The following is a 57,671-nucleotide window of genomic DNA, read 5'->3' on the forward strand; positions in this document are numbered from 1 at the left end:
ATATTAAGCTGATTGCTCATTTTGAGATAATCAAAGTCTTTTTGCGAATATCGGGTCAAACGGTTATTATCTTTCAAAAAAACTTGATCCATATTATTTTCTTGAAACATGTCCATTCTCAGGTTAGGGAGCTTAGTTAGGGTTGCAAGGTCCGTATCTTTGCGAAATGATAATTGATTCATATCACTGCCGATAAAATAAATTCGCTGCACCATTTTGGTTGATAAATGAAGATCGTTCAATTTACTTAATAAATCGTTTTTTTGCTGAGTGACCGTTAAAACATCCCGGACATTCATAGAGCTTTTAAAAAAATCACTAAAGTCCGGGGATTGCAGCAGTTGCATCAAATTGCTAAGTTCACCAAGCTGTGTCAATGTATTTTTGTAAAATTGGTTCGATACATTGGTCTCTCTTTTATCCTGAACGGAATGATTTATATTATTCACATAAGACAGCCCAATAGTAAGAAGCACAATTTGCGCCAATACAGTGAGCAATACAGAGACAATAATAATACGTCTGCGTGTGGGACTAAGCTTGTTGAAATACGGGTTTGCCATCCTATCAACAGCCCTTTCTATCCTAATTTGCTGCTTCCCTATATTCCATCGGTGTTTTCCCCGTATGTTTTTTAAATATCTCTGAGAAATAAGCCTGGTCTGAATAACCGACTAACTCAGCAATCTCATATATTTTAAAGCGAACATCCGCTAATAGCTCAATCGCTTTATTCAACCGTTGCGATGTCAGAAATTGCAAATACGATTCCCCGGATTCACGGAAAAGCGCACTCAAATGACCGGGGGTTACATATACTTCATTGGCTACTTGCTTTAAAGTAATACTTTGATGGAAATTTTGCTTCATAAAATGTTTAGCTTGTTGCACGACCACGCTGTCTTTCTTTTTATCTTTGGCATGGCCCACTGAAAGCGATTCTTTAGCAGCAGTATGGTCCAGCTCTTCAGCTTGTGCAGGTTCGCTGTGTTCATGATTGCTGTCTTCTTCAGGTGAGTTTTCCAATAGCTGCTTGGCAGATTGGGCTGAACTCCATATCTCTGTTAGATGCTGTACGGGTTTTCCGATACTTAGCGAGAGAGTTGACTTTAACAAACCCATAAATTTGGATAGCTGCCGCTTGACTTGAATAAAATCGTCTTTAGGCGAAGATTTCGCGGTAAGCAAATAAGATTCTGCATTTTCTTTATTAACAAGATGATAAGCTGATCCTTGCTCATCCCAAATATCACATAAAATATTATCCAAAGAAAACGCTATCAACTTCAGTTCACGATCTGATACCATTTTTGCGTTTAAAGATACTCGGTCAAGCCGAATCAACGCAACTGTATATGCGAGGCCATCGAGTAAAATTTCACTCTCCGAACATCCCAGCTCAATATCATCCCCCGACATCCTGTTCTTGAATAACATGGATAGAAACTCTTCTCGCAAGAGCTTCGACAACAGCATCTCTTTGCGAACAAGAACTGATTTTCTGAGTTCCTCCTGTTTTTCAGCATCCAACTTGCTAACCAATCTCTCAAAAGTTTGAAATAGAATGTCAAATTGAGTAGGTTTCAACAAATAATCAACAGCGCCATTTTTCAATGCTTTTTGAGCATAATCAAAATCGCTGTGGCCTGATAAAATAATGACTCGAATGTACGGTTGTTGCCGCAGCAATACGGTCATCAATTCAATCCCATCCATAAATGGCATTCGAATATCAGTCAATACAATATCTATGGGATGTTCCGAAATAAATTGCAACGCTTCTAGACCATGTTTTGCGCACCCCAATAATTTCACACCCATGGTATGCCATGGGATTGCTGATAAGCCTTCACGAATTTCTATTTCGTCATCGACGATGAGTAAATTATACATGTGATACGTCCCCCTCCTGACACATATGTGCGAAATAACAGGATTGCTGTCTGTACTCTCCGTTTGAAACCGTTTTCATCTTCATTTATCATCCTTTCATTCATTCCATTATGCCAAATCCAATACGGATTGAACAGTATATCAATTATTCCATTTAACTGTTGGAACCAAGCAATATGCTTTTAAAATGACAAAACTTTTATTTTGGCATCCAACAAAAAAAGCCCTCTCGCATTAAACGAAAGAGGGCTTTGATCATTCCGAGTGTGTTTGTTTATATGATACTATTTCAATAAGACTTGGGTTCTAAACAAAATGATTCCTTCTGGTCCAGTCATGTTCTTCTCGTAATTGAAATTATAAGAGCAAAAGTGAACTTATTTTCAGACGCAATTCCCCCCCTAATTCCAATACCTCAGTTTCCAACGTGTTTTGTGGAGACAAGAGTCCCTAGAGACACGGAGAATAACTCTGTTACATTCACATCTATGCCATCTCTTCCGCCCCACGCTCGGCACTTAAGCCATTTTCCTGAACCCATGCCCACATAGCCGCAAAAATAGGCTGCAGATTCCACCCTCGCTCAGTTAGCTCATATTCGACGTGCAGGGGCACACCGGGGTACTGCGTTCGCGTTATAATCCCCTTCTCCTCCAGCACCCGCAGTCGATCCGTTAACGTCTTCGGGCTAATCGGGTATAGCTTTCGCCGCAGCTCTCCAAATCGTTTGGTGCCGACAAACAACTCTAGCAGAAGAGGAAGGGTCCACTTACCATCCAAGATTTCCAGCAAAGGATCAATGGCTTCGATACAAGAGCGATCCAACATTGACGTTTCCTCCATAGTTCATTTTTTGAAACTATTGAACATTATTGTAACTACTTTTCAAATATACCACAGTGTTGTAGTCTTATTAAAGAGCCGAAACACAAAATTCTACTTCATATCGATATCAACCCCTGAGTGGTGCGCGCAACCGTGGCGCTCAATCGATATTAACAGGAGTTTGAATCACATCAGTAATCTGAATATTTAGATAACGGTACATACTCAAGCAGCTGGTAATTTCATTGTCGGAAGACGCACGTTTGAAGCAGGATAAAGGCTATAAAACCGCCCTCATCTCGGGGGGCGCGGACCTTCATAATGCTTTTCTGGGTCAAGAGCTTGTTGACGAGCTTATATTCAATGTCGCGCCGGTACTGGAAGGGAAGGGACTCAATCTATCGAGCCAAACATCTATATCAAAAACATTATTTTGTGATGATGTAATCACACAAACATAAAGGCCCTTATATCCGTTTTCGCTTTTCTTTCGAATGGGAAATTCGATCAAGAAAAAGAAAATGAATTGTAGGGCCTTTTCTATGTGTCTGAAAGGATTTGTTGATGGGCATGTCACAAACTCAGGTGTTTTGTTCAGATGTCCTTGTTATAAGATTTTTGCATAACCTAATGAAGCGATGTCCCCACGTTCCTACCTGATCGGTGAAATTTCACGCATGGAAAATGATCGTTCTTTTCAATTAGACTTGGGGCTGTTCCTCCACCTCGTTTACAGAGGCTTCATCAGTCGTGCCCCTGCCCTCACAAGAATAAATCCATTTCGGCAAGTGCCTTATTGAAACCGTTTCGGGTAACAGCCCTTATTGCAACGTTCCTTGTTTTCCAAGTCCCTTACAACCTAGCTATCTGTTCTGAACTTAGGTGCTTCCTCTAAGCCTGTGAGACCAATGCCGCCATTGTTCGGCATAGCGTATTTCATAGGAAAAATTTTTACTTTACGCCGCTCACTCCATCGTTTGATGGTACATATGTTTCCATATGCTCTAACTTTAGACCTGTACATTCGGAAGTTCGTCAGCTCGCTTCGGTGCGAGCATTTTTTCAATATCCGTTTTTACCCTTCATGTGAGACCGAGTTGCCGCTTGCCAAGATTTACTGCTTCTTCGCTCTCGATGTGCTTTCGAAGCCGATCGACTTGTGCGTGCCGTCGCAGAACGGCTTGTTGCCCGATCCTCCGCACCGGCACAACGAGAACGATTCTTTGTGTTCGAACGGGTTGCCTTCTGCGTCCACCAGCTCGACCGGCCCCGTCACCCGAAGCGATCCGCTGTCGTTCACTTTAATTGTCACTTTGTTTTCGTCTGCCATAAGTTTACCTCCTATGTACGATAGTTAATATACAAGTATATCCAGCGATCACCAGAAAAAGACGAGCAAATCGTTCACTTATGGCAGACTGACACAACAATGCTGCCCGTTTCTTGAATAACGGACTATACTTACACGATACCCCCGTCGGGAATGAGATAATGTTCTTGTCAAAATCGGGAATGGGATAAAGTTCTTGTCAATTGACCGTGACAACAACTTTATCCCATAAATCATAAAAACCGGAATTTACGCAGAATTTAAAATATTCGGTATTAATCCCCAACCATCATGCCAGTTAGCGCGGAAATGTTTCACATTCTCATATAAAGATCGAGCGCTTGCTAAGAGATACTGAGCTCTTTTCTTTCATAAAATTAAAACGTATTATATACATTTTCACATTCTTTCCCGGTCGGCTCATAAAAACAGTGAAGCTTGTATCGTCCTACGTGCGGCTGATTATACCAGGTCGGCGGACATGGCTGGGGAGCTTTGGCCGTTCCCGGTCGAAAATACCAGAGGGCGAATTTGGCCGGCCAATTCCGCTCCCCATTCACAGCCCGTCGCGCCAGACGGCGTTCTTTCTCTCTTGCGCTTTGATAGTACATACCATGAAGCAGCGCTTCGAACGCATGTGGCTGGTTGATCATTTGGGGTATTGTCCGGATTCCTTTAAAATCGGAGCAATTCGCTCTAATTCGGTTAATGCCAACATTTCCAACAAGGAGCATACCCATTTCGCCTTCGCCCACAGCTTCGGCTCTAAGCAACCTTGCCAACATGTCAATATCCCTGTCCCTTGCTTTTACGACTGCCATCGGCTCACCTCTTTAGATTGTTTTCTAGACACATCATATTATAGGTGAAGCGGATGTGTTACTCTGGCATTTTGTTGTGCCTTGTCCGAAGTGATCATTCTCTCGGTAGCGGAAAAAAACACTCTGCTCTCAGCCGTTGGTTTGAAGGTTTGTTAAGCTATTTTTCATAGAGTCACATCATCTAAAAATAGAAATGCTCTATTGATCTATTGTTCTCAGTTAGCTTAACAAGCCTTCTTTTAAATATCTGACTTGACCATTCCGTAAAACACTAAATCTTCGTAGATTCCCCACTTCAATACATGTACAACAGGGTTGACGTTAATCCGATACTCATCAATTAACCCTTTTTGCATGAGGTAGTGGGAAACCCTACCACTACCGATGATAATTATGTCGTTTCCGGGCTGTTGTTTGAGTGTAGAGATATCCTCTGGAATGTTTTCTTTGATCAACCTTGAGTTCTTCCATTCAACCATTTCAAGGCTTTGGGAAAAGACGATTTTCGTAGCTTTCTCCAGCCATCGAGCCTGCTCAACGTGGTACTTCGACTCTAGTAGACTTTCAGGTAGATTTGTCCAAAAGCCTGCCATCATTTGATACGTAACGCGCCCGTATAAAACAGTGTCAACGGTGCCATGTACGTCCGTGGCATAACTCTGCAATGCTTCATCATAAATGATTCAATCCATTTCTCCATTTGGACCGGAAATATAGCCATCAAGTGAAGTATGAATGAATAAAATAACTTTTCTCATTTCGGCCTCCATTTTTAATTCGATTCGTTCCTCAATACCTCCCCGAGAGTGTCGAGCATGGCCTTCGTACCATGTTCACGCTGTTCCGGTGTATCGCGGTCATCGAAATAAGTTCCTTGTTCTGTAAAGATCAACCTCGTGCCTGCATCCGTTGGCTTTAACTCCACTGTCGTCACCGATACCGAAATCCGCGTCTCGCCCATGTCCAAGGTATACGAATAGACGATGCGCTGATTTGGCACGATCTCCTGAAAGCAGGCGTCAAAAGTGTAGATTGGGCCGTCTGGCGGGCCTCCACGACTAAATTCCCGTCCGCCAACCTTGAAGTCGAATTCATCGGCTTTCGAGAACCAACGGGCTTTGGCCTCAGGGTCTGCCCAAGCGGCGAACACTCGCGCGGGTGATGCTTGATAAGTTCGCTCAACGGTAAACGTGGCGTGGTGTACAGATCGTTCGTTCATCATGTGTTCCTCCCTATGTTAAAGTTCGTCAAGATCTTATTCGGCGAGGAAGTCGCCTAGTCGATCGAGACTTTGTTCTACTTTCATCTGTCGCTCAAAGAAATATTTGTCGTGGCTCTTTTTCATCATAACCAGCACTTTTGTGAAATCGTCTACGGTCAACGGTTCCTTCATTTGCATGAGTGTTGACACATGTTCTAACTCTTCAAGAAGCTTCTGCTGAATCTTTATTTTGTCTTTTAGACTGGCGATTTGTATGGATACTATCTCAATTGGACTGCAATGCTCCTGGGCCAGAAGCGACTTGATTTCCTCCAACGCTAAACCCAATTCCTTTAATGAGAGAATTTGGTGCAGTCGCGAAATGTCAGATTCGGTGTACAACCTGTGCCCCGAATCCGTCTGATCGGATGGTGAGAACAAGCCGATTTGATCATAAAATCGTAATGTTCGAATTGTTAACCCTGTCAGTTTGGCAATTTCCCCGACTTTCCAATGTGGCTTCATAATCAACCCCTTCTTCAGCGCCATTCATTTACCTGTAACTAAATGATAAAACATTACGTAACGTAATGTTCAAGACTTTTTTTCTTGGAGGTGTCAGTCCTCCCTCCACCATTCCCCTTCGGGGCAACTTTCCGCAGCCAGAAAGCGGTTAAAACACGTGGTTATCGTCACAGCTACGGTGACGCTCCATTGTTAATTGTTCAGCTACGATGTGTTGGGCTCATATCCTTCAGTTTTAGCGTTTAGGCTTGTAGGCCTGCTCTAACTTCAATGTAACTTCCTCAATCCAACTATTCTCCTCATCTGCAAGGAGAGTTTTCCACCCTAGCTTTTTCGCGGGTTCCAAATTTTTCGCTTGATCGTCTACAAAGAGTATCCATGAACTATTTGCAAAGTTAGATTCCACTGTTTTATAGATTTTTGGATTTGGCTTGCAAAGTCCAACTTCACTTGAGATCGCCACGCTTCTAACAAAAGGATAGATTGGTATTAATAAATCCGATAACCATTCTATTCTATGATTGCTAAGAAGATGGATATCCGCAATTTCACTCCAATACTCAAGGCAGTTAAAAGCAGGCAAATAGGTTAGATCCTCTTTAATTAACTCACGTATTCTTGTCGCATCTACAGATGGATAAGATTTCACAAGCCATAACCAAAATTCATCTTCGGATATTGTTCCAGTCCAAAGAGCTTCGCGTACCTCAATGCTAAATCGAGTTTTAAAAGCCTCGTGTGTGGTCTGAGCGAATTCAGCAAGCTCTCTCCAATAACGAGGAGAGAAGTTTGATATTACTACTCCCGCTAAATCAAGCACCAGCTGAGGTTTGTCCATGGATGAAAACTCCTTATAGGAAAATTTAAGATATTTGTTGATGAAGCCGTGCTCTATATCCTCCTGTAACTAGTTTATCTTAGTCATAGCCTGCCAGCACTTCAGCACCATCTTGCTTCAGTTCTATTTACGTTCATCACATTAAAGCCAAAAGTAAGGATAATTTTTACCGCAGATACTACTTCCCACTCGCTACGCGGCATATCCGCCCACATACCTTTTCTATTAGAATGGCTCCAGCCTTCGTTCTGCCGAATCTACCTGTACTTCACACCACATGACCTGTTAGTCATGACGCGCGCAGGAGTATTGGCGGAATGGTTTCGGGATACATGGTTCCGACATTCCCATCCTCGGTTGTAAAGTTAAGATTACTCATTGTAATCTCCTGCTTTTCACGAAGTTAGTCGCTTATAGCAGAACTTGTCATACTTCTTCGTTAGTTTAATGATTGCTGTCTAAACAGCGGTTTCAGCTTGACTGGTCTTTGTTTTGCTTTTGAGATTAATATTTATTCTAATACTTTTTTAGCTCTAATATTTTCAAATTTCTTTATGAGTTCAGCTACAGGAGTTTTATTTTCTTTCAAATCATTTTCAATTTCAGCAAGATCTATTTTTTTCTGTTCGACAATTTTTATTCCCTTTTTGTACATTTCTCCATGGATGGGATCATCGACTAGTGTCTTGAAATAAGCAGCTTCAGCCAAAACTCCCTTTAAACCTCGAATATTATCCTCTAGCTCTTTTTTGGGATCAGTAGGTGGGGCTAATTCTTCGAAGAGTTTACCGACCTCCAAGCCTATTTCTTTAACCTTAAGACCTTGTTCTACAGTCTTTTCGATTTCTTCTAAAGTCTGATTTGGCATAGATTCCAATTTGGTTTTTTCTTCTTTTTCAGCAACTTGGAGTTGTTTTAGCCTTTCTTCTTTTGGAACAATATCGGCAAAAATATTGTTACCCAATACCCCTCCAATCGTAAAAATTAATACAACGCATACAGAAATAAGAACAAACTTCTTTTTATAATTCACAATCATTTCCTCCCAAGTTGGTTTTATGTGCAAGTTTCTCATCGCAAATATTGACTGACTTAAGCTTATAATCCAAACCTTTTATCGGTCGCTCGACTAGTTCTTCGTACTCTAAGTGACAGGATACAAAATCCCCTGTTTTATACCCCTGTCATGACAGTTCCGCTACTGCACTATTCTGCCCGTCCCTCGGTTTTAAGGGTTTATCTCAGATATACTCACTCATTCGCAGGATTTCATTACCTTGATAATCAGTTTTCTTCAGAAAGTAAGTTCACTTGAACCGGTGTTTTAATTTTTAGGCATGCTATTCTCCCACCAGGAAGTTCAATCCGTCACAGCCCCCTTCTTTTTCTTTCATATTAATTTCTAGATTTCCCCAATAACCCCTCCTTAAAAGCCAATAAATATACTCTCGTTATTACATTAAACTCCCGTTCGTTTAACGTAGTTATCTTCAGAAGAGTTTATTCTTCAATGTTTATGTCGCGGTTATTAAAAAACTGTAAGGGAATTTAATCATTGTTTTAATGTAAACATATTGCTACGGTACAAAGCGTTAATTTCAAATCAAAGAAAAGCCGCCCAACAAAAGGACGACTTTTCATTAATCTTATTGTGTTGACCATAGCTTGATCAATGCATTTGCATCTGCATTCAGAATAGCTTTTACGCTGCTGTCTTCTACATCTTTTCCTAAAGCTGGATTGTTAAGATGTTTCACAAAGTCCTGCATGTGCTTTGCAGCCTGATCTCGTCGGTTTTTATCAAGTTGATGCTGCGCTTGACTGAGGGCATTGCTCAGTTGCGATGTTAATGTGTTGCTAAGCAGTGATTGATAGCGATTAAGCAATGCATTCATAGCATTTATGCTGGTTGTCACATTGAATTGGAAATTCTTTTGAAGCCTATTTCCAGCTATATCCTCAGTGACGATAGCAGCAGAATAACTGCCAACTTTTCCTGTTAAATCTATGACTACGCTTGCTCCCTTTGTCAGATCTACTGCATATACAGCATCACTAACGCTGATCTGTGCAGAAGCTACACCTGACAGATTATCGGATACCTGGAAGGTTAATGAAAGATTGTCATCAAAGGACCCTCCCTCCTTTAACTCATTCCCATTAATCATAAATGTAAAGCTAGGAACTGTCGTGTCGACTTTTACCGTCTGTTGCCTAGCATCTTCAGCATTTCCTGCTCGATCCTCTGAACGATACTGAATGGTAAAGGTTCCGTCTTGTGGCAGTGGAAACGGTCCGGAATAATCCGTCCAATCCCCATTCTCACTTAGTTTGTACTGAGTCTTCTCTACGCCGGACATATCATCCGTTGCATTTAGTGTTACTACATTGCTGGTGTACCAGCCGTTGTTAGTTGTACCTGCCATAACTAGTTCGGTAACCGGCTTCGTTTGATCTAATAATAACGATACGGAATCTGACATTGGTGATTCTACAGTAACGTTTGTATGGCTAACCTTGTAATAATATCTTACAGCAGGATCAATTCCGCTGTCAGTGAAGCTCGTTGTGTTCCCTTGATAAATAGGCGTGTAAGTTCCATCAGCACGATTAGATCTGTATAGCGTATAGGACGTAGCTCCTAAAGCTTTTTGCCAGGAAAGTGCAGCAGAATTTGATGTTGTCGAATCTACCTTAAGCCCCACCAAAGGATTATGAGTCTGCGAATTGTCAACGATCATCATCCAGTTGATCAATGGATCCTGCGACGCAGTATTTCTCACTGTTATCATGATCGTGCCATCCGTTACGTCAACCGTATTGCCATAGACCGTATTGGATATAAAAGTGATGGCATTCTTTTTAACCCCATTAATATACAAGTCTGCTTTTCTGGTGGTATTATTCCAAATATCATTAAAGCCCGTATAAACGGTGTAGGACCCATTTTTTACAGTAAACTTGTAGGTCAGGTCAGTCCCTGCCGGGGAATTACTTACATTTCCACCATTTAGGTATCTGAGTGTTGAAAAAATATCTCCACTGGCTGAACCTGCAGGGTTAGAATTCGTTCCTACATAGCCCCAAGGTACTGTATCAGCTGAATTATACGCCTGTTCAACAACCTCCGTATTAACAAGTGTATCCTGAAGGTATGAGGTCATAAGGCTGTAATCACTCGTCGCATATCCGCCGCTGTTTACGAGATATATGGTCTTATCAGGAACTGCGTAAATTTTAAAGCGTAACGTTTTGTTATTAAACTGCGGAAGTGTGGCCTGTAAAGAATAGACACCCGGAAGTGCAAATGTATTTGCCGTTATTGGCAGAGAATTTACTGACCAAGTCACAGAAGTTGTAGTTGCTGATGCAGCACCACTTGGTATAACTTCTATTTGACTCGGTAATTCCAGTACAGTTCCGGTTGCAACAACCTCGGGTAATTGAATATTTATGTCCATCTTCCCCATACTGTCTAATAAATCTGTGGACCAACTGCTGTACCATCTTATGGATATATCTGTACCTTGCCCAAATTCAATCGGCAGCCAGACATACTTGGCACCGCCATTTGTAGTGAACTGTCCACCATTCCAATCATCCCCCACGTAGATAAATTTTCCTTTCGCCGGGTCAACAGGAATAACAGATGCTGATTGAGATTTAAAAGCTGTCATTGGGTCTGGATCCGATGACGATGTTCGGACAAATGGATTAACCGGAGCTGACCATGGCCCAAACATTTGATCTGCAACGCTGAATTTATTTTCATTCGGAGCCCACCCCGTCGCACCGGAGGTTATTAGATAGTACTTTCCGCTAAATTTAAATACGGCCGGAGCTTCACGCTGTGTGCCTGGGCCAACTCTAACATAATCTATGCCGTGAACTCCCTTATAGCTTGTATCGCGGACAGGATGACCATTTGCATCTACATTGCCGTCCTTATGCCAGCCTGCAACATCTGAATAATCATCCAACAGCTTGGAAATGTAGATGGTCAGGTTTTCTTCACTGGAATAAATGAGATAGGCCGTACCGTCATCATCTTTAAATAGATTCATATCACGTGCCATGCCCGGGTTGCCAGGCTGATAATCGATCTCACCCGGTGGAGCTTGATCCATACGGTAGCTCTTTTGGTAGATGAATGGACCCGTAGGTGAATCACTTAATGCATAACCTGCTTGCGCTTTTCCATAGTTTGCACTGTTATTATAAGGGTCTTTATCTCCGTCAATATGAGCCCACATGACATATTTCTTTGTTTTATCATTATAAATAACTTTTGGTCTTTCAATAATTCTGCCCGCTCTTATATCTGCCCAGACGTTTAACGTATCGGTCCGACCGGCATAAAGTTTTGAAATTAACGGATCGTTAGTAAAATCGTCCATTGATTTCACCATCGTTAATGCCATGCCCTCGTCAGTCCAATTGTAAAGATCCGTGGAAGAGTAAACTCTCACCCCTGCCGCAGGCCACGCACCTGTATGATATTCGCCATACCAGTAGTATTTTTGAGTTTTTTGATCATACATAATACCTGGTCCATGGGCATCAATTGGACTGCCATTGGTACTTGCCCATGTCGTACCAGGCGTAATTGTTGTTCTCACAGTTCCTACACCAAGAGGGTCCGATAAGGACGAGGTGACCCCATCTATCACCGCATTGATTTTATAAAAATATCCTGTACCTTGCGTTAATCCCGTATCTGTAAATTCCAAATCTGTACCGCTGTAAACCTGATTATAGGTTCCGGTAGCGCTCGAGGACCGACTTATCTTATAGGTTGTTGTTGTACCCTGCACTTTGTCCCAAATTAATGTTACGGATGTATCAGAAATTGAAGCTGCTGCAAAGTTTCCTGGAGCATCATATCTAAATGTGGTAGCTTGTACGGAAGCTGAAGTTGATTCTCCGATCGTGTTGTAAGCTCTTATCTGATAACTATATGCTGTGTTTGGTGTTAATCCTGTATCAGAATAGCTTAAGGCGATTCCATCATACACCTTGGTGAACGTATTACCTGCATCAGATGATCTGTATACTCTGTAGCCGGTTGTTTTAGCTGCTGCTGTCCAACTCAAATTGATTTTTGACGAATTTACGGCAATAGCCGTCTGTCCCGTAGGAGCAGGAGGTGGCGCTGGAGTCGTCCGTACACTTAGTTCGGGTGACCACTGAGATTCCGTCAGTCCGCCATATACAAACGCTATTTTATAATAGTATGCTGTGTCAAAGATTAGCCCGGTATCTACAAAACTGTTAGTCGTGCTGTTGGATACAAACGAATATCCTCTGCCAGCTGTCGTTGAACGGTAAATATTGTAACTTGTTGCTCCATCTACCGGAGTCCAATTTAATGAGATAGAGGAATTGCTTTGGGTGTCGGATTGAAGGACTGATGTGTTGACAGCCGGCGTGCCTGTTACCCTAACATCATCGACATAAACGGCCTGCCACTTATTTCGGATTCCTATTTTGCCACTATTGAAGGTAGAGTCAGTTTCATCAAAAACAAGCTTATCGATTCCGTTGTTAACGATGTAGCAGCGAATGGAATTGCCGACCAATACCATTTTTAACGTATACCATGTATTTTTGCTCAATGCATAACTGAGACTTTTTATAACCGTGTCCGTACCGTTGACCCTTTTTGATAGAACCAAAGTACTCGTTGTCTGCATTTGAAAATAATAAAAATTTCTAGAGTCCTGAACACGTGCCAGAATTCCCGGATAAGCCCCGCCTGCTCCTGTGTTGAAACGCATTGTAACGGTTGAATCCGTCCATGTAGAATCTCCTGCGGTTATGATTCCTTCACCTGTGTCCGTCTGATTCAATGCCTTATTACTGGCATCAGTTGGATCAGGATTGACTTTCCATGTTCCGGAGGTCGGTGTCCATATGGGATTAGCCGTATAATCTCCATCCGAAAAATCATCTTGGAAATAAATCGCAGGTGCTGCGGGTGCTGCTGAAACAGATGTGGAATGTCTGAAATTAAGAGATATTACTAATGTCAAGAGCAAAAACCATGCTAATAGTTTGTACTTTGTATTCACCATTTTCCCTCTCCTTTGCTGATTGAGTATTAAGTGTAACAATCCTCCAAGTCATCAAATTTTGTGCAGCGCTTTCATCACAGTTTATATTCTAGAGGCCAAGTGCTCTCAAACATAGTCTACATTCAATAAAATACTGAACATTTCTAACTTCTTAGTGTGAACAAAACATACTTTTATGAACTAATCAAAAAGTAGGTGACTTCTTCCACACTACTGTTCCTGATCATCTTGTTTTACATAATAGTCATGATATGAGAAGAAGAGAAAATTCTTACTTCTCACAAAAATGCGTTGGTACTAAGATTTATCTGACACAGACAAATAGTTTGTCCGCACCCATTTTTCAAAATCAACTGTATTTGGGTTAGTCCATATTCTCACCGTTTCCCCTCCTTTATGACATGTACAATAGAATATGTCCTCTATGATAAGATCATAACAAAGGAGTTGTAACGTTTACTTCCTACTATAATAGCTTTTTCAATCTGAACCCATTGAAGATAACTGCCCTTACTTGAATGAACAAAAATAAGGAGCTGCCGAGAGGCATGCTCCTTCACTATCGTTCTCCGTTAGCGTAGCAGTACATGCAGCAATAATTGCTTATACTCCGTAGAAATCCTTTATATTTAACCAAGTTTCATACCAGAATGTTTTTTGTTTATTTGGTTTCAATATATCGATTTGTTTATCGTTCCTTATTAAAAACACTTTATCATCTATATTTTTTAGGGTATCACCGAACTGAAATACAATATCTAAACAATCCTGTCGATACTGTTTTTCTCTTGTATCTGACCACTCTGCTTTTTCAGTGGAAAAATTTTTTCTAATTTTTTCCTCGTCCCTTCTAAAAAACTTTAAGTTGTTAGACGTTGTCCTAGGCTATCGTATCCGTTAGTTTAATCTCGCAATCATTTAATCCGAAATAAGTTCATTGTTTACAATACGTCCGCCGATAGCGATTTGATAGCCTATAATATCCCGAATTGTAACCTCACTCCGGTGATTAGTGTAATTAGGTCCACTAACGATTTTTCCGGTAGTTGAATAACGATGACGCTCAACAGTTCCGCAATATGAAACAAATATCCTTCCACTACAATCACGCTATTTTATTTCAAACGGTCATCAGACTTGCATATTATTGAAACATTTATACTTTTTTGTAAACAAAAGAGTCCTAAGCAAGCAGATATTTACTATTGTCGGAATATTTCCCATCTATTATGTTAAAAGAGTTACTTCGTGATAATACCATAAACAGGAGGTTCTAAAATTGATACAAAACAAAAGGAAATGGAAGCAAATGATGAAGAAAACTTGTCTATGCCTGTTCGGCTCTCTCCAAGTTGCAGCTTTATGCACTCCTTTGCAAGCGGTTGCAGCCGAATCAGCAGTACCCATGATTGCACACGAGAAGCGCCAGATGGAGTATTTGGATCGGGGACTTGTGGCGGTTAAAGTGGATGGCGGCGTGTTTGTCAGCTGGCGTCTGCTAGGCACCGATCCGTCAGGTGTCTCCTTTTATCTTTACCGTGATGGGAAGAGGGTGAATAATGATCCAATCGTCTCCAGCACGAACTATCTTGATGCCAACGGCACGGCAAACGCCACATACACCGTGCAGGCGGTCGTAAACAACAAAAAGCTTTCTGTGTCCGATAAGGCTAGCGTTTGGGGACAACAATACCTTGATGTTCCCCTGCGCAAGCCGGCAAACGGAGTAAATCCCGACGGTTCTGCCTACACCTACAATGCTAACGATGCTAGCGTCGGTGATGTAGATGGCGACGGACAGTATGAGCTTATTTTGAAGTGGGATCCTTCGAATTCCAAGGACAATTCGCAGAACGGCATTACAGGTGAAGTGTTTGTGGATGCTTACAAGTTGGACGGGACCTTCTTATGGAGAATTTCTTTGGGCCGGAATATTCGCGCTGGGGCTCACTATACACAGATGATGGTCTATGATTTGGATGGCGACGGCAAAGCAGAGGTGGCTTTGAAGACAGCCGACGGCACAGTTGACGGAGCAGGCAAGATGATCGGCGAACCGAATGTCGATTATCGGGATGCCTCCGGACGGGTGCTTTCCGGTCCGGAGTATCTTACCTTGTTTGAAGGCGCTACTGGGAAAGAAATGGTATCGGTGCCTTATGAGCCTGCCCGGGGCAAGGTAACCGATTGGGGTGATGGTTACGGCAACCGTGTCGACCGGTTCCTCGCAACCATCGCCTATCTCGACGGCAAAACACCTAGTCTCGTCATGGCCCGTGGGTACTATGCGAAAACCTCATTAGTGGCATACAACTGGAAAAACGGCCAACTGACCAAGCAGTGGACATTTAACAGCAACGGCAATAAGGCATATGAAGCCCAAGGGAATCATAGTCTGAGTGCGGTCGATGTGGACGGTGATGGAAAAGACGAAATTGTTTACGGGGCGATGACCTTTGACGATAACGGTCAGGTTCTGTACAGCACCGGTTTAGGCCATGGAGATGCGCATCATGTAGGGGATCTGGACCCCGACAGACCGGGGCTGGAAGTTTTTAAAGTCATGGAACATACAGATTCCCCTTACGGCGCAGCGGTTTGGGATGCTGCTACCGGGCAAGTCCTGTGGGGAGTACACACAGGAAAAGATACGGGACGAGGCATGTCAGCCGATATTGACCCCAGATTGAAAGGCGAAGAGCAATGGGCTTCCACCGGAGTGGGTCTATATACCGTCAAAGGTACAAAAATCAGCAGCACAATACCATCGTCCATTAACTTCGGCATTTGGTGGGACGGCGATTTGCTCCGCGAGCTTCTCGATCATAACTACAATTCAGCTATCGGTGCAGGTCCCGGCAAGATCGACAAATGGGATTATATGAACAGCAAAACCGACAATTTACTGACAGCCGAAGGTACATTGTCCGATAACTCGACCAAAGGCAATCCTAGCCTGCAAGCCGATATTTTAGGCGATTGGCGGGAAGAGGCTATCTGGAGAACGGCCGACAGCAGCGCGCTGCGCATATACACAACAACGGCTGTCACCGAACACCGCTTCCCTACTCTCATGCATGATCCGGCTTACCGACTTGGCGTCGCTGCGGAGAACGTGGCTTACAACCAGCCCCCGCATACAAGCTACTATCTAGGCGAAGGGATGGCACAGCCTCCGGCTCCGAACATTTATGTTACATATCCAGCGGAAGTTCGCGTTAATCCGAACTCTTTGAATCTCAAAAGCAATGGTGGAGATCATTCCGTAACAGCAAAAATTGATCTGCCTGAATATGCTGGAGCCACCACTGCCGGAATAACCTCGGTAACCTTGAGTGTATATGGCGGCATAGTGCAGGGGGAAGACGCGAAGGGAGACAGCTCGAATGGATTCACGGTTAAATTTGACCGTCAGCAGCTCATTCAGGTGCTATTGGGGCAAACCGGCGAGGTAGAAGTAAGGATTACCGGACGGCTGGAGGACGGGAGCCAGTTTAGCGGTATTAACCGCATCCGGGTGCAGTAATTTTTAGGGTATCGATAATAAAAGGAACATGGACGGTTATGCCGTCCATGTTCCTTTTTACTTATTAACCTTTGTCATGGACACATTAAGTTCCGTACGCCAGGAGAATTTTATTCATAGATCAGAATCCAACAGCTCGTATTTTTTACCTTCTTTCTTTTCCTCTACAAATCCTCTAAGCCTTGTTTTTTCAAATCCTCAATCACAATTCTGGCAAGCTCTGTAGCTCCTGTACGATTAGGATGCAAAGTATCCCCAGTCATATAAAGCGCGAGTGTAGCTTCCCGCCGATGGATGTAAAGTAGGCCGAACTTATAACATTTAGGTCAATCAATGGAACATTCTCTTCTTGAGCTAAAGCCAGAATAGAATGTCTATACCATCTGTTCATAGAAGAATGTACATTTGCTGAATTAAAGTCCGTTGCTCTGCCTTGTGGAGTTGATAAGACAACTATCGCTCCTTTCGCTTTAACTTATTTAACCATATCACGCATCATTAGGACATTGACTCGTTGAAAATAAATTGCCACATTTGCAAGTAAACTTTTATATAATTCCTACTTTTCTAATCAAGTATTTTTGATATAATGTATTACTTTACAATAATGTCTTAATTTATTTGGACGGAGGCGTAAGCCGGATGCGTGAATGCGGTGTTAACTGATGCCAGTGGCTTCTCCGACCATATTTGTCAAAAGTGTTTAATAACTTTGTTATAATCTTTAAATTAGATTGCTCTTCTTTACCATAGTAAATCCAATTGCAAAATGCACTAGAAATAATGCCGTGTCCACTTTACTCACATAGCCATGCTTTATTGATTGAACTATCGTTCTGCGTTAGTTAATAAGGCAACTGAACACACTTACTGAGCAAAAATAACTACACTGATATATAGAAAAGCTCCAAATAAAACCGAAGTCGCGAATATTAGAACGTCACTTTTATCTTTGTTTAGAATTGCTCGAATTGTAATTAAGAAAAACAACATGAAGAAAAAGGATAATAATAAAGCTAAGGCAATATCCACTTATTTCATCCCTCCGTTCTAAGCAAAGATTCTTAAAAATATCATAGAGTATTCTATTCAAAAAAGCACATGGATATAGAAATAATCTGCCTATTACTTCTACGAAACCAAAAAGGAGCTGCTTCAAAGCAACTCCTGAACTATAGTTCTCCGTTAGCGTGGTTCAAAACATTAAAGCAGCTCTGTCGTATATTTTCGATTCGTTATAGTTGTTTTCAACAAAATCAATTCAATACCAGTGTAGTTGGTATTGTGTAAATCGGTTAAGCAACCGTGTTTTTCTCTTCTAACGAATTGAACCTCTTTGTTGAATAATATTAGCCATTCCTTACTTGTGCGTTTTATAAATCCCTTGCCTAGGTTTGTGAGATCCCTAACATTAAAGTCACTCTCAATTGATAATCCTACCCATTCATTTTCATGATCAAAAAGCAAATAACAGTTCTTATCTGATTCACCACCGTTATTTAATAAAATACAATCTTCACGATCGTAGAAGTACAAATAAACGAATGTATCTTCTTTATTATTCTCTATCGTCATTCTCATTTAATAGCCCCTATCTAAGAGCAATAGTTTTTATATTCAGTGCACATATTCCACCTTCAGAGGTAATCTTCCTCAAATATCTACTACTCATTAATTTCTACAGAATTACCACGTTATCCTGCCCTTTCGGAATGACCCACCGTATATTTATCATGTCAAAAAACGCGTTGTTATCGGGTTTGATACAATGTATCTTCTTTTCCACCGATATTCTTTTTCAATTTTATCCTATGGATCGGAGGTATCTGTTAAGCGAACTTATAAAAACAAAAAACCGCACTTCCCTTTCAGGAAGAACGGTTTATTTTTATTTCTTTATTCCTTCAAGCAAGAGGCCTGTCGCCGATGAGAGTTGTCTAATATCCTCCGCCGTATCCATACCCTGGATAATAAGGATAATATGGGTGGTAGTATGGGTAAGGTCTGAAGAATGGATATATAAAATGAAAAAATGGAAAATGCTGCCGGCGATATCGGCGATATCTCCTTTGACCATATGGTTGTCTGGTTGGATCATTTTCCCTTTCTTCGCCATCAACCTCTTCAGGAACTAACATGGTGACGCCATCATCGTCCATATCATCGATAATTCCCTCAAACTGTGACCCGTCTCTCAGTTGTGCAATAACATGGTACTTCAAATATCTTTGACATAATGTTTTTACATCGCCACCCATAGGGTTAGCTTGAATAGGATTCATTTGATACACGCGCCTATCCCTCCTTTAACTATTGTTAGGATATTCGCCCATTATAAAAAATGTTCACGTATGTATGAAAAAAAACACGGCACTCTACGCCTAAAAATCCCGCTTATCTATTCCTTCCAACAAGCGGCCATACCGATCCAAGCGGGAGCGTTAGGAGTAGGAAAAGACGAAATGAAAAAACGGCCGTTGTTAGCAGCTATTTCGCGATAAGGCCGTCTTTGTTTTTCTCGATATTTTTGTGTTGGATTAAGGAAATTTAAATTACAAAAGCTGATATTATAGAACGATTTTGACAAATTGTAATAGATTCCCCTCCAGGTAACGAAAAATCTGGGTCAGAAAACATCTTCCTTACTAATGGATACAATTCTTTAACAGACAATATTGGCATCTGACTCATTCGTCTCTCTCCCTTTCTGTTACAGCAAATATTTACGAATAAAGTAAGTAGGCGTACAGCTCCATGCATGGCAATAGCTGTTAATCAAATTACTGCCGTAGGGCGATAGCTTTTTATCATTCGGGTTGTAGATTTCCCAGAAACAATCCGCTCCGTCTTTGACCATTTCTCCCCAGTAAGCTCTGATTTGCTCCAAGGCTTTTTCTGGTCTTCCACTTTCAAAAAGCGCCTCAATCAGATGATGATACATATAAGGGGTTGTCATCCCAATTTCCGGAGGGTGCTCGAATAAACGATCCATCAATTTACCATTTCCGGTTGCATTCAGAACGCCAGCCAGGGCCATCCAGACCTGCGATGCCCATGAAATCTGCCTATTCGCACCGCTTACGAAGAAGCTATGTTTCGCATCCCATAAATGAGTGAGTACAGCACTGGTCGCACGATACGTGTGTTCAGAAATGAATGCTGCTTCTTGATCTCTTTCCAGCTCTTCAGCAAGTAGCTGCCCTCTTTTGAGACAATACAACAGGATTGCCTGTGCAGAGGCTGACCGTTAGGACTTGACGCATCCCGAAATAATTTTACTGTAGAAAAAGAATTTTTCGACTCTCCGAGTATATCGTAGCCAAGGAAAACAACTTTCCCTTGATCCTGTAAAGCACTTTGATACCACTCCGATTGCTGAATGAGCTTGGCTTTATCCGGCTTTTCATAGACGCCTGCATCATCGGATCGTCCTGCGCAAAAGGTTTTAAATTCCAAGCTGAATACACAGATAGAGTTTACAAATTTGGTGTCAAATTGATTGTTATTAATCGCCTTTTTCAGCTTATTTGAGGTCCATTCACTGGTCGTGTTGGATTCGCTAATCTGTGGAACGTTGCTGCTGGATAAGACCTCCCGCACCTCGTTGTTCACGACGATGGAGCGGTTCAAATTAATAATGTTTCGAAATAGTAAGTCTGCCACTTCGCTGGACGTTTCCAAATGATTTTCATAAGTTTGCGCATTCGTTTCCATTAATGTGTTCTTGGCAATATTGAAAGAAATAAATCCTAAAATGAAAAGTGGGGGCAAAGATATGACGATCATCGCAACTAGAAACCGACTTCTAAGTCGTTGAAAACGAAAATTGGAAAAGAGAAACCGTATCCGTTTCATCATGTTGTGCCTTCTCCCATCCTTTGCAGTATGCATCATGATACCCTCTTAAGGTTATAAAGGTATTATAGCTAGATTAAGCCCAATTATATAATGTCCTTATTTTTTGGTTGGGTGTCCGTTTTTTTTGGAATGCGAAGGAAATGCCTTGCCCTGCAACTTGTCATGGGGCGGACTTTCTTGTGCCTCGGGCTTCTTGTAGATACGTTGCTATACAGTTCCCTTTCAGAACAGTATGAATATACTGAATGAAGCATCAGCACACTGGAAGGGGAGACAGCATGCAACGAAAATCTTGGCACGTCTTGAAGCCTCGAGTCAATACGCTAATACCCCGTATAATTGCAACTATTCCTGTAAAAAGCCCGGTCTCCAACATCGTCGTTAATCCGGTGACGAACCGCGTATACTTTTTACAAGGCGAAAACGATTTGAGTGTTCTGGATGGGAACACAAACAAAATCATAGCAACATTGAAAACGGAACAATTGCCTTTCCAAATGGCAGTCAATACGAGAACGAACCGTATTTATCTTGTTAACTTCCTTGATGGTACTGTTTCCGTTATTAACGGCCGCACGAACCGGATCATCACAACAGTTAAAGTGGGAGAACGCTGCGATGAAATCGCGCTTAATTCCCGAACGAATCTGATCTATATAGCGACAATATCCTTATCGTCTAACAAGGCCAATGTTGCTGTTCTGAACGGGAGTACCAACAAGATCCAACAAAGAATCCCTTTTATTGGACGTCCCTCAGAAATTTCAATTGATGAAAGAACGAACCGAATTTATGTGACGAACACCAGCAAAGATACAGTATCAGTTATTGACGGAAGTACGAATAACATTCTGACATCTGTCAAAGTGGGGCGAAATCCAGTCATAACTCCGGCCTTAAATACGAGGACAAACCGCCTTTATATTGCTAACAACCTAAGCCGATTCTGTTCCGTATTGGACCTGCGAACGAATCAAATTCACAATATTCAGCTCGGCAGACTTCAAAGTGAAATTACACTTAACCCTGTGACGAACCTAATCTATGTATCAAGCGCACAAATATCAGTAAAGGGGCGGCTATTTGTCATTGATGGCAGACTGGATCGTGTGATCAGAACCTTAACTATTCCTTCTTCAACAAATACGCTGATCAACCCGCGTACAAACCATTTATTCATATCGGAGTTTCGGGAGACCGGAGCAGCTCCGCTTAAGGTCTATAACGGCAGCACTCTGAAGCGTATCGCAATTCTTCGCCCCACCAAGAGATCAGGTGCCACGGTACTTAACCCGCGAACAAACCGAATCTATTCAGGCGGGGAAACTAACATTACCGTCATTCAGGATTAGGTGTAGACCTAACCTCCATCACTTTTTATACGAAAAGGCAGAATAAACAACCCCCACCGATATCCTCCGATATCGGTGGGGGTTGTTTGTTTTACTAATCGGAATTTTTATAGAAACTTAGTAGTCCTGCCAGCATAATCTCTCTGTTTGCTTAACGTCTTAACTATTCGTAATGGTACCACCGTTAACATGAATCATTTGTCCCGTTACATATCTGGAGTCGTCGCTTGCTAGATAAACATAAGCAGGGGCCAACTCCGCTGGTTGGCTGGCCCGTTTCATCGGGGTTTCGTAACCGAATGTCATGATCTCTTCAACTGTATACCCTGCTGATACGTTCAGTGGAGTCCAGACTGGTCCCGGGGCGACACCGTTCACGCGAATGTCCCGATCAACCAGATTCAAAGCAAGCGAACGGATAAATGTTACAATGGCGCCTTTCGTAGCTGCATAGTCAATCGAATCGCTCTTCCCCAGATAGGCGACCCTGGATGTCGTGTTAATAATCGAGCTTCCCGGCTTTAAATAAGGCAGGACGGCTTGTGATATGTAAAAGAAGGAAAAAATGTTCGTTTGAAACGTTCGTACCAACTGTTGAGGATTTATTTGTTCGAAGCTCTTTTGAATATGCATTTCCGCACAATTGTTTACGAGAATGTCGATTGACCCGTATGTGTTCAGCGTCTTATCCACTACAAACCTGCTAAAACTTTCATCGCCCAAATCGCCAGCGATCGCCAAACACTTACGCCCTAATTGTTCAATGCGTTGTTTCGTGTTTTCGGCATCCTGATGTTCATTTAGGTAAACGATGACGAGGTCTGCCCCCTCCTTGGCAAATGCAATGGAGACCGCTTTGCCGATACCGCTGTCCCCGCCGGATACGATGGCTGTTTTTCCCGCCAGCTTCCCGCTTCCTCGATAGTTGGGGTCTTCCGAAACCGGTAGCGGCACCATCATCCATTCCAATCCCGGTTGAAACGGCTGTTGCTGCGGCGGGAATTGGATTGGAATCATCTCGACTTTTTTAATGTATCCATATACTTGGCGCATTTGTTTCTACTCCTTGCATTCGGCATATATCAGTTTATGCTCAGCAAATCACTTAGGCTACACAAATGAAACGGCACCGTCCTGTATTGGACCGTGCCGTTCCTGAATATTTTGAAAAGTTGGAGGTGAACCAAGAAACTGCCATTTCTCACCGCCATCTGTAGAGTATTTTTTGCTTCCATATCGTTAGCTTGGCGAAATTTCACTTAACTCTGCAAAATCGTACGTCATTAATCCTCCATTTGAACGGAATCCGCGAGCAAGTAGTACGCCTCATTATCCGTCCCGTATACGATCACACGTCCTTCAGTGTCAAAGTCCATATCGTTCACTTCCGTGTGAAGTAGTGTTGTTAAACACCCCATTCTCAAGCTGATTACGTGATATTTCATTGCGCTCGCCTCCCCGATTTATCTAACCACGATTATACAGTAAAGGTATCGTTTGTAGAGACGGGAAATGATGGGACCTTACCTCTAATGGCCGCCAATTTTACTTTTTGTTCATTCCCCGATAAATCAAAGGCAACTCCACATGTCATCTAACGCTTAAATCGTTTCCTCGAGATCTTCCTCCGTATTGTCGAATTTTTTGACGATGTGAACACCCGCCATAGACTATAAAAAATCCCTCTTGCGCGGTTAGTTAAGCGTATTTTTACGCTATCCGCTCAAGAGGGATTATACAGACTACGTTCTTCTAAGACTATTGAATGGACAACAAGTATTGGGCATCCCGGAGCAAGTATTTAACGGCTTCCGCAGAAATATGCTTTCCGCTTTGCGCCTTCACTTCGTTCACAAAGGCAACCAGATTGTTCGCATCCAATTTGCTTTGCAAGCTGTTTCCGATACCCGCATTATCAATCCAATGAGTATTTGTAAAGCGTGCTACTAATCCCTTTAAGAAATCGACGCTTGTCGTCGTTTGGAACGATACGATTTGGCTGCCCACGTTCCCTGCCAGATCGCTTGACGTTACGATCAGCGTATGCGAACCGAGCGGCAACGTATACAGGGGAATGGTTATCCCTTGCTGCACCCCATTCGTATCCAGCGTTACCGTAGTTTTGCTGCTGTCAACCCCGGACAAGTCATCGCTCAGCGTAACGATTGGCGTCACATCCCCAGTATCGCTGAACGTACCGTACACCAATCCGGAAACGGTGATTGTCGGCGCTGTCTTATCGAACTTAACCTCTAGAGGCTTCGCCACTTCCACATTTCCCTTCAAGTCTGAGGAACGGTAAAGCAGCTGGTAATTGCCTTCCTGAACCAGTTCAACCGGACCTTTGTAGACGATCCAATTGTTCCCGCCATCCAGACTGTATTCCACCTGTTTTACGACATTCGAACCGCTGCCTTTGGCCGTCAAGGTCAACGTCGGTGCTGCGGTAAACCAACCGTCGTTTACGCTTTGTCCTTGCAGGTCCGCGACGGTAACAGGCGGAGTAACGTTAAGCTCTAACGCATCGATGGCTTGTTGTAAAGCTGTAACCTCAGCATCAAGCACAGCATAGGAGGTAATCGTGCCAAGTGCCGCTTGAGCTTTGTCGATTGCCTGCTGCAAGGCGGTGAAGGAGCTTGCCGTGTAGGATCCATCCTCATTGGTTACGGCTTTTGCTGCTGTGATTACATTTTCCAACTCGCTTTTGTTCACTTCGCTGCTGGCTTTTACTTTAAAAACAATGGTCATTGGCTTGGCCTCAGCTTCACTGTCACTGGCTGCAAATGTAACTTGATACGTTCCAGCCCGTGGATTGCTCCAGGTAAACTTGCCGTCCTTCAGCTCATATCTGGCTCCGGCAGGCAGCGTCGTATTCGAGATCGTTACCGCAACCGGATCTTTGTCCAAATCGACGGTTTTGACCGGGAAGGAGACCGGAGCGCCCTCCGTTACAGGCAAAGGATAATTCGGGAGCGAGAAGTTGTCAAACTGCGCCGACCAATTATTTTTAACCGGGCTGACCCCAGATACCTTGAGTCCCATCATGGCGACACCGGCGTAAACCGCCGAATCGTTCGGGACACCATTGAAAGATATTGTACGAAGCGGAGTCGCGTCGCCTTTACCGTTGCCCCACGAGCCGTCAGCGTTCTGAACGTACCCTTTGATTTGATCGCCGGTGCGCACAATTCGCGCCCAATAAGGCGTTGTTTTTCCTTTAAAGTAAGCCGCGTCTCCTGATCCGTCAAAGATCCCTTTGCTGGAGCCAGCGCCTTTCACGCTGCGGAACGGAACTGCCACTTTATAAGTGCCCCAATCTGCATTAGCGGCGTCCGTCGTGAGGCCAGTCATCAAAAACCGTGGCGCGTCATCATAAACATCCTCCGTAACCGCCACTCCTGCATATCGGGCATTGTCCGCACTTAGAATCCGCGAGATCATTTCGCCGCCGTCATATAAAGGGACGTAGTAGAAGAATGGATGCTGTTCATGCACCAGCGAAGCGCCGGAAAGATCCATGTTTAAGGTAATCGTTCCGGTTGCGTTGTCCAGATTTCCTTGCGATGCGATCGTTCCGCTTGCGCTGCTTGCCGACACGGTATACTGGATTTGTTTGAAATCCACGATCGGCAGGAAGAACGGCGACTTGTTCTGATAGGCCACATAAATATAAAGCGATTTGGTGACGGCAAACAACCCATTGCTTGAAGTCAGGTCGATTCGATACGTATCGTTCGGAGTTCGACTCATCTGACTTTTGGCCGGCGTCCATGTCAATGTGCCGCTGCTGGCGTCAAATGATGCGCCGTCCGGAAGATTGCCGATCGAATAAAGCAGATTAAGGCCGGCGGGATCGACAACATTGAATCGGTAAGTTGCCCGGTCATTCGTTGTAAAGGTAATCGGTTGATCGGGAACGGTAATCATCGGCTTGCCTAAGACGCTAATTATGATCGATTGCGTATCCGCAGCGTTGTTGGTTTGCGCTTTGAAAGTAACCGTGTAGGACCCGCCGCTATCAGCTGACGGCGTCCAGTTGAATACGCCGTTCGCTAGGCTCATGCCAAGAGCTGCCGCGCTCCATGCCGTACCATCCTTCACGACGCTGTCGATGCTGTAACTGATATTAGAAGTTCCATTCGATGCGGCTTCAGCCGATATGCTCGCTACATTTTCCAAGTTAGCTCGGAGCCCGAAGGAAAGCGCGTTGCCACCGACGACGGATTTGTTGCCGATAGGCTCGAGAATCGGAACATTCGTAGCGTCGTTATACACCTTGACGTTGATGCCCAGGCTTCCCGTAAAGCTATTCATGCTCGTTGCATCCTTTGTCGTGAATACAAGTGAATTGTTGCCGATATTGTCCGCCGTCGGCGTGAATACGATATTGCCCGTTGCCGCATCAAATGCCGCTCCCGCCGGCAATTGCGCCCCAATCGCTTGAATATTGCTGCCGCCGAAGGCGTCCGTCGCGGAAACATGGAAGCGTACAGTATCGCCGACTGAAACCGTAAGATCGGTTTTGCCCGTCAAGGTCGTGGGCGTACCCCCGTTTCTCGGCGAAATGGCGATGTCCGGTACCGCGAATATCGGTGACGTATACAAATAGTTGATGCTGTTGTAGACCGTTCTATTGCCTAACACGAGCCCTGCATAAATTTTGTTACGCGTTTGCGTGGCGCCGCTTGCATCTTTGTAAGTAAGATCCAAGGCCTTGGTCGATCCGATTTGCGTCCAGTTCATCGGATAGGCCGTTTCCTGCACTTTAGCCACGCCTAACAATTCATACGTGCCCGCAGGCGCTAATGAATAATAAGCGGAATAATTGCCGCCATTCAATACGATTTTCAGCCAGACGTCTCCCGCAGCAATCTTCGCTGTCGTAGACAGATCAAAAGAGAGACCGGTATCCGACTTGTTTAAGCCGCTTTGTATCCAGGTGTCGCCGCTCGAAATCGCATTGATCGCGTACTTCGAGTAGTTATCCAGCGTGTTGCGGAGCATCAATCCGATTCGTGATCCGACTTTGAGCGAGCTGTTGTAGATGCTGGTCGGAACTTTGGCAATAAAGGTGTAGTTCATCTTCGGATCGATTTCCTGATAAGTGAAATGGTATTTATTATATTCATCCGTCGGACCAATCAAAATACCATTGCCAAGCGACGATAACGTGACTTTGTTGCCGTTAACGGTCGTCGCGCCGTATTGGAACTCGTTCCAGCCCGCTTCTTTCCATGGAGTAGCAATCGGAATAGCGCCAGACGTGTCTGCCGGCGGAACGCCAACGCCGCCGCTGACCTTTACAGGATCGGAATATTCGCCGTTTACCCCGTTGCTATCGAAAGCAACCACTTTATAGTAAATGGTTTTGCCGGTTGAAAGGCCGCTATCCGAATATTTATTGCCGGTAATATGTTGACCGACAAGCCCCCATTTTGAATCCGCCCCTGGGTTAACGTCCGGGTCCGTCTTGCTGGCCGCCTCGTCGAACGTTCGGTAAACGTTGAAATTTACGGCTCCTCGAGGGAACAACCAGGAAAGGTTGACAGTGCCGTTGGCAGCTGTATATGTTGGATAAACCTTGCCCGGGCCAACGAGTGCGCCTGCAGCCGTCAGTTGAATATCACTGAATTGCGCGGCTTTTGCCGAGGCGACCCCAACGTAAAGCGAATCCGCCGTCGGCACCCACGCTGTTTTCAGCTTTTCCCAAGTCGAACCGTCTGCCGAAATGGAAGGATATATATATTGTCCATGGCGCTCGACTTTCAGGTAATAGCTGCCGTCAGCACTTTTGGTCGAAGCGGCTCCGCGAATCGTCGGCGGCATGTAGCTGTCGTAAACGTTGTAGCCATCGGCCAGGAAATCGTATATCGGTATCACATTCGGATATTGTCTGAAAGTGATGTAATAATTCCCATCATGATCGACCGTGAAGATCAAGCCACGCGAATCGGTAACAAGCCCCCCATTCGATGCTTCCTTCACTATAATGCCCGTATTTCCAAGCGCATTGTTGGAAGAAACTTTAGCCGAGAACGCAAAGTCGCCGGTTACCCCGTTCGAGCCTTGCACAAAATTCGTCCGATATGCGAGCGCGTAGTCCGGCAAAGCCTCCAGGACGCTTTTGCTTGAATCTTTTTTGTCGTAGGCGATTTGATCGACCATGTTGATGGTTTTGTTCGTGCCGTCTCCTGTCATCGTAATCGAACCGTCCGCGCCGGCCGAAACGCCGATTCCTGTATCGACGCCGTCCATATTGGCAGCCGACCAGGTTCCATTAATGGCTCCGGATGCAACCTGAACCTTGGTATAGACGGAATCGTATCCGGCTATGCCCGAGCTAGACACACCGCGTACTTTGTAATAGTACGTTTTCCCGTTCTCTACAGCTGTGTCCAAATAATGGTTCGTGTTCTTGTTAACCTCCGCGATTGTGGCATAGGTAGCGCCGCTATCGTCCGAACGAAGGACATCGTAATGTCCCGTTGTTCCGGCAGCGTGCAGCCAACTGAGCGCCGCCTTGCCGTTCGCAGCGGTTGCCGTAACGAATCTTGACGAGTCCGGCACATCGTTCACGACCTGCGAATTCAATCGCAGAACGACCGCAGTCCCCGGCCCAACCGCAACCTTGTTTCCGGGTTTTACGGGCAAAGATTGCCGGGATATCACATCGTAAACGGTGCCAGACATGTACGACGAAGGCAGGATCACATCGTAAACCTTCGCATCCCCAAACTTATCCGCCGTATGGTTCAAAGCGATCATGTAGCTCCCGTACTGCACGGAATAAAATTGTGCGAAGGCGGAATAACCGCTTCCAGTACGGTCCGGATTAATGTTATACTTCAGATCCTTTTCAAAGGCTTGCTGCGGAATCGGCTCAATAGCGCCGGCGACTGCCAGTCTAGCTCCGTCGATCGGAGGGGTGCTGTCATCGTAAGCGATGTCAAACTGAGCCCAGTCCGGCTTGGTGTTCCAATAGCCCGACGGCGCATATTGAACGTTCGGCGCCAAGGATAGCATGATATCGTTGTCCGGCGTCACGACATGCATTCTTGCAAGACCGTTCAGTCCGGGATTCGAACGCCGGGTAAAGCTGACGAACATAACGTTGTTGCCGTCCCGAGCGGCTACCAGACCATTTTCGACGTCAACAAAACCATGCTGCTGAATGCTGTTAATATAGTCTTGCGAATACGTCCCTTGCTGTTTACCGTCGCCTCTCTCACCGGGCAGCAGCCATTCGGCGTTGCTCATCGGCAGCAAGACGCCTTTCCAGTTTGCGGGATCGGATGCATATAAGTAATCCAGCAGAAGACTCTGGTCCCTGACGTTCGTGCTGCTCGCAGATGGATCATTAAGGAAGAAATGATCCAAGAACATCTGCTGCGCATAGCCTACGGCATTGGTGGCATATTGCTTGTATTTGCTCCATTCGCTACCTGCATAGCGGTCGGCATGCGCATTCATATACCTTTCAAATCCGACGTAAATGAGCTGCTTTTCTTCATCCAAGACACTTTGATAAGCAAGTCCGCCCGGATAGTCGGGCCCCCTGGACTCGATGACCCCTTCAACTCTCATTGCCCGGTTCTTATTATCGTCCAGGCCTTGATATCTCATGTTAGCGCGGGCACTGGAGATTTCCAAAGCCTTTTTCAGCAGCTTGTCATCGTAGGTTTCGCGCCATTCCTCTTGAACAAGATCCGTATGCTCGCCATAATGGGCGGCATACTGAGGTTCTCTGGACAGACCGGCTTCCGTAATATTCAAATAACGGTCGCCCCATTGCATGGCCTTCCGGCCGATATAATTCCGGTTGCTATCATATTGGGTTGCATCGTTGAACGCAGCCAAATTATTCACAACAAGATCTGGACCGGAATTGTTGTTGCTTGTTTCCACTAAGCCGTCTACGATATCATGGCCGAGCCATGGCGTAATGCCGGCGCCTTCATAAAGGAATCGCAGCGAGGAATTATAGTTCTCCGCCACTTTCGAGCCCAAGGAAATTAAGCCTAGATTCGATTTGAACATGCCGTACTTTTGAAATCCGTTCTGATTCGTTAAATAGTTACCCAAGGAACTGTGCGTTCTGGCATAGCTCAGGTTCATGAAGAAAAGCTCTTGCCAACCAACAAAACGCGTCGACTTTTTCGTATGGGTAAGTACGTTCAAATCCGAATTGACGCCTGTTTGTGCGAATTGAGCCGTAAAGAAGACGGGATCTGCATTGGTGAATGTGAAAGCTCCATTCTTTGCCGTTCCGCCTGCGTTTACGTTGCTGATTTTCACCGTTGTCCAATCCACTTCCGTATTGCCCTGAAGCCATTTTTGAAAGCTGGATGTCATTCCGTTCGCCCTGTCCGCATCGGTCAACCTATATTTCGGTACGTAGCCCGTTACGTCGTTAGCCAAATACGCGGGGCCGAACAGTCCTTGCCCGCCAGTGGTATCCTCGGACAAGAAAAGGTTATATACAGTCCAGAGCGCTTCGCCGCCGTATTTGAAAAACCCGCCCCATTCCGCCTGATGAGGCTTTCTGATTGAAGCCGGATCATTCAAATAGTAGGTGACATATTGGTCGATGCCTAGTCGAATGCGGTCAAGCATCTTGTCGCGGACCTCATTGGAGGTTTGCGGCGTGAAGCCGTAGCTAGAGTAAGCTCTGTATTCGTCTTTCAAATAATTGGAAAATGTTCGGATCTGCATCGTCTGCAAATCGTTGCCTGAAACATTGGAAAAAAACTTGGTATTATCATTCAAATAACCGTTTACAAAGCTTTGGGAGGAAGCAATAAAATTGTTGGCAAAAGCGACCGCTTCGGATGAACGGCTATCCAAGTCGCTCCCTGCTCGGGGCGCGATCGAGGCCGTATCCAAGGTACCCTTCTCCAGCATGCTATCGGGAAGACTGCTTGTTACGGTTGTATAACCCGCATAGAAAGCTTTCGATTTTTTCCCTGCGAACGTTTGATTGTAAAAAGAGTTGAAACTTCCCATGCCGTAAGTATAAAACTCCGCCGTCGTTCTGATGGTAAGCGTGAGCTCCGTTTTCTCTTTCGTTAGTTCTAGCGGAAGGTTGATCGTGGAGTAGCTAAACCGGTCGGGAATAATCGGATGCAGACCAAAGGCAGGACTGTTCATCGTTTTGTACAGCGGCTGCCAGTCACCTTCATGCTGAATAGCCAGCCTTTCCCCGTTCACATACAGCATGGTGACGCCGTAGCCCAAATCGGACCCCCACGTCTTTAAGGTAAAATAGTTCTGCATATCGGGATCTACCTTCATGTTAAAGGTCAAATCACCGCCTAAATATGGATTATCCAGCGATGCCAAGGCTACCCTCGCCGATTCGCCTTTAGCGCCGGTTATCTCCGATGTATATGTACCGGTAAATCCATGAGCTTGTTCCGAAGTTCCATCACCGAAGGCAATTGTATCGACGATTGGACTTGACCCCGTCTGGGCAGTGCCGCCACTGTCCGCAAATGAAACCGCTGTCATATTGCTGAATGAAAGTATGAATGTTAGTACAAATGCCAGGCTGTTCTTCCATTTCAAACGCATAACCCCATTCCTCCTTGTTCAGTTGATAATTAATGAATACCCGAGAGGGAAAACTGTCGTAAGGAAATCCATTACGACAGTTCTTCTCGTGTTATTTCTTCGAAGCCAGGAATGCGTCGATTTGTTTTTGCATTTCAGTTTGAATTTTCTTCACGGCAGAAGCCGCTTCAGATTTATACTTATCCCAATAAGTTTGGGAATCGGCAACCCCGATATAGATTGGATCCATATATTTGTCGCGGATTGTATTCAGCTGAGCGACTTCATTAGAAACAGGTGCCGGATCAAACGTAAATCCGGCTAATTTGCTTGGCGTGAAGTTGTCGCCATTCGCCGTAAACTTGTTCAGCGCAATCGTATCTGCTCCAAGTCCTTGATCGTAACGGTCCTGAGTCGGGTTCCAGATCCACGCATAAGGAAACCAGGCATAATCGTTATTCAGCTTTTTATACTGATCTTCGCCCACAGGTTCCCAATTTTTTCCTTTAATTCCGTAAGCAAGCAGGTCGTAGTTGTCCTTTTGCTGTGTCCAGTTCAAGAATTGGATGGCGCGTTCTTTGTTTTTGCTGACATGCGTCAAAGCAAGGAAGTTCCAGGCCTGGAAGTCGGAGATGTTCGCGCCCTTTTCCTGTTTGAATAACGTTATCGCTTCTACATCTCCGTTCACGCTTTTCTTCACGGCAGCAGCATCGTCTGCGTTCACACCGAAATCATTTGCATTTAAAATAGCTGCTTTACCGGCTTTGAATTCCGCTTTGTAATCTTTGACGGACAGCACATCCTGATACATCAGCTTATCCTGATAGAGCTTTCTTGCATCTGTAATCCAGCTCCAGACGGTCGGATCCATTTGATCGAACATGTTGTATACCTTACCGTCATTGTTTTTCAAGAAGAGAACGCCGTTGGTTCCGATTTGCGTATCACTGATGTGGGTATCGTAATCAAATACTTTTCGGAAGTTCCCCCAGTCCATCGCTCCTTTGTTCGTGATAATAGGGGCAATATTCGGTTCTTTCTCCTTAATCACTTTTGCAAAAGCAATCATATCATCGTACGTCTTGATCGGAGCGACGCCATACTTCTCTCTCAAATCTTTACGGATGTAAAATACACGGCCTTGATAATAAGAATTGCTAAGAGGTATCGCCATAATTTTGCCGTTGTTTTTGTTGGCGTTCCACATTTGATCGGATCTTGTTTTCAAGATGTCCGATCCGTATTGCTTGAGCAGATCATCCAATGGCTCGTAGTAATTTGCGGCAATCATTTGATTCAGGTGAACCCACGGTGCGTCGAAGACCAGATCCACATCCTCGCCTGATGCCAGCGTCACCTGTGTTTTCTGTCCGATATCGGAGAAAGGAATGAACACGACATTTAATTTCACGTTCAGCGTATCCGCCATCCGCTTCTCCGCTTCCGCAATCACTGCATCAAAGTCTTTCGGACGATCGCCTGGAATCATAATTTTAAGGGTTACCGGATCGTTTTTCTTCGCAGCCGGAGTTTGCTGGGCGCCTGTCGATTGGGGCGAACTTGTCGGCGACTGAGCCGATTTATCTCCAGTACCGCAGCCAGCCAAAAGCGACATAACCGTAACCGCTGTAATTCCTATACTGTACCATTTTTTCATTTTTTTACTTCCTCCCTTTTTTGGTCCTTCCACAACTATATGCTCATCCGGCATTCGAATCCGGGGGAACAACATTAACCTTTAATAGCTCCAACTGTCAGGCCGCTGACAAAATATTTTTGTACGAAAGGGTACACAAGTACGATCGGTCCAATCGTCAAACAGACTGTCGCCAATTGCACGATATTGGTAGGAGCCGACACATTGTAGGACGTACTGCTTCCTGATACGTAGGAAGAAACATTTAAGTTGGAGATCAGTTGGCGGATCATCATTTGCAGCGGGTGCAGTTTGTAATCATCGATGAAGAGTAATGACAACCACCAGTCATTCCAATACTGCAGAGCGTAAAACAGCGTAATTGTAGCAATCGCCGGCGCGGTGACGGGTAAGATAATTTTAAAAAAAATCCGAATTTCTCTTGCTCCATCAATCGTTGCAGATTCATTAATTTCATACGGTAATGTCCGATAGAATGAAACGAGAATAAACGCATAAAACGGATTTAACAAATAGGGTAGAATGAGTGCCCAAACCGAATCCTTCAAATGCAGCCAATTCGCGATCAGCATATAGAATCCGACCAGACCGGCTCCAAAGACCATCGTAAAGTACGTAAGGAATGAAAGGATATTCCGGTATTTGACTTTACGGTTCGCAAGCACATAAGCAAACATCGCAGTGACCATAACGGAAAGCGCGGTTCCTAGGGCAGTGACCAAAATCGAGATTCGGTAGCTGCGGAAGATTTGGTCTCCTTCTAAAATGAATCGATACGCGTCAAAGCTAAGAGTGCTTGGCCACAACTGATATCCATGTGCCAGAAAGCTGGACTCCGAGGCAAAGGAATCAATGAATACCAACCAGAATGGAACCAGACAAAACAAAGTAAATAGCAAGATAATTACGTTCATGCTGAGTCCAAACGTTTTTTCGCTAAGTGATCGGGTTTTCAGTAAAGGCTTCAAACGGGTCTACCTCCTAAAACAAACTTGAATCTTTGTCAATTTTTCGAACCAACCCGTTAAATAGCAGAATACAAATCAGTCCCATGATAGATTGATAAAATACGACTGCGGCAGACATGCTAAAGTTACCCAGTTGGCGGAGCGCGCGGAACGTATACGTATCAATAACATCCGTCGTCGGGAAGAGTATACCGTTGTCTCCGATAATACCGTAAATCATGCCGAAGTCACCGTAAAAAATTCTCCCTACTCCAAGCAGTGCAAGCATGATAATAACAGGCCGAAGCAGCGGGATTGTGATATAGACGATTTGCTGAAGTCGTGAAGCTCCATCGATTTCAGCCGCTTCATAATAATCGGATGAGATCCCGGTAATGGAAGCCAGGAAAATGACCGAATAGTAACCTGCGAATTTCCATACATAGATGATCGTTAAGATGGCCGGCCAAACTTCAGACTTTTGGAACCATGGAATTTGCGTAAGTCCTATGGATTCCAAGAACTTGTTAAGCAAGCCGTTATCCGTATTCAAGATAGCAAACACCATTAAACTGACAACCAGCCATGAGATAAAATACGGCAGAAAAATAATGGATTGTGCCAGCTTCTTGAACAGTTTGGTCCGAATCTCATTGAGCAGGATTGCGAGTCCAGCTGAGATAACCAGACTGAATAGGATGAACAATCCATTTAAAAAGAGTGTGTTGAAGGTTACCAGAATCCAATCATGACCTTGAAAGAAGAATTTAAAATTATCAAATCCAACCCAAGGGCTTCCCCAAATTCCATTCGTCAGCTGATACTTCTTAAAAGCAAGCAGATGACCTGACATTGGGATATAAGCGAAGATAATAAGAAATAAAAGACCGGGTAAAGCCAACAAATAGAGATCGACATTTTTTCTGATTTCTCGAAAGAAACCCATGTTTCATATTCACCTCAAATCTTTCTGACTATGTATTTGCTTTAGTTGATGCGCTCATCATAAATCGATTTACTAGGGCTGGTAAAGTCAAAGTACTGACGATTCGGTCCTTCAAACGGCTATATGCGTCCAAAAAGCCGTAATGAATACTCTTTGGCAGAATAAGTACTTCCATGAGACAACCACCTTTTCTATAATAGAAAATAGATAATAGAGGGGGTTCACTTATGAAAATTTTGAATCAAAAAAAAATACCTCTGCTGTTCCCTATGTTCAGCCTTCTATTTATGATTTTGTTTGCGTTTACACTCTTCATGTCCTACGAATACTCCAAACAAGCTACTGCTGACGTCAATACGTTTACCTTGGCTAAAATGCGGCATTCCTATCAAAATACCCTATTTACTTTTGACAATATCCGCTCTTTCGGAGTGAGCACCTATCAGGACCCTGCCATTAATTATTGGCTTATTACAGACCAACGCGACCCTCTTGGTGATGCAGATGCTTTCAAAGCCGCCAGTCGTTTTGCTTCTTTACAGCCCTTCATCCATTCAATTTATTTAATCAATACGAAAACACGCAAAGTTATTGACACGTCGAGAAGTCTACAAGATTTTAGCGAATTTCAAGATCAAGGTATTATTCGCAAAATTTTGGAGGAACATCCTTCATACATCTCTTACTTCAACCATAATGTCGGCGCTGAGTCTTTCATGGCCATGATGATCCCGAGCACACAATCGACAACGATAAATGCTGGATACTTGGTCATCCTTCTGGACAAAGCAGAACTGCAAAAGTTTTTACTGCAAAACGAAGACACCATCGGTCTGCAAATCAACATCACTAACAATCAAAAGCAACTGATCCTAGGGGAAAGCTTTTCTGATAATGAACTAAACGACCGTTATTATGCTGTGCCAAAAATTCCTTTCGAGACAATTGAATATGCATGGGGGAAGGAAAAAAAGAAAATTTCGTCAGCCGAGCTGCCTAATGTGCAGTGGGTCATGCATTTCATCGTAGACGAAGCTTATTTGACCCAAAATATTAGGCAATTTAAACAAAAAATGACGCTTTGGTGTATGATTCTCATGATCGCCATGTTCCTGCTCTTTATTTGGAGTTCACGTCGGTCCTTGAGTCCGTTTCGCAAGATTTCCAAAGAGCTTCAAAGCAAGTTAGGTACGAATACGATGCAGGAAGCAAATGGAGTTGCCGATATTATTCGAAACGGATTTACGTATCTGATGGATTCGCTTCAAAACATGAATCACTCGCTAAAGGATTATCGCAATATTGCAAAAGAAGAGTTATTGCGACAATGGCTGTTACAGGGAACGATCCATGAGCAAAAAGACAACAGTGAAGTTTCCCTCCTGCTTTCCTCCGAATATTTGCACTTGGCGATCATACGTATCGAAACTTATAAATATTTCGTAGATACGTATAACTACAATTCACGCAAGCTGCTTAAATATGCCATGGGGAATATTGCTCGGGAAATATTTCATGAAGCTGGTTATATTTCTGACAGTGTCGATATGGGAAGCGATCACATCGTTCTGTTGATTGGTGCAGCCTCCCATACAGACGCCCCTCCCGATGTCTACGTCTTGCTCGAAAACGTCGGAACGCAAATCGATAAATGGCTGCAGCTCCGCACCTCAATCGCCTCAAGCGCCAAGGTGCCAACTCAGGATAATTTGCGCCAGCTCTATAATGATGTGTACGAATTGACACTTCTCAAGTTTTTTAACGGCGAAACCAAGGTTTACAGCGATAAGGATTTAGAAGATAGCTTTCAAAGTGAACAAGTGTATCCCGATCAAAGCGTGTTGAACGAGCTCATTCAAGCCATTAAACAAAGTGATAAGAAGCGCTCAACTGAGCTTTTGGATCGACTGCTGGGTCAACTAAAGGGCGTTTCCTATACGGAATGCTTATTCCAATTACAGATGATCGTCTATCAAATCTATAAATCGTTCAACAAAGTAACGACGATGAAAGAATCGGTTTTAGAGGAATTCCGCTCCGACCGCTTCTCCTCCTTAGTCGATGCACGTTCGTGGATTGAAGAGGAAATTGTCCGTATTATGGAAAGCCTCAGCCAATATCAGGTTGGGGGGCGTAAGGGCGAGCTTGTTCAAGAAATTCTGGATTATGTGCATGACCATTTGCAGGATCCGATGCTTTCAGTGGATACAATTGCCGATCATCTTGGCTTCTCTTCCAGCTATTTAAGGCACCTCTTCAAAGAGTCAACACAGGTGACACTGACTGATTTTATTTTGATGCAGCGTATTGAACAAGTGAAATATTGGCTTACCGAGACCGACGAAACGATTACGATCATCGCGTCAAAAACAGGTTTCCAAACAAAAAGCCACTTCTTCAGCGCCTTCAAGAAAGCGACAGGTTTCACGCCAAGTCAATACAGAAACCATGCAGGTGATTTTGGGTAAAGTTAAGAAGAGCATTCTTCGCATAAATAAAAACAGTCGGACAGGATCTGTTCCTGTCCGACTGTTTTTTCCGTTGTATAGAACCTCACTATAGAACCTCAGGACCGTACCATAATCGTTTACTAATTGCATCAACTAAAATAAGCATAATAAAAGTTACTCCAAGGCAATACAAGAAATCCCACCACACGTTACTGTGCAGCAAACCGGTTATTTTTAAAATCATGTTAACACCAAATACAATAGCTACAGAAAGTATGTACTTCAGCCATGCATACTTCCACTTAAGCTTTAGCACCCAGACGATGAAAATGCTGGAAAGCATCCAAAATAATGCCGAAAAAGCGGTTGTATCATGAGATCGATTTTCGAACCAACCAACATTATAATATCTGCTGTTGAAAAACGAGATGGGGATAAAATGCATAGTACTAAGTGCCCAAGTGATGAAATACAGCGTCATAGAGTGTAAGATGCCCTTTAACGGAAGCATAAGCCGCGTAAACCAGGCTCTGGTCAGACCGTAATATACCGGCAGACCGATGGCCATGTTAATTTACGTTGATCAATTAACCCTTAATAACTCTTCAGCATCACGCAGTAAGATAGATGCCGCTTCATTTGAAATATGTTTTCCACTCTGTGCTTTAACTTCCTGCATGAAGCTGTCCAAATTACCCTTTGTCAGCTTGGCCTGCAAGCTATTGGCTATCCCTTGATTATCAATCGAGCCGCTGCTTGTAAATAAGGCAACCAAGGACTGCAAAGATTGCAAACTAGTCTTAACTTGGAACATCGCTTTGACGCTGCTTTCATTCCCTGACTGGTCCGTTGCGGTTACGATTAACGTATGGGAACCTAGCGTAAGCGAATAAAGAGAGATCGTTTTACCCTGCTGCAGAGTCTGACCATCCAGCGTAATTGTGGTTTTGCTCGCGTCGACACCGGAACCGTTATCGTACGTCGTGAATGACGGGATGAAATCGTCGGAATCGTATACAGATTCTGTTACGGATAACGCGATATCAGGAGCGGTTCCGTCCCGTTTCAGATTAAGAACCTTCGTTGTTTCGACGTGTCCTACTGTATCGATCGAACGGTAACTTATTATATATGTGCCATCCTGATCCAAAATGACCGGTGCGGTATACGTATTCCACGTTGTTTCACCATTCAAACTATACCTAGTGCCCGCTATGTCGGAAACAAGGTCTGTGGATGTCAGTGTCACACTCACCGCCCCGACATACCAGCCATTGAGTCCATCAGGTACAGCCGGAGATACAAGCGCTTTCGTAACTGGGGGCTCGGTATCGATCGTGATCAGAGCTTCGCCTTGAACACCCGAACCCTCATCAGCCTTCGCGACTACTTTAACCTTCCCGTCTTTCTTTGCAGATAATAGACCGTTCTCACTGATCGTGGCCATATCCGTAGTGGTTCCGTCTAGGTTCGTTACAGACCAGGTCACCGATTTATTTCCAACATCCGACGGCTCTATAGCTGCCGTCATTTGCATAGTTCCACTTTTTTCTGTAATCGCTTGGCTGCCGCCGCTTCCATGTACAGTAATCGAACTTGCTTGCACGGCTGGACCGTAGAATTCAATCTCGGCTACGTTACCATATCCCCCGTTAGGAGCGACATAGCGCAAATATCGAAAAGCTGTCGGATTCGTAATGGTAACAGCGTTCCATTGAAGCGGAGGATTAGATAAAACGGTATATAAGTCCACGAATCCGGACGTAGTAGAAGTATTCGAACCTTGGAATTTGCCTCCGACCATCCGACTCGTAAAGCCAGAGCGAGGGTAGAAACGAATTTGCTGCACAACTTTCGCCGTTCCTTCGCCGAGGTCAATTCCTGTGTAGCCATTGTTTGCGGTGTAGTAATCATAATAGGTGTTTGTTTTGCCATCAAACGCTTTGTCGTATTCACCACCAGTCGACCAGGCAGGTCCCACGCCAAAGGGGGTACCGGTGATCGGAAGCAACTGGTTTCGGATTGTGATGACTGTTTCTCCTTTGATGTCTGTACCATCCATTGCCTCGGCAGTCACTTTAACTGTACCGTTCTTTCCAGAACCGCTGGCAGTTAATATGCCATCCGGGCTTATAGAAGCGAGATCGGTTGTGGATCCATGTAAATCAGTCACGGTCCAAGTCATGTTTGGATTGGCATTGGCCGGGATCACATTCGCTTTCATTTGCAAGCTTCCCTTATTATCCATTATAGAAGACGCCCCGTTGCTTCCGCTCACGGTTATATTTGAAACATCTGCATAGATGCCAATAGAGCTGAAAGTATCATTCAATTGAACATTCTGATTGCTTGCAGCAATACTGGATACTGTAATTTGGGCCGACAGCTGTTCGGTTGCCTTTGCTTTCCAATGCAGCTTCAATAAATCTCCGGAACTAATGGGGTGTCCTGAAACAGATGACACATTTAAAGCAATTTGACCCGGCTGACCGGGCGGTTCAACGGCAACCTGTAGATCTTGCCCTTCATCCATCGATTCCGCTGAAACATAATCAATGACATTAGGATCATAAGCAACAGTTGTTCTTACACTCTGGATGCTGTCCGGCAAATTAAACAAACTGTATAGCTGATCGAAAGCTCCGTTAATTTTTACTGAATTCGAGATTGAAGCCGAAGCAAACGGAACAGAGGATACCGCTTCGGCAATTTCGATTTTATCGATATTCGGTGCATACGCCGAGCTATTCGAGAATTTGATCGTGTTATTCCCGGCGGCTAAAGTAACATCCATTACAGTCGTACGATAATTCGACCAACCTAAAGTATTTCTGAAGTAAGCCTTCTTGGCGATGCCGCCATTTACACTAATATCTGCCGACCGATCAACAATTATTGGAGTTGTAATTGGTTGCGCCATCTCCAAGCTCACCATTTGCATAAGTGATGGCCATTCTGTAAGTACCCGCAGCAGAAACGGCAACATTATTGATTGTCAGCGTATTGGCAGCACCTAATCCAATGTAACCGACGTACTTCCCACCGGAAGCTGCCAAGTCCGTTGTAATAACGGCTGCACCGCCACGTGTATTTCCACTTGCTTCCGCTTCATAGCTGGTAATGGTTCCCGTTGTAGCCTGAATGTCGATATAGTCAACGTTAATAGCATCACTGTCGTCAGTCGTATAGGCATCAATCCCGATTCGGTTAATACCGGCTTGTAAGAATACTTTTGTAGTGGAGCTTGCCCAGGTATTCCAGTCGGCTGTGCCGGTGAGGGAAATATCTTTTATTGGAGAACCGCCCAGCGTCATCCGGATTTTCCTATTTACAGGAACTTCAGAGAGCGGCCCTGCCGAATAACGGAGGGTCACGTTGTAATAGCCGTTCGTAGGTGCGGTTACAACAAAACTCGTGCTTGCATTCGTACTTGAGCCATAGCCTTCTACAAAAGAGGTTCCAGAATAGCCCGCGTTATTTCCAGATGAAACAAAGGCTGTACCGGAAAGACTTGCGTATTCTGCTTCATAACGTGTCGTACTATTTGCTGAGGACAAATCTTTGTTTGGGGTAATCATCATGTGATAAGCCGATAGAGCTTTCATGCTATTGACAGGAACTGTAATTTGTCCTCCAGCTACGTTATAATCGCCTTCTTGAACGAAATAAGGTCCACTGGAAGGATTAAGGCCGGAGTTGTCCACTCCCCATACAATAATGTGTACCGAATTTCCGAGATAAGGAGTTGCCTCAAACCCCTTCACCACGACGTCGGTATGGAATACATCGGTGCTGGTAGTTGAACCGCCGAAGATGACTCGTGCTTGCCTCTTGTTGCTGTCTAAGGAAGCAAGCCCTTGCAGTGATCCATTTACAGACGGAGGCGTTACAGTTACCGTATTACCCGTCATTTCGCCGTACCACTTATACAGCCACCAGCCCCCAGTCGCTTTGTTATTCTCGGTCACCAGATCGTTCAACGCTCCAGCGGTCGTCCAGTATGCAAGCATCGCATCTACTTTCGTATTCTCAAAACGTGTGATCCATTGAACCAAATTCCCCGGAACGCCGAGATCACCACTCGATCTGGCATACTCATTAATAGCTATGGGACGAGCGGATATGCCTAAAGACGCTTCGATCCCGCGATAGTGATTGTAATGATTATAGTAATCTGTAAAAAAATCGTTCTGGAGCTCATGCCAGGCCATCACATCAGGTAATACATGGTTCGTTTTAGCGTAACTCATAAAATCCAAATGAAATTGCGAATCATAATGCGTCAAATTCGGTCCTGCAATTCGCGCACTGGCATCGATCGAACGAATGCGTTCATAAACCGTCTTCCAATCACTGAAAAACTTTTGTCTTGCTGTACTCCCTGTACTAGACGAATAGTTCAACAAATTTGAGTACCAGTTCCCATTAGGCTCATTAAAAGGAACATAAACGTACATACTGCGGTTCGCGTCGGCCACTACTTTGTTCACCATGACATCAACTTTGCTTAAATAATCATCGATCCCCAGATTGTCGTAAGGCCATTGTTTGTATATATCCTGCATATAGATTTGAATATCTTTGCCGCCATTGCGTTTAAATTGCGGGGCGATCTTCAAAGCATCTCCATTCGGATGCTGAAGGCCGTCGGGAGCCTTTTGCGCTGTACCCTGTGGATTCAATGGAGCAATCATATTATCTGTGGGAATACCTTCGTCGCCCAAACCATACAAAAAGCCTGAAGCTCCATGTTTAACCGCACCGGTATTGGCCGATAAATCGACTGCTAGCTGAGGGTTAGCTGCATAACTTTTACTCGGCTGAAGAAATATCGTACAAACCAGAAACGTGATGACAACGCTTACAAAAAATCTTTTTTTCAAAAATAATACACCTCCAATTTGTTTGTATCCTGAAGTTGGTCATTTTTCATTACGGAATGAGCATCGGAACACCTGGCACCAACTGGGACAGCACTGCTTACATGTTTATTGTACAAAAGACCGGAATACGGCAACATGCGATAATACTCACATAAAAGTGTAATTTATTCAGGTGTAGGTTTAAGGCTTGCTCTAACCTGCTTAGGAAGCAATCCGGTCGTCACCATATTCTTGTCATTTCTCAAGTCAAGAATATAGTCTAAAATTGCCGATGTGGTCAGAAAAAAACGCTCAAGTTTCCTAGGGAAACTTGAGCGTTTACAACATTTCTTTTTTCCACTTGTCTATTTCTCCGGAATAGAACTTAAAAGGACTGATGTTTTAATAGCAGCGCCTTTGCTCTGTTATTGTCCAGACCAGGCGCTGATTAGCGCTTGCGCATCAGCAGTCAGAATAGCTTTGACTTCGGTGGTTACTTTGCTCGCCATGGGTGCGTTATTTAAATGCTTCAGGAAATCCTGCATGAATTTGGCTGCCTGATCCTTGGATCCCTTACTCAAATGATGGTCAGCCTGACTCAAGTCATTAGTCAGTTGATTCACGAGTGGACCGTTCAAATCCCCCTTCGCGATATACCGGTCTAGCAAACTCTTTAACGACGGGAGGCTTGTTTCCACTTTAAAGTTCATCGACATATCCAGTTTATTACCGGCAAAATCGATAGCCGCAATATTCAGGTTATGAACGCCCAGTTTGCCGGTCAAATCGACAGTCGATCCGTTGGTGTAAGGATTTCCGTCAAGCGTCATCGACTCAGAGACCACAGAGGTTTGTTGGTCTTGTGTGGTAAGTTGGAACGATACGCTTTGATTAGCTTGATATCCAGTGCCCTCAACGAAAGGAGCTCCGTTCGCTGTTAGCGTATAGGTTGGCGCGATGTGATCTTTTACCATTGAATAAGTGTCGACCACTGCCATTGTATCTGTTCTGTACGTGTTAATCTTAATGCTGGACGGGGTAACGTTGATGGTCGAGAAGGTCGGAACCTTCAGCTGGCTTCTGACCTCGGAATACACTTCCGGAGTGGTCATTAATTCGTAGTATTTACTTCCGCTCGCCGAGTTGGCTGTGAGGTACGTTGCGCCAGTCGGGTTCACGACTTGTCCCTGGCTGTCAATCAGCTGATTTTTCTGCGGGATATCGCCTTTCATCACATACGTTCTGACATAGGAGTGATCATGGCCCATAAAGATCATGTCGACATCCAGTTCGTCAAACGTCGGGAAGAGTGCAGCTCTTAAGCAGGTAATTGCCGCCTCTGTAGAGTGAGGTCCGGCACCATAAATGTCATGGTGGAACGTAACGAACTTCCATTTCGTGTTAGGAACAGCTGCAACCGTTTCTTTCATGAATTGTACGTGCGAGGCTCCGTCTCTGTTATTAGTATTCAATACCATGAACAGAGCATCGCCAGCTATGCTGCAAGAGTATATTATCCTGAAAATGAACGGAGAAACGAAGACCTGGACGCAAGCGGAAAGCTTTCTCGAACGGCAAGGGGACGGGGCGAAAGTCCTATTGAAAGTACTTTATCCTCCGGAGTCCCCATCTTCGCCTATGTCCTTTACGGATAATTTGTATATGAACAATGTGAAGACGAATTATGTCAATCTGCTGACGATTCAAGAGGGAGGCCAGAAAAGCACAATAGCTTTATCCGGTGAATTCCGTACTTGGGCCAAGATGATGACGGTCGACGATGATAGCGGATCAGAGAGCAAACGAATCCGATATCCGGCTGGCATTCCTTCTTTAGGCTTGGCATGAGCCATATTTTAGGCGGGTTCGACCATTTACTCTTCTTATTTTCTTTGCTCATCGCGCGGCAAACGTTTAAACAATACGCAACAATGATTACCGCCTTTACGATCGCTCACAGCATAACCTTAACTTTGACGGTCTTGGGACTGATCGATATATCCCCGAAGATTGTGGAACCCGCCTCGCGCTAAGCATTTGCTATGTAGCTTTCATTCACGGCATGGGATTTGCTGACATTTTAAAGGAAATGAATATTCCGAGAAGCAACATAGCAGCGGCTTTGCTCAGCTTCAACATCGGGATCGAAGTGGTCCAAATCGCGTTAGTCGGAGTGCTTGTACCGCTCATCTATTTGTTGTACCGTTACAAATATGCGAGACGATTTGTCGTCGCAGGTTCCAGCGCGGCGTTTGTATTAGGCGGAATCTGGTTGTTTGAACGATTGTTTGCTGGTTGATAAATAGTTAGAGTATATTTTTATGTAAAATCAATGGTTCCGCATTACTGCTTTCATCTGCGAACAGTAAGCAAAGAAGCCGCGAGGGTTTTTCCCCGCGGCTTTATTATTATCGGGAAACCGCATCGAGTGGCTTAAGGCTTCACAATCTTCTCCTGCTTCTTGTTTTCCGGGATCGGCGCGGGCTCCGCGCTTTGATCGTTCGCTGTAAGATCGATCCCGTAATCCTTGGCAAATACCATATGGGTATCGATAAGAACGTTCTCGGTGTGTTCATCGAGATGGAATACCCGGGCTCCACGCAGTCTATTCCTATCCGCGCCGGGCAAACCGTAAGCGCCAAAGCCCGTGCTTCCGGAATAGCCGAGCAGTACGCCGTAGTAGTTGCCGTGGTACGTATTGACGTGATCATGACCGCAGAAGACGCCCTTGACATCGCCTCGGGCCAAAATCGCCGAGAACATGCCGCTATTGATCGGACCGGGGCATTCGTCTTCGTTCCGTTCCCCCACAATCTGGTGCTTGCCAACGGCCCTTGCATGGTCGGCCCCGGACCTTCCGTCCACGCTGGCATACCACATGAATCGGTACTCCCAGAGCGGGATATGTATGAACATGAGTGACGGCACTTTATAACCCAGTTTCTCCTCTAGCTTTTTGGAGGTTTCGTAGTACCACGCCACTTGATCGAACCGCAGCCAGTCCCAGGTCGGATATCCTTCGAAGTCTTGATCGGCAATTGTATCCGGCGCATACCTTCCGCTATCCAACAACCAGAGATTGAAGGTCGCCTTCGACCCTTGGGAGGACCGGATCAACAGGTTGGTATTCCCTGTCCCGGTAATCCCTCGTTCTCCGGGCTGGTTCACATTATGCTTGTACGCCATATAAAATTGCAGCATTTCCTCTTCGTATAGACCGGCTTTCGGAGTTGAGTCTTCGTCGTGATTCCCGAAGGTTACGGCCCACTTGATTCCTCGTTGTTCCATTGGCTGGGCAACGTTGTTCATCGCCTGCTTCATCTCCATCGCCGTATCGCAGCCTGAGGTAATGTTGTCGCCGTTAAGTACGACAAAATCCGGATTTTCGGCGTCGAGTACCTTCTCCATCAGCTCCACGGTCCGTCGATCGATATTCTCGTCATCCTGCGTGTCGTTGAACTGTACGATTTTGAACTTTCCGTCAGAGTTAAATTGCAGCTTCACATTGTCGTTGGTTGCGGCCTGTACCTCTCCTCCGCCAAACAATTCGACGGGAACACCCGCTGATCCAAGGGTGAGCGCCAGCGCACTCGCCCCTCCGACTTTAATAAAATCCCTCCTGCTCATACTTTTACTTGCTTCATCATGGCTCATCGAACAAATACCTCCTATGATTTATTGGGATATGCCCCCTCCCCTCAATCTATCGAAGAAATGTAAGGTGAATATAACCTTGATCTAAAGGTTATGTAAATCATAAATGACACGAACTTGATTTCGTTCAAATTCAATTTCATGTCTTATTGGGATTGTTCACGTCATAGACCCTAATTTAGTAAAGACAGTCTTGCATTAACCGTTATTTGAATAAACAAAAAGAAGAGCTGCTGTTAAGCAAACTCCTCTACAAAAGTTTTTCGTTAGCGTAAATTCACAAAAAACGGAGAACCATTCTCCATTTTTTTTGTGAATCTATTTACCTTTCTTCGACATTAAACTATGAACGATCATCCCGGTTACGATACAAAGAATACCTGTCCAAGACAGACTAGAAGGAAATGCCACATCAAGTAGCACTAATTCGCCAATGACTGTAAAAATGATTTCTCCGGCTTGAGTCGCTTCTACAGCAGCTAGTTGATGTGCGGATCTTTTTACCATTTCCGTCGCTTTGAAAAAAAGCACGGTTGCAATGACTCCCGAACAAACGGCTACAAGAGCGGATTGGCCGATTTGCCCTGCGTTCGGCGCGCCGACATGAACAAGAGCATAGAGCGAAAGAAATATCCATAACGGAAGGCTGGCCAGTGTCATGCCTAGAACACGCTGATAGGTATCCAGCCGCTCATTGCAAACTTCCATCATCTTCCGATTGCCAAGCGGATAAGCAAAAGCTGCTAGCAGAACAGGCACCACGCCTAAAAGCGCGTCTTTTATGGAGAGATGGCCGCCATGATCCGCCTGTATAACAATTACCCCAAATAAGATGATGAGAGAAATCAACAGACCTTTTAACGGAGCTTTTTCCTTAATCCGTTTAGGCCCACTCTTTGTTATTATTACCCTGCTGAATAATGGAGCAAGCAATGAACCCGCAATAATGGTTACCTGCCAGGTAGCCGCAATCAACCACCCAGGTCCGTAGGCAGCGGAAAAACACAGCGGCACATAAAATAATCCGAATCCGACCATGCTCCAGCCCATCCATACCCCTAACTGCTTTCTCATATCAAAAAGCAAGGCCCGGAGATTTCCCCTAATCCAGACAATCAACAAAAGGATAGGAAACATGAATAGAAAACGAAGCGAAGCGCTCCATACCCAATATCCACCGGACAGCTCCATGGACCGGTTCATGATGAAAGAAAAGGAGAAAAAAAATGATGCCATAATGCCGTAAAGCATCGGTAGAAATGATTTCATCCTGCCAGATAAGCTTCTTTTACTTGATCGTTGACAAGCAATGTTTTTGCGTCATCCTCCAGAATAATTTCACCGGTCTGTATCACATAACCGCGATGGGCGATTTGCAGTGCTTGGTATGCGTTTTGTTCTACGAGTAGAATCGTCATCCCCGTACGGTTCATCTCCTGAATGATTTCAAAGATTTGATCCACGATGACGGGAGCCAATCCCATCGATGGTTCGTCGAGCAGCAGTAGCTTAGGTTTCATCATGAGCGCACGGGCTATGGCAAGCATTTGTTGTTCGCCTCCACTCATGGTGCCGCCTGCTTGGTACAAGCGTTCTCTCAAACGAGGAAAGTAATCAAAGGACTGTTCCATACGCTCTTTCATCACTTTTTTATCTTTAACTGAAAATCCGCCCATTTCCAGATTTTCCTTAACAGTTAGCCTTGGGAATATGCGCCTGCCCTCCGGGACATGAGCAATGCCTTCCATCGCCGTTTGATGTGGCGGCCAGGCCGAAATGTTGCGCCCATTAAATAGGATGGAGCCTTTCGTTTTCACCTGACCGCAAATGGATTTAAGTGTTGTGGATTTTCCCGCTCCGTTACAACCGATCAACGTGACAATCTCCCCTTCATTCACATGAAGTGAAATTCCCTTTAAAGCTTGAATACCTCCATAGTAAGCCTGGACTTCTTGAAGCTGCAGTATGCTCATGATTTCACCTCTTGACCTAGGGCACTTTTACCTAAATAAGCTTCGATCACACGCGGATTCGAACGAATCTCATAAGGGGATCCTTCAGCTATCTTTTCACCGTGATCCAGAACTAGAATGTGATCAGAAATCTGCATGACGAGTTTCATATCGTGCTCAATCAATATAATCGATACGTCCAGCTCCTGTTGAATACTTCGAATAAGCTCGGTCAGTTCTTTTGTTTCACGCGGATTCATTCCTGCGGCAGGTTCATCCAGCAGTAGTACTTTTGGTTTAACCGCAAGCGCTCTCGCGATTTCAAGCCGCCGTTGCGCTCCGTAAGAAAGGCTGTTTGCATTTTCATTGAGATGAGGCTCGAGACCAACATATTGCAATAATCGGTATGCTTCATCCATCGCATTTTGTTCCTCAATTCGAGTTTTAGTAAGTCCGAGTAAAGTGCTTAATATTCCTCCCTTTAAATGAATATGCATGCCGACCATCACATTTTCAAGAACCGTCATATTTCCAAATAGTCTAATATTTTGAAAAGTACGGGCAATTCCCTTTTCAGTAATTCGATCAGGCTTAACCTTCACAATCGATTTGCCTTCCAATTCAATTTCACCCTCATCAGGCGCATAAATGCCGGTGATCATATTGAAAAAAGTTGTTTTCCCGGCACCATTTGGACCGATAACAGCAGAAATTCTACCTTTTTGAAACTCAAATTGAACACCGTTAACGGCAACCAATCCGCCAAAGCGTTTGACCAAATTATTAACACGCAAAATGGTCATTGGGCGATCCCTCCGCTTTGAGAATTTACTTGCTGCACGGAAGCTGATAAAATTCGGTCCTGAATCAGCTTTTCGTTCACTCTGCGATTTTTCACGGAAATCAATCCGTTTGGCCTAAAGACAGCAAAGAGGATTAGAATGGCTCCAAAAATAAACCTCTGCATCTTGGATGGAGATAAGGCAAATGGAATGTGGACTACGCCTTGCAGTGTTAATTGATTTAACCAATTGGTAAATTCCGTAAGCACCTGCAGGTTGAGAATCGTAATGAGTGCAGCTCCAAGTATAACGCCAGGAACACTCCCCATTCCTCCTAATACAACCATGACCAAAATCGTAATAGACTCAAGCAATGTAAAGCTGGACGGGTCAATAAACGTTTGCTTGGCTGCAAAGACGACTCCCATCATCCCAGAGAAGGAAGCTCCCACAGCGAACGCGGTCAACTTCGTGCGAATTAACGGAACCCCCATGGATTGTGCGGCAATTTCATTCTCCCGAACCGCCTTCCAGGAACGACCCATTCGTGAATGTTCAAATCTCTTTACTCCGAAAATTACAAAAGCCAAGATCGCTATCACAATGAAATAAAATTGATGAGGATGCGTAAATTCAAATCCAAACAGATTTGGAGGCTTGATCGATGATATGCCCTTTGCGCCGTTCGTAATGTTAACCGGCTTCTCCAAGTTGTTGAAGATGATGCGGATCATTTCCCCGAAGCCCAATGTTACGATAGCGAGATAATCTCCTTTCACCCTAAGGACGGGCAGGCCGAGAATGACTCCGAACAGTGCGGCCATAAAGCCGCCTACAAAAATAAACAGCCAAAACGCAGAGCCCGAAAGAGGAAACAAATCACCTGGAATGAAGTGATTCGCCTGAGCCGTAGAGAAGATACCATATGTATAAGCTCCAATCGCGAAAAAAGCGACAAAACCCAGATCCAGAAGCCCTGCAAAACCGACCACGATATTCAGCCCGAGAGCCATTGCGATATAAATCCCGCTCTGCGTTGCAACTTCCATATAAGATTCGTAGGCGGGGCCTCCCGATGAAGCAAACGGAATAACTAGAATTAGCATGACTCCGCCGATAATCCATTTGACTTTATTGGAAAATGAAGTGTAGTAAAGCAAAAGCAAGGATGCCAGCAATAATAAAAAGGCAATGACCGATTTAGCCGTCATATATACACTTAGTGCTGTAACCGAGACAAGAAAGACAAGTATAAGTGCCTGCATTTTCGAGTTTTGCGCTAATGCCTGTTTTATTTTATCCATAATGGGTCACCTACACTTTCTCTTTGACGGCTTTGCCAAACAGACCTTCGGGTTTGAATATCAATACGATGATTAGAATCATAAAAGCAAATACATCTTTATACTCCGAACCGAAGCTGCCGTTCGTCAGTAAGCCAAGATTAGAAGAAGCGAACATCTCTAATATCCCAATGACCAGTCCGCCAAACATGGCACCCCGAATGTTTCCTATACCTCCAAGCACAGCTGCCGTGAATGCTTTCAGCCCTAATATATAGCCGATAAATGGATCGATCGTACCGTACTGCTGCGCAAATAAAACCCCTGTAGCACCGCCTAAAGCTGATCCGATGAAAAAGGTCAGAATAATGATTTTATTCACGTTAATTGACATCAACGAAGCCGTTTCACGGTCTTGCGCTACCGCCCGCATGGCCACTCCCCATTTGGTACGATTGATAAAAAAATCAAGGCTGATCATCAACAATACAGCCACTACGATGATGATGATCGTATTGGTTTTCAAAGAAGCGTCTCCGAGCCATGATCCAAGAGAAGAAGTGCCGATGGTTATATTTTTATCGAATAACGTAATACCGCTTATGATGTAGTTTCCTGTTCTCAATTCGGATATAAAGCGAACGAGGTCTTGAACCACGAAGGAAACACCAATCGCGGAGATAAGTGAAATCAGCTTAGGCGCTTTTCGGAGAGGCTTATAAGCAATTCGTTCAATTCCCACCCCCAACAATCCCGTAAACAGCATGGCGATAGCGAGGATTAGAACGTATGCAACCCATCCCGGCATACCACTAAGCCACCCTGTAGATTGAAAAAGGAACAATACCCCTGTCCCAACGAATGCCCCAGTCATAAAAATTTCGCCGTGTGCAAAATTGATCAATTCAAGAATACCGTATACCATGGTATATCCTAAGGCAACGACCGCATAAATAGCTCCTAAAGCAAGCCCGTCGATCAATACTTGGGGGAGTGAGTGCAGGATGTTTAGGATCATGAAGCTTCTCCTTTCGCAAGTGAATAAACCGTAAAGAGGTATATCAATAAAGCACATACCTCTTTACTTTAAGTTGAATGATGTTGAGATTAGGTTTACTTCCCTACTTCAGAAATCATGGTACCCGGATATTTCGGACCTTCAAATTTGTAGATAAATACTTTAGCGTATGTATTGTCGCCTTTACCATCAAAGGAAACCTTCGTGGCAACACCTTGGAAGTCTTTGGTGGCGCGCACCGCATCACGAACTTTTTCGCGGACAGGCACTTTTCCACCGTCTGCGCTGCTCGCAGTTTTAATGCCATTTAGAATAATGGTCATACAGTCATATGCGTAAGCCGAGTAACCGTCGGGAGCTTTGCCAAATTTAGATTTATACTGATCGGCCCACTTCATGCCATCTGGCGTTTTTGTAATATCAGTTGAGATGGAAGCGTACAAGGCGTCTTTTACTTTATCACCGGCTACATCAACCAGACCTTGCGTATCCCACCCGTCTGCACCCATGAAAGGAGCCGTAATTCCTTTGTCGCGTGCTTGTTTGATAAGCAGACCGCCTTCGGCATATAATCCTCCGAAGAAGACAAAGTCCGGTTTCTTGCTAAGCGCAATGTTAAGCACCCCGTTGAAATCCTTCTCACCTATGGTAATCCCCTCATAACCGACAATGGTTGCCCCTTGCTTCGTTGCCGCGTCTTTAAACGCTTCTGCCAAGCCTTGACCGTAGGCTGTTTTGTCTTGAATGACGAAAATATTTTTGGCTTTTACTGTTTTAAACGCATAATCAGCCGCCGCAGGTCCTTGGAAATCATCCCTTGCAACGATTCGGTTCACGACCTTCAGATTACGGTCGGTTACCTCCGTTGCCGTATTGGACGGCGAAACCATGACAATATTGTTCTTCTCGTAAACGACTGAGGAAGGTATAGCTACACCTGAGTTCATATGTCCGACGATACCGAGAATTGATTGATCAGCACTGATGATCTCGGCATTGGCTACGCCTTTCTTTGGATCTGCTTGGTCGTCATAAGGGACCAGTTGCAGTTCAAAACCCAGCTTGTCAAATTCCGCTTTATGGTCGTCCAAAGACATCTGAGCACCTAGCTTAATAGCTTCTCCTTGAACGGCGCTGCCTCCTGACAAAGGGGACTGGGTCGCAATTTTGATGACGCTCTTAGTGCCTACGCTGCTAGTTTTAGTCGTTTCTGTAGCTGAGCTTGTGCTTGTGCTTGTACTTGTGCTTGTTCCGTTTCCGCACCCTGCTAACAAACCCATGGCAAGCGCCGATACTGAGATCATAAGAGCCGTTTTCTTCAAAATCATGAAACAACCTCCTCAGATAGTTTGATACACAAAAATACCGATATTGCAGCATTCAGAACTTCGGTTAAGAGACGAAATTCATACAAAACTACTCAATCGGCATTTTTAAATAACATGAACCTTACAAGATTATAATAATGAAATCAGAAACTTATGTCAATATACCTTACATAAAATAGATATATTTTAAGAATTCAATTTTGTGTGTTATATTTAATAACATGTTTGGTTATATATTTTTACAACTAGCAGAGTGAATCTATCATCTTTTATACCCGTCCCCAGACATTCCCTCTTTGTCCGTTCCGATGGGATCATGCAAGGACACGTCTTTGCGCGTTTTCTTCAATGAACGCAGATGCATAAGGACCTCGTTCTCGATTAGATCGCGTAATCGTTGGGATGTATGGAAGAGTGGTTGGGGCGGATATCTAGAAAAAAAAGAACATGGCTTCACAAACAAGCCGTGTCCTTCTTTTCAAACCTTATGCAAGATTAATTTCTTTTATCAGTTCGAGTGGTATCTTAGGCTTCCGATCCTCTGTAAGCAATCCGTTGACTTCCTGTTGAACATCGGTTATTTGGGTATAACAATATCCACTAATGTAATCCGTATCTTTAATCGCTTGTGTAATGCTCCTAAAACGCTCGATAAAGGCTTCCTCATTCTCAACCTGATTCCCATAGCCCCAGCCTTTCCCTGTATTAAAAGCAATACCTCCGAATTCAGTGATCATAATCGGTTGGCCACGATAGGCGTATCCTTGGGCCATGGCATATTTCCCGTTATTGAATGAGAATTCGTTGTTCAGGAGTCCATCTTTGTCAGTATAACGCTTTAAAAATGCAGAACCTTTCTCCTCATAATCATGTAATGTCAAGATGTCAGAAACGGTGTGTTCCCAGCCATCATTTACGATAACAGGCCGATGCGGGTCTAGTGATTTGGTCAAGTGATAGATGCTTTCCGTAAACTTTTGTTGTCTCAAGTTGGTGTAAATTTGTGCGATCCCCCATGATTCATTAAAAGGTACCCATGTCACGATACTAGGGTGATTGTACTGCTGGCGGACGATTTCCGTCCATTCCGATGTGAATGTATCAATCGCCTCATCGTTAAACTCAAAAGTTGCCGCCATTTCGGACCAGACCAGCACACCTTTCACATCACACCAGTAAAGGAACCGGGCATCTTCAATCTTCATATGCTTCCTTACCCCGTTATAACCCATAGCCAAGATTGCATCAATATCCTCAATCAACGCCTCCTCCGATGGCGGAGTCAAGTGACTGTCTGGCCAGTAGCCCTGATCAAGAATAAGACGTTGATATATCGGCGTATTGTTAAGGAGTACTTTTCCTTTTTCAATCGAAATTTTTCTCATCCCGAAGTAAGAGTATACATGATCAATGATGATGTCACCTTCATAAAGGATAAATTCCACATCATATAAGTTCGGGTTTTGCGGTGACCATGTTCGAACCTTCCAAGGCCCGTTCGCCTCATGTAATAAATTCATATCCAGTTGGAGCCACGGGCGATCGATAACGAGACTCGTTTGCTTAAGAACTTTGTCCTTCAAGCTAATCCGAGTTTCCAGACGGAGTTGTTTCGATTTGGCAGCCATGTGTGCCTGATAATCAAAGCGAACTGAATAATTATCGAGATCAGGCGTCATCTTAACAGATTTTATATACGAGGCCGCTACATACTCTACCCACACACTTTGCCAAATGCCTGTTGTCTGCACATAAAAGCACTCAAAATTATCATCAACCCAACGCTGCTTGCCTCTTGGCTGTGTGCAGCTTTGTGAGTCCTCCGCTTTCAACACGAGGGTATTGGTTTCGCCAAATAGAAGATGCGGTGTAATGTCAAAAGAAAAAGCAGCGTATCCCCCTTGATGTTGTCCGACCATGGTTCCGTTAACCCATAGCTTAGCTAAATAATCTACGGCCTGAAAATGAAGTATAACACGGTTCCCTTCTTGCTCCTTCGGGATACCCAAAGCACGCTCGTACCACACATTCGGATGAAACTTCTCTTCTCCAATACCACTCGCCTTCGTTTCGTATGTGAACGGAACTGTTATTTTGCGATCTCCGTTAAGCTGTTTATACCATTTTTCTATTTCTCCTACATTATCATCGTCAAAACGGAAATCCCATTCCCCGTTCAAATTGAGCCAAGAATCACGAACGAATTGCGGTCTAGGATAATCTTTGATATACATCTTAGTTGTCATAACTACACTCCTCTATCTTCTCTGTATTACAACTACGCATTTCACTTCGAAACTGAAACTTTATGAAAAATAATATCAGAATGGTTGGAAAGTAGACCGATTTTTCCATGTGTATAAGCTCTCGGATCCTGATAATCAAGAACAGGATCCGTTGATCCGTTCCAATATACACGTATTCGATTGCCGGTAACCTGAACTCTCATTCGATAGCTCGTATCTTTTTGAATCGTTAGTGGCACAGTTTTCAAAATCTCCTGTTTTCCGTAATTCACTTTTTTCAACGAAAGTCCGTCTTGGTTCACAGACGCATAATAACCTGTGAAGGCATCTTGCACTTGATGCGGATAGTAAGATTCATGAACAGATCTGATCAGCAAGCCTGCATCTCTTGTCGGTATCGCGGGGAAATGGAACTCCGCATCCATCCGGTAATCCGTCCAGTCTTCACTTCCCGCGAATGTTTTTATATATTCATGAGAGCGAGTTTCATAACCGCCATCTACAGGAATCCACATGCCCACCATACCTTTAGGCACATTGTCTATTGAAGAGAACGCTTCATCACCTGGATAGAACGTCATCGTCTTGAACGAAAGCGAACCTTGGACAACTTTGATTTTCAGGTTTACGTAGCCTTCTTTCAATGCCATACTCCCAATGCGGGTTCGTTCCCAAGTTTGATCAGCTTTGTTCCGCTTTGGTACGATAAACCGCTGCTTTTCTGCTCCAGCAGCTATTTCTATCGTTGTCTCCGCATCCGATGGAAGCATTTCCAAATCTATGCCGTAAGTTCCTGCCTGCTTCACCTGTATAGGGTACTGAAGCCAATCTCCAGCCTTCGGCAAAACAGCTGCCATACTGCCATCATCCGCTGCAATTCCTCGATGCTCATTGGCTAAGGAATCTGAATAGCCACGGATCTTATCTTTCAAATAATGTACCGCTTCGATACTCCCTGGGACAGGTTTGACGGTTTCATAATCACTGCTTCCACCCGCATCATTGCTATAAGCCGTGAACAACATAGCAGGAGCGGACTTCGATGCAGCAGCATAGATGTAACCAATCTTACCTCCGACACTCTCCATATCTACCTCTAGCTTATGCATATTGTCCCAATAAACCTGAATCTTGCCATCTACACTTGTTACTCGAATCGTATGCAGTTTTGTTAGGTCCGTTTCCTTTGGGATTTGAGCTTTACCCACAAGGACCATCTTACCCTCATTAACCCGCTGTACGATGAGCTCATGACTTTGCGAATCCACGTCCGTAAACATAAAATTTCGCTCATTCTCGTATGCAAATACAACGCCTAAATGGGAAGAGCTTTCGTCAGTCGACAATGCGTGGAAATTATACTCAGCTGTAAATGCCTGTTCCGTTGTAGAGTCGCTCACTACAATCGTTTTATCACGCAATTGCTCTTGTTTCCAACCAACCGTACTTCCGGGAACCACTTCTTTGGCCGAAAAGTCAGGCATTTTGGCAACAGGACGGGCCATCGCGAAGGTAGGACCGAGTAGAGACATACGATCCCCATTAAACTGCAAACGGTCGATATTCAGCTTGCGTACAGGCGGGCCTGACGTCGATGCGCCTACCAGATTGTGATACACCAAATAATAGGAATCCAGATCCGGTCCTAGAACAGTAGAACTGTGACCTAGTCCATTAAATTTATCGTCCGTGCTGATCACGAATGGATTGTTTTCCAGCGTCCGATACGGACCTAAGGGTCCTTGATCAGAAATCGAATATTGAATTCGATAACCTGTGCTGAAGACATGATTACCGGTATAGGTAATTAGGTATTTCCCTTCTCTTTTCCAGATCGATGAGCCCTCTGTCCAGTGCTGCAAATAGGCTTCCGGGATCAGCTTATCGGGGCCAAATGTATAAGGATCTGACATTTCGTTAGCCAAAATGCCTCGACCAGAAGCATGTGTAAAGTACCATTTCCCATCGTCATCAATAAATACAGAGCCATCGATCGACATCCCCAGATTATCCGTTTGGACCGTAAAAGGGCCTGTGGGACTCTGACTGCTGAGCACATAATGACCGCCGCCTCCCGGTGAGGTGTACATGTAGAAGTAACCGTTCCAGTAAACGACCTCCGGCGCATACGCCCCTTTTGTTATTAGCTCCTCAGTAACGAGTCCTTCCGGCTTCCAATTCATTAAATCCGCAGAACTCCACGCTTTTACTCCAATTTGATCATCCTGGGTGCTGCAGTACAAATAGTACATACCGTTGTAACGGAGAACGAATGGATCGCCAATCCCATAATCCTCCCACTCTTCAGCTAACTCCATTGGATTACTATAGGTGGGAACTTGACTCCATTGTTCGAGTTCCATTCTCTTAGGTCCCTCTCCCTGACATGAGGTTAGAAAAACCCCTAAACAGATCGTCACCATTACGCTCACAAACCTCTTCAATGATTTACACCTTCCGATTTCAAAGCGACCTTCGTATTGAATTTAGTACTTATCGTGATTCGAATGAAAAAGCTAATCAGCAGAAGAACACCCATATCAAACCAAAAGCCCTCCAGCGAGCTTAACAAAAGCTGCTCCTGATTGTGTTTTAAAGTAAAAATCATGATATTGCTCAGAAGCAGATAAAGCAGCACGTTTTGACCTAAGACTCGTAAAAAGCTCGTATATTTCATACTAGTAACCAGCATTTTCGCAGCTAGGTAGTACACATACAATAAGAAAGCGGAGCTTAAAATCCAATAGATGGATG

43 protein-coding genes and 1 pseudogene (2 of these 44 only partly in view) are annotated in these 57,671 nt (G+C 44.3%); 7 read left to right on the top strand and 37 right to left on the bottom strand.

Annotated elements, in window-relative coordinates; all coding sequences use genetic code 11:
- From QFZ77_RS30400 to QFZ77_RS30410, 3 genes are all read right to left on the bottom strand, one after another.
- A protein-coding gene (locus QFZ77_RS30400) for a sensor histidine kinase (protein WP_307445540.1) crosses the window boundary here: on the bottom strand, nucleotides 1–563 show its beginning. The gene continues 2,233 nt to the left of window position 1, outside the view; only the first 563 of its 2,796 coding nucleotides appear in the window; the start codon lies at nucleotides 561–563; its stop codon lies beyond the left edge, outside the window.
- Between the two features lie 22 nt (nucleotides 564–585).
- Nucleotides 586–1,893: a response regulator transcription factor gene (locus QFZ77_RS30405; RefSeq protein ID WP_307445542.1), complete on the bottom strand. Its 1,308-nt coding sequence runs from the start codon at nucleotides 1,891–1,893 to the stop codon at nucleotides 586–588.
- Nucleotides 1,894–2,379: 486 nt separating this feature from the next.
- The gene (locus QFZ77_RS30410; RefSeq protein ID WP_307445545.1) at nucleotides 2,380–2,721 is read right to left on the bottom strand and encodes a winged helix-turn-helix transcriptional regulator; all 342 of its coding nucleotides are present in this window, start codon (nucleotides 2,719–2,721) and stop codon (nucleotides 2,380–2,382) included.
- A 260-nt stretch (nucleotides 2,722–2,981) separates the two neighbouring features.
- Between QFZ77_RS30410 and QFZ77_RS30415 the strand changes: the two genes are divergently transcribed.
- Nucleotides 2,982–3,179: a dihydrofolate reductase family protein gene (locus tag QFZ77_RS30415; RefSeq protein WP_307445548.1), complete on the top strand. Its 198-nt coding sequence runs from the start codon at nucleotides 2,982–2,984 to the stop codon at nucleotides 3,177–3,179.
- Between the two features lie 653 nt (nucleotides 3,180–3,832).
- Here QFZ77_RS30415 and QFZ77_RS30420 read toward each other — a convergent pair.
- The 8 genes from QFZ77_RS30420 to QFZ77_RS30455 form a co-directional block, all read right to left on the bottom strand.
- Complete coding sequence (locus tag QFZ77_RS30420; RefSeq protein WP_307445552.1) at nucleotides 3,833–4,048, bottom strand: CDGSH iron-sulfur domain-containing protein; 216 nt, start codon at nucleotides 4,046–4,048, stop codon at nucleotides 3,833–3,835.
- 377 nt (nucleotides 4,049–4,425) lie between these two features.
- Nucleotides 4,426–4,869: a cell wall hydrolase gene (locus QFZ77_RS30425; RefSeq protein ID WP_307445554.1), complete on the bottom strand. Its 444-nt coding sequence runs from the start codon at nucleotides 4,867–4,869 to the stop codon at nucleotides 4,426–4,428.
- A 239-nt stretch (nucleotides 4,870–5,108) separates the two neighbouring features.
- On the bottom strand, nucleotides 5,109–5,534 hold the full coding sequence (locus QFZ77_RS30430; RefSeq protein ID WP_307445556.1) for a dihydrofolate reductase family protein: 426 nt from the start codon (nucleotides 5,532–5,534) through the stop codon (nucleotides 5,109–5,111).
- A 107-nt stretch (nucleotides 5,535–5,641) separates the two neighbouring features.
- Complete coding sequence (locus QFZ77_RS30435) at nucleotides 5,642–6,088, bottom strand: SRPBCC family protein (RefSeq protein ID WP_307449969.1); 447 nt, start codon at nucleotides 6,086–6,088, stop codon at nucleotides 5,642–5,644.
- A gap of 36 nt (nucleotides 6,089–6,124) precedes the next feature.
- Nucleotides 6,125–6,595 (bottom strand): MerR family transcriptional regulator, encoded by a 471-nt coding sequence (locus QFZ77_RS30440; protein ID WP_307445559.1) that lies wholly within the window; start codon nucleotides 6,593–6,595, stop codon nucleotides 6,125–6,127.
- 235 nt (nucleotides 6,596–6,830) lie between these two features.
- Nucleotides 6,831–7,433, bottom strand: coding sequence for an HAD-IA family hydrolase (locus tag QFZ77_RS30445; protein WP_307445562.1), 603 nt, complete (start codon nucleotides 7,431–7,433; stop codon nucleotides 6,831–6,833).
- Nucleotides 7,434–7,944: 511 nt separating this feature from the next.
- A complete protein-coding gene (locus QFZ77_RS30450; RefSeq protein ID WP_307445566.1) occupies nucleotides 7,945–8,466 on the bottom strand; it encodes a hypothetical protein in 522 nt (173 codons plus the stop codon).
- A gap of 613 nt (nucleotides 8,467–9,079) precedes the next feature.
- Entirely contained in the window at nucleotides 9,080–13,507 is a 4,428-nt protein-coding gene (locus QFZ77_RS30455; protein ID WP_307445569.1) for an OmpL47-type beta-barrel domain-containing protein, read from the bottom strand.
- 1,309 nt (nucleotides 13,508–14,816) lie between these two features.
- Here QFZ77_RS30455 and QFZ77_RS30460 point away from each other — a divergent pair.
- Nucleotides 14,817–17,033, top strand: coding sequence for a rhamnogalacturonan lyase (locus QFZ77_RS30460; protein ID WP_483874778.1), 2,217 nt, complete (start codon nucleotides 14,817–14,819; stop codon nucleotides 17,031–17,033).
- A gap of 164 nt (nucleotides 17,034–17,197) precedes the next feature.
- Here the strand turns inward: QFZ77_RS30460 and QFZ77_RS30465 are convergent.
- The 5 genes and pseudogenes from QFZ77_RS30465 to QFZ77_RS30490 all read right to left on the bottom strand — a co-directional run.
- Nucleotides 17,198–17,532: pseudogene (locus QFZ77_RS30465) on the bottom strand (SGNH/GDSL hydrolase family protein); the annotation flags it as partial.
- 704 nt (nucleotides 17,533–18,236) lie between these two features.
- Nucleotides 18,237–18,614, bottom strand: coding sequence for a hypothetical protein (locus tag QFZ77_RS30470; RefSeq protein ID WP_307445572.1), 378 nt, complete (start codon nucleotides 18,612–18,614; stop codon nucleotides 18,237–18,239).
- Between the two features lie 356 nt (nucleotides 18,615–18,970).
- Complete coding sequence (locus QFZ77_RS30475; protein WP_307445577.1) at nucleotides 18,971–19,324, bottom strand: hypothetical protein; 354 nt, start codon at nucleotides 19,322–19,324, stop codon at nucleotides 18,971–18,973.
- A gap of 419 nt (nucleotides 19,325–19,743) precedes the next feature.
- Nucleotides 19,744–20,214, bottom strand: coding sequence for a hypothetical protein (locus QFZ77_RS30485; protein WP_307449975.1), 471 nt, complete (start codon nucleotides 20,212–20,214; stop codon nucleotides 19,744–19,746).
- Nucleotides 20,112–20,891, bottom strand: a complete 780-nt coding sequence (locus QFZ77_RS30490; RefSeq protein ID WP_307445580.1) for a hypothetical protein — start codon at nucleotides 20,889–20,891, stop codon at nucleotides 20,112–20,114. The genes QFZ77_RS30485 and QFZ77_RS30490 overlap by 103 nt, the downstream gene beginning before the upstream one ends.
- A gap of 278 nt (nucleotides 20,892–21,169) precedes the next feature.
- Here QFZ77_RS30490 and QFZ77_RS30495 point away from each other — a divergent pair, with 278 nt between their 5' ends.
- Nucleotides 21,170–22,243 (top strand): YncE family protein, encoded by a 1,074-nt coding sequence (locus tag QFZ77_RS30495; RefSeq protein WP_307445583.1) that lies wholly within the window; start codon nucleotides 21,170–21,172, stop codon nucleotides 22,241–22,243.
- A gap of 159 nt (nucleotides 22,244–22,402) precedes the next feature.
- On the opposite strand, the gene QFZ77_RS30500 is transcribed toward QFZ77_RS30495, so the two are convergent.
- From QFZ77_RS30500 to QFZ77_RS30530, 7 genes are all read right to left on the bottom strand, one after another.
- Complete coding sequence (locus tag QFZ77_RS30500) at nucleotides 22,403–23,296, bottom strand: SDR family oxidoreductase (RefSeq protein ID WP_307445586.1); 894 nt, start codon at nucleotides 23,294–23,296, stop codon at nucleotides 22,403–22,405.
- 230 nt (nucleotides 23,297–23,526) lie between these two features.
- On the bottom strand, nucleotides 23,527–23,688 hold the full coding sequence (locus QFZ77_RS30505) for a hypothetical protein (protein ID WP_307445589.1): 162 nt from the start codon (nucleotides 23,686–23,688) through the stop codon (nucleotides 23,527–23,529).
- Nucleotides 23,689–24,001: 313 nt separating this feature from the next.
- On the bottom strand, nucleotides 24,002–31,813 hold the full coding sequence (locus tag QFZ77_RS30510; protein WP_307445593.1) for an OmpL47-type beta-barrel domain-containing protein: 7,812 nt from the start codon (nucleotides 31,811–31,813) through the stop codon (nucleotides 24,002–24,004).
- Between the two features lie 91 nt (nucleotides 31,814–31,904).
- A complete protein-coding gene (locus QFZ77_RS30515; RefSeq protein ID WP_307445595.1) occupies nucleotides 31,905–33,449 on the bottom strand; it encodes an extracellular solute-binding protein in 1,545 nt (514 codons plus the stop codon).
- Between the two features lie 74 nt (nucleotides 33,450–33,523).
- The gene (locus tag QFZ77_RS30520; protein ID WP_307445598.1) at nucleotides 33,524–34,417 is read right to left on the bottom strand and encodes a carbohydrate ABC transporter permease; all 894 of its coding nucleotides are present in this window, start codon (nucleotides 34,415–34,417) and stop codon (nucleotides 33,524–33,526) included.
- Nucleotides 34,418–34,430: 13 nt separating this feature from the next.
- The gene (locus QFZ77_RS30525) at nucleotides 34,431–35,342 is read right to left on the bottom strand and encodes an ABC transporter permease (RefSeq protein ID WP_307445600.1); all 912 of its coding nucleotides are present in this window, start codon (nucleotides 35,340–35,342) and stop codon (nucleotides 34,431–34,433) included.
- Between the two features lie 28 nt (nucleotides 35,343–35,370).
- Nucleotides 35,371–35,517 carry a hypothetical protein gene (locus QFZ77_RS30530; protein WP_307445603.1) on the bottom strand — a complete coding sequence of 49 codons (147 nt, stop codon included), beginning with the start codon at nucleotides 35,515–35,517 and terminating at the stop codon, nucleotides 35,371–35,373.
- Nucleotides 35,518–35,569: 52 nt separating this feature from the next.
- Between QFZ77_RS30530 and QFZ77_RS30535 the strand changes: the two genes are divergently transcribed.
- Entirely contained in the window at nucleotides 35,570–37,810 is a 2,241-nt protein-coding gene (locus QFZ77_RS30535; RefSeq protein ID WP_307445606.1) for a helix-turn-helix domain-containing protein, read from the top strand.
- Between the two features lie 88 nt (nucleotides 37,811–37,898).
- On the opposite strand, the gene QFZ77_RS30540 is transcribed toward QFZ77_RS30535, so the two are convergent.
- The 4 genes from QFZ77_RS30540 to QFZ77_RS30555 form a co-directional block, all read right to left on the bottom strand.
- On the bottom strand, nucleotides 37,899–38,273 hold the full coding sequence (locus QFZ77_RS30540; protein WP_307445611.1) for a hypothetical protein: 375 nt from the start codon (nucleotides 38,271–38,273) through the stop codon (nucleotides 37,899–37,901).
- Nucleotides 38,274–38,375: 102 nt separating this feature from the next.
- Nucleotides 38,376–40,712, bottom strand: coding sequence for an OmpL47-type beta-barrel domain-containing protein (locus QFZ77_RS30545; protein ID WP_307445616.1), 2,337 nt, complete (start codon nucleotides 40,710–40,712; stop codon nucleotides 38,376–38,378).
- Nucleotides 40,678–42,675 carry a CBM35 domain-containing protein gene (locus QFZ77_RS30550; RefSeq protein WP_307445619.1) on the bottom strand — a complete coding sequence of 666 codons (1,998 nt, stop codon included), beginning with the start codon at nucleotides 42,673–42,675 and terminating at the stop codon, nucleotides 40,678–40,680. The genes QFZ77_RS30545 and QFZ77_RS30550 overlap by 35 nt, the downstream gene beginning before the upstream one ends.
- Nucleotides 42,676–43,079: 404 nt before the next feature.
- Complete coding sequence (locus tag QFZ77_RS30555; protein WP_307445623.1) at nucleotides 43,080–44,132, bottom strand: metallophosphoesterase family protein; 1,053 nt, start codon at nucleotides 44,130–44,132, stop codon at nucleotides 43,080–43,082.
- Here QFZ77_RS30555 and QFZ77_RS30560 point away from each other — a divergent pair.
- Genes QFZ77_RS30560 through QFZ77_RS30565 form a run of 3 tightly spaced genes read left to right on the top strand, consistent with a single transcriptional unit; the run spans nucleotide 44,131 to nucleotide 44,953 of the window.
- Nucleotides 44,131–44,502 carry a hypothetical protein gene (locus QFZ77_RS30560; RefSeq protein ID WP_307445627.1) on the top strand — a complete coding sequence of 124 codons (372 nt, stop codon included), beginning with the start codon at nucleotides 44,131–44,133 and terminating at the stop codon, nucleotides 44,500–44,502. The two genes, QFZ77_RS30555 and QFZ77_RS30560, sit on opposite strands and share 2 nt — an antisense overlap.
- Nucleotides 44,499–44,687 carry a HupE/UreJ family protein gene (locus QFZ77_RS38035; protein WP_373462685.1) on the top strand — a complete coding sequence of 63 codons (189 nt, stop codon included), beginning with the start codon at nucleotides 44,499–44,501 and terminating at the stop codon, nucleotides 44,685–44,687. Before QFZ77_RS30560 ends, QFZ77_RS38035 begins: the two co-directional genes overlap by 4 nt.
- Before the next feature lie 2 nt (nucleotides 44,688–44,689).
- Complete coding sequence (locus tag QFZ77_RS30565; protein ID WP_373462780.1) at nucleotides 44,690–44,953, top strand: HupE/UreJ family protein; 264 nt, start codon at nucleotides 44,690–44,692, stop codon at nucleotides 44,951–44,953.
- Between the two features lie 134 nt (nucleotides 44,954–45,087).
- Here the strand turns inward: QFZ77_RS30565 and QFZ77_RS30570 are convergent, their stop codons facing one another.
- The 10 genes from QFZ77_RS30570 to QFZ77_RS30615 all read right to left on the bottom strand — a co-directional run.
- Nucleotides 45,088–46,308 carry a metallophosphoesterase gene (locus QFZ77_RS30570; protein ID WP_307445635.1) on the bottom strand — a complete coding sequence of 407 codons (1,221 nt, stop codon included), beginning with the start codon at nucleotides 46,306–46,308 and terminating at the stop codon, nucleotides 45,088–45,090.
- Nucleotides 46,309–46,626: 318 nt separating this feature from the next.
- Complete coding sequence (locus QFZ77_RS30575; protein WP_307445638.1) at nucleotides 46,627–47,577, bottom strand: DMT family transporter; 951 nt, start codon at nucleotides 47,575–47,577, stop codon at nucleotides 46,627–46,629.
- On the bottom strand, nucleotides 47,574–48,281 hold the full coding sequence (locus tag QFZ77_RS30580) for an ABC transporter ATP-binding protein (protein WP_307445642.1): 708 nt from the start codon (nucleotides 48,279–48,281) through the stop codon (nucleotides 47,574–47,576). Before QFZ77_RS30580 ends, QFZ77_RS30575 begins: the two co-directional genes overlap by 4 nt.
- On the bottom strand, nucleotides 48,278–49,063 hold the full coding sequence (locus tag QFZ77_RS30585; protein WP_307445646.1) for an ABC transporter ATP-binding protein: 786 nt from the start codon (nucleotides 49,061–49,063) through the stop codon (nucleotides 48,278–48,280). Before QFZ77_RS30585 ends, QFZ77_RS30580 begins: the two co-directional genes overlap by 4 nt.
- Nucleotides 49,060–50,307: a branched-chain amino acid ABC transporter permease gene (locus QFZ77_RS30590; RefSeq protein WP_373462781.1), complete on the bottom strand. Its 1,248-nt coding sequence runs from the start codon at nucleotides 50,305–50,307 to the stop codon at nucleotides 49,060–49,062. Before QFZ77_RS30590 ends, QFZ77_RS30585 begins: the two co-directional genes overlap by 4 nt.
- A 49-nt stretch (nucleotides 50,308–50,356) precedes the next feature.
- On the bottom strand, nucleotides 50,357–51,343 hold the full coding sequence (locus QFZ77_RS30595; protein ID WP_307445650.1) for a branched-chain amino acid ABC transporter permease: 987 nt from the start codon (nucleotides 51,341–51,343) through the stop codon (nucleotides 50,357–50,359).
- A gap of 95 nt (nucleotides 51,344–51,438) precedes the next feature.
- Complete coding sequence (locus tag QFZ77_RS30600; protein WP_307445654.1) at nucleotides 51,439–52,671, bottom strand: branched-chain amino acid ABC transporter substrate-binding protein; 1,233 nt, start codon at nucleotides 52,669–52,671, stop codon at nucleotides 51,439–51,441.
- A gap of 485 nt (nucleotides 52,672–53,156) precedes the next feature.
- Nucleotides 53,157–54,917, bottom strand: a complete 1,761-nt coding sequence (locus QFZ77_RS30605; protein ID WP_307445656.1) for a glycoside hydrolase family 2 protein — start codon at nucleotides 54,915–54,917, stop codon at nucleotides 53,157–53,159.
- A gap of 41 nt (nucleotides 54,918–54,958) precedes the next feature.
- Nucleotides 54,959–57,280, bottom strand: a complete 2,322-nt coding sequence (locus tag QFZ77_RS30610; RefSeq protein WP_307445658.1) for a family 43 glycosylhydrolase — start codon at nucleotides 57,278–57,280, stop codon at nucleotides 54,959–54,961.
- A gap of 77 nt (nucleotides 57,281–57,357) precedes the next feature.
- Nucleotides 57,358–57,671, bottom strand: the 3' end of a protein-coding gene (locus tag QFZ77_RS30615) for an acyltransferase family protein (protein WP_307445660.1). It continues 718 nt past the right edge of the window; the window shows 314 of its 1,032 coding nt (coding positions 719–1,032); the start codon falls outside the window, past its right edge — the gene reads right to left on this strand; its stop codon occupies nucleotides 57,358–57,360.

The sequence above is a fragment of the Paenibacillus sp. V4I3 genome, from assembly GCF_030817215.1.
In the GTDB taxonomy this organism is placed as follows: Bacteria; Bacillota; Bacilli; order Paenibacillales; family NBRC-103111; genus Paenibacillus_E.

Bases quoted from the DNA above. Each gene is read 5' to 3' on its own strand.
- QFZ77_RS30420 (WP_307445552.1), bottom strand. From the start codon at position 4,048: ATGGCAGACGAAAACAAAGTGACAATTAAAGTGAACGACAGCGGATCG.
- QFZ77_RS30495 (WP_307445583.1), top strand. From the start codon at position 21,170: ATGCAACGAAAATCTTGGCACGTCTTGAAGCCTCGAGTCAATACGCTA.
- QFZ77_RS30500 (WP_307445586.1), bottom strand. From the start codon at position 23,296: ATGCGCCAAGTATATGGATACATTAAAAAAGTCGAGATGATTCCAATC.
- QFZ77_RS30575 (WP_307445638.1), bottom strand. From the start codon at position 47,577: ATGAAATCATTTCTACCGATGCTTTACGGCATTATGGCATCATTTTTT.
- QFZ77_RS30595 (WP_307445650.1), bottom strand. From the start codon at position 51,343: ATGATCCTAAACATCCTGCACTCACTCCCCCAAGTATTGATCGACGGG.
- QFZ77_RS30605 (WP_307445656.1), bottom strand. From the start codon at position 54,917: ATGACAACTAAGATGTATATCAAAGATTATCCTAGACCGCAATTCGTT.
- QFZ77_RS30425 (WP_307445554.1), bottom strand. From the start codon at position 4,869: ATGGCAGTCGTAAAAGCAAGGGACAGGGATATTGACATGTTGGCAAGG.
- QFZ77_RS30460 (WP_483874778.1), top strand. From the start codon at position 14,817: ATGATGAAGAAAACTTGTCTATGCCTGTTCGGCTCTCTCCAAGTTGCA.
- QFZ77_RS30535 (WP_307445606.1), top strand. From the start codon at position 35,570: ATGAAAATTTTGAATCAAAAAAAAATACCTCTGCTGTTCCCTATGTTC.
- QFZ77_RS30410 (WP_307445545.1), bottom strand. From the start codon at position 2,721: ATGTTGGATCGCTCTTGTATCGAAGCCATTGATCCTTTGCTGGAAATC.
- QFZ77_RS30540 (WP_307445611.1), bottom strand. From the start codon at position 38,273: ATGACGCTGTATTTCATCACTTGGGCACTTAGTACTATGCATTTTATC.
- QFZ77_RS30510 (WP_307445593.1), bottom strand. From the start codon at position 31,813: ATGCGTTTGAAATGGAAGAACAGCCTGGCATTTGTACTAACATTCATA.
- QFZ77_RS30435 (WP_307449969.1), bottom strand. From the start codon at position 6,088: ATGAACGAACGATCTGTACACCACGCCACGTTTACCGTTGAGCGAACT.
- QFZ77_RS30610 (WP_307445658.1), bottom strand. From the start codon at position 57,280: ATGGAACTCGAACAATGGAGTCAAGTTCCCACCTATAGTAATCCAATG.
- QFZ77_RS30470 (WP_307445572.1), bottom strand. From the start codon at position 18,614: ATGAGAATGACGATAGAGAATAATAAAGAAGATACATTCGTTTATTTG.
- QFZ77_RS30525 (WP_307445600.1), bottom strand. From the start codon at position 35,342: ATGGGTTTCTTTCGAGAAATCAGAAAAAATGTCGATCTCTATTTGTTG.
- QFZ77_RS30490 (WP_307445580.1), bottom strand. From the start codon at position 20,891: ATGATGAAACGGATACGGTTTCTCTTTTCCAATTTTCGTTTTCAACGA.
- QFZ77_RS30455 (WP_307445569.1), bottom strand. From the start codon at position 13,507: ATGGTGAATACAAAGTACAAACTATTAGCATGGTTTTTGCTCTTGACA.
- QFZ77_RS30445 (WP_307445562.1), bottom strand. From the start codon at position 7,433: ATGGACAAACCTCAGCTGGTGCTTGATTTAGCGGGAGTAGTAATATCA.
- QFZ77_RS30590 (WP_373462781.1), bottom strand. From the start codon at position 50,307: ATGCAGGCACTTATACTTGTCTTTCTTGTCTCGGTTACAGCACTAAGT.
- QFZ77_RS30515 (WP_307445595.1), bottom strand. From the start codon at position 33,449: ATGAAAAAATGGTACAGTATAGGAATTACAGCGGTTACGGTTATGTCG.
- QFZ77_RS30580 (WP_307445642.1), bottom strand. From the start codon at position 48,281: ATGAGCATACTGCAGCTTCAAGAAGTCCAGGCTTACTATGGAGGTATT.
- QFZ77_RS30530 (WP_307445603.1), bottom strand. From the start codon at position 35,517: ATGGAAGTACTTATTCTGCCAAAGAGTATTCATTACGGCTTTTTGGAC.
- QFZ77_RS30585 (WP_307445646.1), bottom strand. From the start codon at position 49,063: ATGACCATTTTGCGTGTTAATAATTTGGTCAAACGCTTTGGCGGATTG.
- QFZ77_RS30555 (WP_307445623.1), bottom strand. From the start codon at position 44,132: ATGGTATTGAATACTAATAACAGAGACGGAGCCTCGCACGTACAATTC.
- QFZ77_RS38035 (WP_373462685.1), top strand. From the start codon at position 44,499: ATGAGCCATATTTTAGGCGGGTTCGACCATTTACTCTTCTTATTTTCT.
- QFZ77_RS30505 (WP_307445589.1), bottom strand. From the start codon at position 23,688: ATGAAATATCACGTAATCAGCTTGAGAATGGGGTGTTTAACAACACTA.
- QFZ77_RS30405 (WP_307445542.1), bottom strand. From the start codon at position 1,893: ATGTATAATTTACTCATCGTCGATGACGAAATAGAAATTCGTGAAGGC.
- QFZ77_RS30545 (WP_307445616.1), bottom strand. From the start codon at position 40,712: ATGGCGCAACCAATTACAACTCCAATAATTGTTGATCGGTCGGCAGAT.
- QFZ77_RS30440 (WP_307445559.1), bottom strand. From the start codon at position 6,595: ATGAAGCCACATTGGAAAGTCGGGGAAATTGCCAAACTGACAGGGTTA.
- QFZ77_RS30560 (WP_307445627.1), top strand. From the start codon at position 44,131: ATGAACAGAGCATCGCCAGCTATGCTGCAAGAGTATATTATCCTGAAA.
- QFZ77_RS30600 (WP_307445654.1), bottom strand. From the start codon at position 52,671: ATGATTTTGAAGAAAACGGCTCTTATGATCTCAGTATCGGCGCTTGCC.
- QFZ77_RS30570 (WP_307445635.1), bottom strand. From the start codon at position 46,308: ATGAGCCATGATGAAGCAAGTAAAAGTATGAGCAGGAGGGATTTTATT.